We start from the raw sequence: 55,608 nt of genomic DNA, 5'->3' as shown, positions 1-55,608 counted from the left end.
CCAGCTGCTGTCGGCCAAGGCTCCGCAAGAGTTCTTCCAGGTTGCTGCTTCCCAGGCCCAGCCTGCTGCTGAAAAGGCTGTCGCCTACAACCGTCAACTGGCCGCCATCGCCACCGGTACCGGCGCCGAGTTCTCGAAAGCCGCTGAAGGCCAGATCGTCGAAGCGAACCGCAAGGTCATCGCCCTGGTCGACGAAGTGAGCAAGAACGCCCCTGCCGGTTCGGAAACCTTCGTTGCCGCCGTCAAGACCGCGATCAGCAACGCCAACGCCGGCTACGAGCAGTTCAGCAAGACCACCAAGCAGGCGGTCGAGGCCATCGAAAACAACGTGAACAACGCCGTGACGCAGTTCACCCAGGCTGCCGCCAAAGCACCTGGCGCTGCCGCCAACACCGCTTCGGCTGCTGCAGCCTAAGTTCCAGCTTTACATCGCCCGCTCCGGCGGGCCGTAAAGAACAGCGGGGCCGCCTGATCATTCAGGCGGCCCCGCTGGCGTTTACGCTGCCCGTTTTTGCATACGCTGCACCGTGTGGGCTCAAGAGCCCACCCTACGAAACCCGGTACGGCCTCAGCGGGCTTATTCTCCCCGAACTTATTCTCCCAGATAGGCCGCCTGCACCCGCGGGTCGTCCAGCATGGCACGGGCGTCGCCGGTCATGGTCACGACACCCGAATCCATCACATAGGCCCGGTGCGCGGCCTGCAGCGCGAGGCGCGCGTTCTGTTCGACCAGCAGCATCGTGATGCCCTGCTTTGAGACGTCGCGAATGACTTCGAAAATCTTTTCGACCATGATCGGCGCCAGCCCCATCGAGGGTTCATCGAGCAGGAGCAGCGTCGGGTGGCACATCAGGGCGCGCGCCATCGCCAGCATCTGCTGCTCGCCGCCGGACAGGGTGCCGGCCAGTTGCGTGGATCGCTCCTTCAAGCGCGGGAACACGCCGAACCACTTCTCGATATCGCGCTCGATGTCCGCCTTGTCGTTGCGCGTGTAGGCGCCCATCAAGAGGTTCTCATGGATGGTCATGCGGGTGAAGACCCCGCGCCCTTCGGGCACCATCGCCAGCTTTTGCTGCACCAGCTGGTGCGACTGCATGCCGGCAAGTGGCTTGCCGAGATAGGAAATCGATCCTTCCACCTTGCAGGCGGGGAGCGTGCCGGTGATGGCTTTCAGGGTCGTCGTCTTGCCTGCGCCGTTGGCGCCGATCAGCGTGACGAGTTCGCCCCGGTTCACTTCCAGGTCGAGGCCCTTGACGGCCTTGATGCCGCCGTAGGACACCTTTAGCCCGGCGATTTTGAGGATGCTGTCGCTCATCAGTGTGCACCCCCGAGGTAGGCCGCGATCACCGCCGGGTCTTTCTGGATCTCGGACGGCATGCCTTCGGCGATGCGCTTGCCGTACTCGAGCACGGTGATGCGGTCGCACAGGCCCATCATCAGTTTCACGTCGTGTTCAATCAGGAGCACGGTCTTGCCTTCATTCTTGATCTTGACCAGCAGCTCGCGCAGGGCCAGCTTTTCGGTGGCGTTCATGCCGGCCGCCGGCTCGTCCAGCGCCAGCAGTTGCGGGTCGGTGGCCAGGGCGCGCGCGATCTCCAGGCGGCGCTGGTCGCCATACGACAGGAATTTCGCGGTGCGGTTGCCGAACTGGCCGATGCCAACGAAATCGAGCAGTTCCTGGGCGCGCAGGCGGATCGCGTTTTCTTCTTCACGGGCCGCCTTGTGGCGGAAGATGGCGCCGAACACGCCCTGCTTCGTGCGCACGTGGCGCCCGACCATCACGTTCTCCAGCGCCGTCATTTCGCCGAACAGGCGGATATTCTGGAAGGTGCGGGCAATGCCCGCTTTCGCCACCGCGTGCGGGGCCGAGGGCGAATACGCCTTGCCGGCCAGTTCAAAACTGCCGCTGTCGGGCTGGTACAGCCCGGTGATGACGTTGAAGAAAGTGGTCTTGCCGGCGCCGTTCGGCCCGATCAGGCCAACCACCTGGCCACGCTGGATCTGGATGCCGACATCGGTCAGCGCCTGCAGGCCGCCGAAGCGTTTATTTACGCCGGATACATTTAAAAGTAATTGCTCACTCATAATCGTCGGCGCCTCAGGCGGCCGCCTCCTTCTCGTCATCGCGGGCCAGCGCCGCGGTCGGGCGGTCTTCGCGGTTCGGCGACGGCCACACGCCGGCCGGGCGCACCAGCATGATCAGCACCAGCGCCAGGCCATACAGCAGCTGGCGCAGCACTTCGGCTTCGATCACGACCTTGCCGAACAGCGCCATCTGCGTCGGTTCCACCACATGGCGCAGCACTTCCGGCAAGGCCGCGAGCAGCACGCCGCCCAGCACCACGCCCGGGATGTGGCCGATACCGCCCAGCACCACCATCGCCAGCACGGCGATCGATTCCGTCAGCGAGAACGATTCTGGAGAAACAAAGCCCTGGAAGGCGGCGAACATGGCGCCGGCCACGCCGCCGAACGAGGCGCCCATCGAGAACGCCAGCAGCTTGACGTTACGCGTGTTGATGCCCATGGCTTTCGCCGCGATCTCATCTTCGCGGATCGCGACCCAGGCCCGGCCCAGGCGCGAATGCTGGAGGCGGCTGGTAATGAAGATGGTGGCGATGCACAGGAACAGGAACAGGAAATAATAGGCGTTCACCGAGGGCATGCCGTAACCGCCGATATATACGGTCGACTGCGAGCCCGCTTCGCCAGCGAGCGAGACGCCGAAGATGCGGATCGGATCGATCATGTTGATGCCCTGCGGCCCATTCGTGAAATTGATCGGGTCGTTCAGGTTGTTCATGAAGATGCGGATGATCTCGCCGAAACCGAGCGTCACGATGGCCAGATAGTCGCCACGCAGTTTCAGCGTCGGCGCGCCCAGCAAGGCGCCGAACAGCGCCGCCACCAGCCCCGCCAGCGGGACGATCGCCCACACCGACAGGTGGATGCCGTTCAGGGCGATTTCGGGGCCGAACACGGCGACCAGCGCCGCACCGATCGCCGGATGGTAGTTCACCACCGATTCGAGCAGGGCCGCGAACTGGGGCGACGCGAACAGCCCGGTGAGATAGGCGCCGACCGCGAAGAAGGCGATGTAGCCAAGGTCGAGCAGGCCGGCGAAGCCGACCACGATGTTCAGGCCGAGCGCCAGCATGATGTAGAGCAGCGCGATGTCGATGATGCGCACCCACGAGTTGCCGTACTGGGCGGCAAAGAACGGGAAGGCCAGCATCAGGGCCAGCAGCAGGCCCATCGTGATCCAGGCCTTGCGCGGATGGTGGTGGACGTCGAAAGTCAGGAGTGCCATGGTCATCGTCCTTTATGCGCGGTCCGCCACGCGCTCGCCCATGATGCCGGACGGTCGCAGGGTGAGCACCAGGATCAGCACCACGAAGGCGAAGATGTCCTGGTAATGGCTGCCCAGGAAACCCCCGGTCAGGTCGCCGATATAGCCGGCGCCGAGCGCCTCGATGATGCCCAGCAGCAGGCCGCCGATCATGGCGCCGTAGATGTTGCCGATCCCGCCCAGCACCGCCGCGCAAAACGCCTTCAGGCCCGGCAGCACGCCCATGGTGAACGTGATCGATGCGTAGTTGGCGCCCCACATCACTCCGGCCACGGCCGCCAGCGCGGCGCCGATGGCAAAGGTGGCGACGATCACGCTGTTCGAGTCGACGCCCATCAGGCCGGCCACGCGCGGGTTTTCGGCGACGGCGCGCATCGCGCGCCCCATCTTGGTGCGCTCGACCAGCAGCACCAGGCCGACCATGGCGGCGGCGGCCAGCACCAGCAGCAGCACCTGGGTCTGCGAAATCATGGCGCCGCCGATCATGATCGGGTCGCTCGAGAGCAGTTGCGGGAAAGGCAGCGGGTTGCGGCCCCAGAACGGCATCGCCATCACGAAGGTCTGCAGCAGGATCGAGACGCCGATGGCGGTGATCAGGGGCGCCAGGCGCGGCGCGGTGCGCAGGCGGCGGTAGGCGACGCGCTCGATCAGCACGTTCACCAGCATGGCGACGGGAATGGCGCCGAGGATGGCAACGGCAAGCTGGAGGTAGCCCGGCAGGCCAGGGAAATAACTGTCCAGCAGCTGCAGGATCGACAGGCCGACCATGGCGCCGATCATCAGCACGTCGCCGTGGGCGAAGTTAATGAGGTTGAGCACCCCGTAGACCATCGTGTACCCAAGCGCGACCAGTGCGTACATGCTGCCTAGCACCAGTCCGTTGAGTATCTGCTGGACAAAAGTCTCCATGTTTGCGCCGCTTTCTTCTTCCGATAACAAAAACGGCACCCCGAATGACCGGAGTGCCGCTTCATGGCTTGTTGCCAAGACAAAAAATTCCGAACGCCGCCATCATAGCGAGGTTTTTGTTCAACTCACAACGTTAAATTGTTGCGGCGCCGGTTAGTCAGCAAAAGGGCTTATGCCACCTCAACCCTTGGTGCGTCCAGGCCCTTCGGCAGCGGGAAAGTGACGTGCTCTTCGACGCCCTCGAGCGCACGCACGCTGGCCCCGCCCAGCTCCTTGAGGCGGTCGATCACGGCCTGCACCAGCACTTCCGGCGCCGAGGCGCCGGCGGTGACGCCGATCCGCTTTCTGCCGACGATCCAGTCCGGGTTGATGCCGGCGGCATTGTCGACCATATAGGCCGGCGTGCCCATCTTGTCGGCCACTTCGCGCAGGCGGTTCGAGTTCGAGCTGTTCGGGCTGCCGACCACGACCACGACGTCCACCTGCGGCGCCATGAATTTCACGGCTTCCTGGCGGTTGGTGGTGGCGTAGCAGATGTCGCCCTTCTTCGGTTCCGCAATGTTAGGGAAACGCGCTTTCAGGGCCGCGATGATCTCGGCGGTGTCGTCGACCGACAGTGTGGTCTGCGACACGTAGGCAACGTTATCGGGATTCGCAACCTGCAGCGTTGCCACGTCCTCGACCGTCTCGACCAGGTGCATGCCCTCTTCCGCCTGGCCCATCGTGCCTTCGACTTCCGGGTGTCCATCGTGGCCGATCATGATGATCTCGGCACCGCCCTTGCGCATCTTCGACACTTCGACGTGCACCTTGGTGACCAGCGGGCAGGTCGCGTCGAAAATCTTCAGGCCGCGCGACTCGGCTTCCGCGCGCACGGCCTTCGAGACGCCATGGGCCGAGAACACCAGCGTGTTGCCGGCCGGGACATCGTCGAGGTTCTCGATGAAGATGGCTCCCTTGTTGCGCAGGTCGGCCACGACATAGGCGTTGTGGACGATCTCGTGGCGCACGTAGATCGGCGCGCCGAACTGCTCCAGGGCGCGTTCGACGATCTCGATGGCACGGTCGACGCCGGCGCAAAAGCCGCGCGGCTGGGCAAGCAGAATCTCGTTTTCCATCATCTTTTCCTTAATTACAGGACAGAAATCAGTTTGACTTCGAAGTGCAGCGACTGGCCGGCCAGCGGGTGGTTGAAGTCGAACAAGGCCGCGTCATCGCGCATCTCGCGCAGCATGCCGGCAAAACGGCCACCGCCTGGCGCGGCGAAGTCGACCAGGTCACCGGCTTTGTAGTCGGCACCGGGCACCGAGTTCTCGTCCAGGGTCGCCTTCGACACCCACTGCAGCAGCTCGGGGTTGCGTTCGCCGAAGGCGTCGAGCGGGCTCAGGGTGAACGTCTTGTGCTCGCCCTCCGCCATGCCGAGCAGGCGCTCTTCGAGGAAAGGGGCAAGCTGGCCCTGGCCCAGCATCAGGGTCGCAGGATTGGTGCCGAAGGTCGTGACGATGTCGGTCCCGTCGGCGCCGGCGAGACGATAATGCAAGGTGAGGTAGGCCGATTCGGTGACGACAGCAGGGGAAGCGTTGGACATGTTCTTGATCAGGACGGGCAAACCGCTATTGTAAGCCACCGCTGCGCTTCCCGCCTCGTTCCCACCTCCGGGCGCTGCTTTTTTTGGCAGCGGCGCGACACCGGGATGGCGCTTCGCGCGGAGAGCGCGCGCCAGCCGTCCAAGCCGATAGGTTGCGCTTGGGATAACAACAGTGTTATCTTTTTTGTTATTGCAAAATAGAAATCAAACAAGGAGAAGGCGACATGAAACAGGAAGCGGATCTGGAATACACGGGCTTCTGGCTGCGCGTATGGGCGTCGCTGATCGACACCGTCATTTTGTTGTTGATCACCATACCTCCCCTGTTCGCGATCTATGGCCGCGCCTATTGGGACTATGAAGGCTTCATCTACGGGCCGGCCGACTTTGTCATCTCCTATGTCATCCCCGCCATTCTCGTCATTGTTCTCTGGTGCAAGCTGGGCAGTACGCCCGGCAAGATGGCCATCGGCGCCACGATTGTCGACGCCCGTACCGGCGGCAAGCCGACCGTGACCCAGTTCATCATCCGTTACGTCGGCTATTACGTGTCGATAATCGGGCTCTTCCTGGGATATATCTGGGTGGGTTTTGATGCGCGCAAGCAGGGATGGCACGACAAACTGGCCGGCACGGTTGTGGTCCGGCGCAAACCTGGTGCGAGCACGCCAGTCAGTTTCGAGGGCATGCCAAGTACCTGAGTATTGCCCGACCGGCCGCACGTTTCGATCCGATCAGTACGCATGCCAGCGGTCTCCCGATAATCCGAACTCACGCAGCACGGCGTCCTTGCCGGCTTGCGCAATCGAGCGAGGGATTATGGGGATCAACCATTGGCCGGAACAGGACCGGCCGCGCGAACGGCTGGCGCGCGAAGGGGCGGCGGCGCTGTCGAACGCCGAACTGCTGGCCATTTTCCTGCGTGTCGGCGTGCGCGGGCGCAGCGCGGTCGAACTCGGCGGCCACATGCTGGAACACTTTGGCTCGCTGCAGCGCCTGCTGCACGCCACTCCGCAAGAGTTTTCGCAGGTCAATGGCCTCGGCCTGGCGAAATACGCGCAACTGCAGGCGGTCATGGAACTGTCGCGCCGCGCGATCTCCGAAGAATTCTTCCGCCAGGCGCTCTGTTCGCCCGACGTCGTGAAGAACTACCTGCGCGGCAAGTTCAGCTTGCAGGCCTACGAATCCTTCGTGGTGCTGTTCGTCGACGTCAAGAACCGCCTGATCGACGCCCAGGAAATGTTTAGAGGCACCCTCACCCACACCAGCGTCTATCCGCGCGAAGTCGTGATGGCGGCCCTGCGGCGCAACGCCTCGGGCGTCATGCTGGCGCATAACCACCCTTCCGGCATGGCCCAGCCGAGCGAAGCGGACCTGACGCTCACGCACGCGCTGGTCAAGGCGCTGGCCCTGATTGACGTGCGCGTGCTCGACCATTTTGTGGTGGCCGGGACACAGGTGCACTCGTTCGCCGAGCACGGGCAGTTATAGCTGACCTTTATTGTGGCGGCGCCGGGCAATCCGCCGGCGGCCTGAGGCGCGGCACCGACATCAGCCAGCCGCGCAGGTTGCGCAGCAGCAGGCGGTCGCAGTCTTCGCGCAGGATCTCGGCGCGCTCGAACACTTCCTTGCCGCCCTCCCTGTAGCGCACCGTGCGCTGCGCCAGGGCCGCGCCGGCCTCGACGGGCGCGGCCTTTGCCGCCTCCAGCGCGATATCGATCGACGCCGCCAGCAGGCGCGCGCTCTGCTCCTTCAGCGCCCGGGCGTCGCCTTCCCCCCACCAGGCCGCCAGGTCCTCGTGTGCCTGGACCGCCGAGACGACACGCACCTTGTTGGCGTAGGCGGCCTTGTTCCCGGGCAGCTGGATCCGGATGTCGTTGTCCAGGATCAGCGCCGCACGGTCCTGCGTCATCGAAAACACAGGCTGGCTCGCCACCACCGGGGCGTCTGCCTTGTCGCTGGCAGCGAGCCAATGCGGCGCACCGTGCGCGCACAGGGGCGCGGCCGCCTGGAGCAGCTCGCGCTGGGTAAAGGCGTCCAGGCTCGGCTGATAGGGCTCGAGCACCTTGTCGGCCGCCTTTTCGCTGTCGCTCTTCTCGCCTTCGCGCACCGCATTGAGGATCACGCCGTGGGTGATGATGGCCGCCACCAGCCCGGCCGCGCCGGCTGCCGGGTACAGGATCGGGGTGCCGGGTTTGCCGGCCTCGTCCATCATGGGGACACCCTTGAAACGGACCTTGTCCGGCGCCGGCATCTGCACCGCCCAGGCGGGGCCGGGCGATGCGCCGCCGGTACTGGCGCCCGTCTCGAGGGCCACCAGCAGCAGCGCGGCCAGCGCGCCGAAGCGCAGCATCGGGCCTGTCATCTGCGCGGCGTTTATTCGCTCAGCGGTTGCAGGACCGCGTCGCGCGTCCCCTCGACCGCCTGGAAGTAGGCATTGCTCACGCCGGGGAATTTCGGCGGCTCGTCCCAGGGACCAGCGGAGCTCTTTACCTGGTGCAGCGGCAGATACCAGTCATAGGTATTGTCCGCCAGGTTGACCAGATAGCTGGTGCCGGCAACGATGCCCTGCGGATCGCTGGTCGGGAAGTATTGTGCGTAGCTGCGGGTCACGCCAGCCATGGTGATATCGATCACCAGGAGCTTGTCGATGCCGTATTTGGCACGCAGCGACGACAAGTCGACGCGCGACCGGTTCGGCAGGGCGTCGAGCTTCGGCAAGGCGCTGAGGTCGATCGGCTGGTCGATCACCATCACCGTCTGGCCCTTCTTGCGCAGCGCATCGGCCACATCGGCCTTCAGGCGCATCAGGTCTTCGGTCGGCAGCGTCTGGGTGTGCGTCGTCAGTGCCGAATTGGCGACCGAGGCTGCGGCCAGGCACAGCAGGCAGGCCGCGCCCGGGAAGTTGGTATCGGCCTTGGCGGGCGCCGTCATCGCCACACCGATGCGCGTGCCCTGCGTTTGCAGCGCCGCTTTCGACAGCGCCACAGGCGCTTGCAATGGCGATGCGCAGCCGGTCAGCAACAACAGCGCGGCCGTTGCAGCCGCGAAGAATGTGTTGTTCATCCTGGTATCTCCCCTAGTCTGGACGTGTCGTCCTGTTATGAAAATTTATAGGGGAAATTGTAATACCGTTTTGCAACGTTATTACGTCGAAATTTATGCGTCGAGGAGCCTGCTGGGCTGTTGGCGGCGGGTCCGTTCAAAATCTGTCGGATAAGGTAGACACCACGGGCGCCCGGCTCCTCGGTGAAGAGGCCTGCCGCACAGGCATCACCCCCTGTGAACAGAAGGCGCGAGACATGATTTTACAATTGTTAAATTGTAGATCAATCGAAGACACAATTGTTTTTCGCAAGTGATTGATTCAGCGACGGTTTTCACGCTATACTCTCGTTTTTCCGAATTCGGAAGTTTATTCATTAAGGAGTGCGCTATGGCACGTGTCTGCCAAGTTACTGGCAAGGGTCCGATGGTTGGCAACAACGTCTCCCACGCAAACAACAAAACGAAACGCCGTTTCCTGCCTAACCTGCAGAATCGTCGCATCTACGTCGAATCCGAAAACCGCTGGGTCTCGCTGCGTTTGTCCAACGCCGGCCTGCGCGTCATCGACAAGCTGGGCATCGACGCTGTTCTGGTCGACATGCGCGCTCGTGGCGAAAAAGTCTAATTAGGGAGCTATCATGGCAAAAACTGGCCGCGACAAAATCAAGCTGGAATCGACCGCAGGTACTGGTCACTTCTACACCACCACCAAGAACAAGCGTACGATGCCGGCGAAGATGGAAATCATCAAATTCGACCCGAAAGCACGTAAGCACGTTGCGTACAAGGAAACCAAGATCAAGTAATTGGTCCTGGTGTTGTACAAGAAAAGCCGCCCACGCAAGTGCGCGGCTTTTTTGTTTCTGGCCCCCTGTGACAATCCGTGCATTTTCGGAAAGTTTGCGGCGGTATAGTGATGGGGTTCCGAATCCAACTCACATGCCCCCATGCCCCGCAGCACCTTCGCCCTTTGCCGCGCCGGCCTCGCTGCCCTGCTCCTGGGCGCCCTGAGCGCCCATGCCGCCGCTCCAGGGGCGCATGGCGCCGCCCCGGGCGCCATGCCCTATCCGAACACGGACGGCTTCGGCATGCACTTCGACAGCGGCGAGGACTGGCATCGGCAGTGCATGCGCGTTGCGCACCTCGCCCCATCGCGCACCTATGCCGCCACGCCCACTGCCGAGGGCCAGCACACGAAGGCGACCGATCTCTATTACCTGAAACGCGACCAGACCAGCACCACGGCCGCCAAATGGAGCCGGGTGCGCGAACAGGCCCAGGCACTCGGCGACGATGCCGTACTGATGATGTTGTATGCAAACGGCTACGGCGTGGCCCGCGATACCGATCGCGCCATCTACCACGCCTGCCGGCTGGACGCGGCAAAGGCCGAGATGGAAGCACGCGTGGACTACCTCGCCTCAGGATCCGTTGCGTCCGACCGCCAGCCGTTCGACTTGTGCGATCACATCACGAGCGGGCGCATGGGCGGCGTCTGCGCCGCGATTGGCGAGGGGCGCGACGATCGCACCCGGCGTGCGCGCCTGGACCGTTTCGCAGCGAAGCTGCCGGCTGCGGCACGCCAGCCGTTCGCCCGGTTGCGCAAGGCCGCCGACGCGTTCGCACAAAAATCGGCCGATGAGGTGGACATGACCGGCAGTGGCGGCGCCGGCTTTGCGTACCGACATACCGGGCGGCGTGACAAGGAGTTCATGGAAACCCTGTTCAAGGCGGCAGGCGGCAAGCTCGCGCGCGCCAGCGCGGCGCAGCTGGAACGGCTCGAGCGCGAGCTGAATGCGCAATACAGCGCGGTGTTGGCGACCCCATCCGAAAATGAAAACCATCCGGGCCGCATTCACTACCTGACCGTGACACGGGAGGACGTGCGCACCACCGAACGCGCGTGGCTGGCCTACCGCGACGCGTGGGCCGCCTATCTTGCTGCGGCTCGCATGCCCACCGACCTGGTGTCGGTCCAGGCGGAGCTGACCCGCCAGCGCATCGCCCAGCTCAGGAAGCTCTCACGTTAGCAACAGGCAAAAAAAAAGCGGCTCCCTCGGGAGCCGCTTTCGTACAAACTCTCGAAGCGCGCGTTACGCGTAGCTGCGCAGGCGCAGGGAAAACTCCTGCAGCGACTTGATGCCGGACGCTTCGGCACGTGCGCACCAGTCCTGCAGTTGCTGGAGCAGCTGGTCGCGGGTGGCGTGCGAGCGCTCCCAGATCGCGCCCAGCTCGACGCGCATCTGGTGCATCGTTTCCAGCGCCTTGCTGTGCTTGAAGAGTTCGACCAGCTGCTCTTTCTGCGACAGTTCCAGCTTGGCCGGCTCGCGCTGCAGCAGCTTGCGCGACGACTTCAGGAAAGGCTTTTCCAGCTCGGCCTTGTGCTTCAGGTGCTCGAGTTCTTCGTGGAACGCGCGCTTGACCGACTTGGTATACTTCGCCATCACATCGTAGCGGTTGGTAATGACCGACTGCAGGGTGTCGAGGTCGGCAATCGTCTTGTCCTTGGCAAACTTCGGTTCCGGCGCCACTTTCTTCACCTTTGCCAGGCCCATCATTTCCAGGGCGCGGATATAACCCCAGCCCATGTCGATCTCGTACCACTTGCTCGATAGCTTGGCCGAGGTGGCATGGGTGTGGTGGTTGTTGTGCAGTTCTTCGCCACCGATCAGGATGCCAAACGGGAAGATGTTGGTGGCCGCATCGGCGCAATCATAGTTGCGGTAGCCCCAGTAGTGGCCCAGGCCATTGATGATGCCGGCCGCGGTGATCGGGATCCACATCATCTGGATCGCCCAGATGGTGATGCCGATGACGCCGAACAGCGTGAAGTTAATGAACAGCAACGCGATCACGCCCCACAGGCTGCGTGGGGTGTACAGGTTGCGCTCGATCCAATCGTCCGGCGTGCCGTGGCCGTACTTGGCCAGGGTTTCCTTGTTCTTGCTCTCGATCTTGTACAGTTCCGCACCTTCGAGCAGCACTTTCTTGATGCCGCGGGTGACCGGGCTGTGCGGGTCTTCCTCGGTATCGCATTTCGCGTGGTGCTTGCGGTGGATGGCAGCCCATTCTTTCGTGACCTGGGCCGTGGTCAGCCACAGCCAGAAGCGGAAGAAGTGACTCGGGATGGCGTGCAGCTCCAGCGCCCGGTGCGCCTGGTGGCGGTGCAGGTAGATGGTGACGCTGGCAATGGTGATGTGGGTGACGATCAGCGTGTAGATCACGACTCCCCAGCCAGAAAGGCCGATCAAGCCGGTATTCAGGAATTCCAACACGGGATGCAGGATGTTGCTAAAGCTCATTAAGGCTCCAAAGTGATTGCTTGTCTAAGCACGCCGTCTTTTCTGGGAGATGGTCGTAAAGGGCGGTCCAGAGAGACCGCACCGCAACCCCACATTCTACGCACTTCCGATGACGCACGGCACGTGAACGCATGTAATGTGCACTTCAGCCCGGAAATGTGCGCCATGGCGATGACGGATGTGCACTATGCGCGTCACATTTACGACAGGATTTGCGACGGCATTTGGACAGGCAAGCCGAGCCGGATGGCGCCGGAGTGCACCAGCGCGTAGATATTCTGGTTCACAGCGGAAATAACACCGCCGCCGCCCTTCTCCGCGTCGACGATGAAAAAGCCCAGCTCCAGCTCGTAACCGGTCGGGCCGAAGGCATTCAGCTGCACCGACGGCGCCGGGTCCGCGACCACGCGTTCGACGCCGTCGGCCTGGCGCACCAGCAGCGCCATCACCTCGTCGAGGTTGCTGTCGTAGGCCACCGTGAGGCGGGTGGACAGGCGCACCGCCTTGTTCGTCGCCGACTGGTTCAGCACGACACCGGTGATCAGCATTTCGTTCGGCAGCAGGGTTTGCGTGCCGTCGAGCGCCTGCAGCACAGTCGTGCGGGTATTGATGCGCGTGACGCGGCCGGAATACTTGTCCACGGTGATCGGGTCGCCAATCGACAGGCTGCGTTCCAGCAGGATGATGAAGCCTGACACATAATTGCTGGCAATACGCTGCATGCCGAGACCGAGGCCGACGCCGAGCGCGCCGCCGAAGACCGACAGTACCGTCAGGTCGAGCCCGACCAGGCGCAGGCTGATCAGCACCGATACCAGGATCAGCAGCGCACGCGCCATGCGCGCCAAGACGACGCGCGAGGAGGTGTGCAGGCCGTCCAGGCCCATCAGCCGCTCTTCGATGGCAGCCCCGGCCCACAGGGCAAGCATCATCAGTACGACGACCGAGACGGCCCCTTGCAGGATGTCCAGCAAAGGAATCGGCGTTTTCCCGATCGGCAGCCGCCTGTCCTCGAGGAACTCGATGATGTCAGGCCACATGCCCATGAGATAGAGCGCCACGCCCGCCCACACGACCAGCGCCAGCACTTTCTCGAAGGTCTGCAGCGCCGTGCCGATCTGCCCATGGCGCGCGAACACCCGCCGTAGCAGGTAGAACACGATCCGGATCAGCGCCATCGAGGTGAACAGCGGCAGCGCGACCCCCAGCAGGTGCACGCTCTGGTGGCGCGCCAGGAATACCTTGGCCAGCCATACCAGGCCCGCGATCAGCAGCGGCGCCAGCACTCGCCCGAAACCTTCGACACCGATGCGCCGGATGCTGCCGTGGTCTTCGTTCTCGTGCAGCCAGCTGCGCCGGATGAAGCGCGCCAGCAGCAGGCCGACGACGACCGCACCCAGGATGGCCAGCGCCTGCCACAGGATACGGGGATTGCTGATGTCCTCGAGCAGTTCCTGCAGCAGGTCGGTCAACGGCATCTGGGCGGTTCTCCTTGGTTACTCTTCGGCGGGGGTTTCTTCGGCAGCGGTGTCTTCGACAGCGCGCTTCGGCGCCTTCGGAGCCATTGGCTTACGCTCGAGCACGGCGGCGAAGAAGCCGTCGGTGCCGTGCTTGTGCGGCAGCAGTTTCAGGTACTGGTCCATGTCGAGGTCGATCTTTTGCTCGGCCAGTACCTTGCTCATCGGCACGAGGTCGAAGTCCGGGTGCGAGGCCAGGAATTGCTCGACGATGAAGTCGTTCTCTTCGTTCAGCAGCGAGCAGGTGGCGTACACCAGGCGTCCGCCGCCCTTGAGCAGGCGCGCGGCGCCGTCGAGGATCGCGGCCTGCTTTTCCTGCATCTCGGCCACGGCGCTCTCCGGCTGGCGCCATTTCACGTCGGGATTCCTGCGCAGCGTGCCCAGGCCCGAGCATGGAGCGTCGACCAGCACGCGGTCGATCTTGCCGGCCAGGCGCTTGATCTTGGCGTCGCGCTCGTGCGCGATCAGGACTGGGTGCACGTTCGACAGGCCGCTACGCGCCAGGCGCGGTTTCAGCTTGGACAGGCGCTTTTCCGACACGTCGAACGCGTACAGGCGGCCGGTGTTGCGCATCGTGGCGCCCAGGGCGAGCGTCTTGCCGCCGGCGCCGGCACAGAAATCGACCACCATCTCGCCGCGGCGCGCGGCCACGATCTGGGCCAGCACCTGGCTGCCCTCGTCCTGGACTTCGATCGCGCCTTCCTTGAACAGCGGCAGGTTTTGCAGCGTCGGCCGTTTCAGCACGCGCAGGCCCAGCGGCGAGTACGGCGTCGGCGTGGCCGTGATCGGCGCTTCCGCCAGTTTGGCGATGACCTCGTCGCGATTCGCCTTGACCGAATTGACGCGCAGGTCGAGCGGCGCCGGCGTGTTCAGCACAGCCGCCAGTTCCTTCGCATCCGCCTCGCCGTACTGGGCCACGAGCTTGTCGTACAGCCATTGCGGCATGTTCGCCTGTGCCAGTGGCGGCAGCAGGTTGCGGTCGATTTCCTTGATGCGCGTGAGGAACTCGTTTTCTTCATCGGAGAGGCCGCTGAGCGACTCGATGCCGACCGTTTCCGACAGGCCCAGCAGCGCCAGGCGGCGCATCGACGGCTGGCCGCCGGTGCCACCGAACTCGGTAAAGAAGGTTTTGTTGCGCAGGACGCTGTACACCGCCTCCGCAACGACGCCGCGTTCGCGCGAACCGAGGCGCTGGTGATCCTTGAAGTAACGCGACAGGGTGACGTCGGCCGGGGCCGTAAAGCGCAAGATCTCGCGCAATACCTCTTCGGTACTGCCGAGTATCGCTGGTGGCAATCTCATGAAAATCCTTGAATATGAACTACTGAATTAATTACTGGTGTCGGCGAGCTGGGTGTCCAGCACGCGGACCTCGCCATGTTCGATGCGCAGCCTGTCCTCGACGAACAGGCGTACCGCGTAAGGGTAGAGCTTGTGCTCCTCGACCAGCAGGCGTGTTGCCAATGTCTCTTCGGTGTCGCCGGGCCGCACGTCGATGCGCGCCTGGGCGACGATCGGGCCATGGTCGAGCTCGGCCGTCACGAAATGCACGGTCGCGCCGTGTTCCTGCTTGCCGGCGGCGAGGCACTGCCCATGCGTGTCCAGCCCCGGAAAATCCGGCAGCAGCGACGGGTGGATGTTCAGCATGCGCCCCGCATAGTGCTCCACGAAGGGCGCCGTGAGGATCCGCATGAAGCCGGCCAGCACGACCAGGTCGGGCGCAAAGCGGTCGATTTCAAGCTGCAGCGCGCCATCGAACTCGGCACGCGTTGGGAATTGTTTGCTCGGCACGGTCGCGGTCGGAATGCCCTGGGCCTGGGCAAAGGCCAGCCCTTTTGCATCAGGCCGGTTGCTGATCACCGCGGCAATGCGGGCAGGCCACCCTTCGGCTTTCGCGGCGCGGACGACCGCTTCCATGTTGCTGCCGCGGCCAGAAATGAGGATGACGATGTTTTTCATAGCGCGCATTGTACCGTATTGACCCCCGCCAAATGTGACAGGGGCAGCGTCGAGGGTCCAACAAACCCGTCAGGGCAAGGCGCGCCGTCGAAGACAGTACGGTAGTACGGCGAGACGGTGCAACGCCGCCATGGCGGGTTTGTTAGACACTCGGCCGGGGAATCCCGGACCGGCGGCGGCAGGCCGCGTTAGCTTATTGGAACGAATAAAAGACGCGGAACGGCACTTTCTTTTCGGCCCAGTATTCGGCCGCGTCGCGGAACACGTCGAGCAGGGTCTCGCGCGCTTCCTTGTCGAATTTCTGGGTGTTGGGCAGCTGTTCCAGCACCACGAGGAAGCCCGGCTGGGGGCCAGCGTGGAAAATCGTCTCGGTTAGGCAGGTGCGCAGGGCGTCGAAATTCTTGCTGCAGGGCTTGGGGAAATAAAAATTCTCGCCGATGCGGGCGCATACCTGTTGCTTGGTCAGCGTGTTGGCGCAATGCGCGTACAGGAAATGGTGACCCATGCGTACCGCTTCTTCCAGCAGTTCCGGCACGCGATAAGCGCGAATGGACTGCACAAGATTGGACGGCACTCTCGTCAACAAACTCATTTTTCCCTCAAGTTGGTTTGGTGTGTGGCCGGGCGCCAACGCGGTTCTCCTGATCGTTTCCACGCGCCAATAAATCACAAGTGCAAGGGTAACCTTTTGTGGTAAACGAAGCAACCCGAATGTGCCCGAATGCCGGAAATGTGAAAGAAATTGCCGCTTTTCCAGCCCTTTATCACCGGATTGGGCCACGTTTCCGTGTTTTCGCATTTTCGGCACGCGCGTGTCGAGCGCGGCCAGACAGGCATGCGGCTGTTACATTTTGTAGCCACGTCGACCCGCCAGACGGTCGCAGCAGGATTAACATACATGGGTGGACGTACTCTACCCATTCCCGCACCAACGACGAGGTTCAACATGAACATGCCAACCAGATTACTGATTTCCGCCCTGGGGCTGTGCGCCCTTCCGCTTGTCCAGGCTGCGCAGTTCGAGGACTTCGGACGCGTGGTGCGTGTCGAGCCGCGCGTCGAGCAGTTCAGCCAGCCGCGCCAGGAGTGCCGCACCGAATACCAGCAGGTGCCTGTGCAGCAGCAGCGCGGCGCCGGCGGCTCGATCGTCGGCGGCATCGCCGGCGCCCTGCTCGGCAACCAGATTGGCGGCGGTAATGGCCGGGTGGCGGCAACTGCCGCAGGCGCGATTGCCGGCGCGGTGGTCGGCGACCGGGTCGAGAACAACGGCCGCCAGTACAACCAAGGCATGCAGGAACAGGCGGTGCGCCAGTGCCGCACCGTCGACGCCGTCGATTCGCGCACGGTTGGCTACGACGTGACCTACGAATACCGCGGCCAGAACCACACGGCCTTCATGCAGCGCGATCCGGGCAACCGCGTGCGCCTGCGCGTATCGGTCGAGCCCGACCAGTACTAAGTTTTCCAGCGTTTTGCCATCGGCGTGGAGGATGGCCCCCTCCTTCTCTACGCCGACTCATTCCCGTTGCGCTTGCGCAGCGGGAACCCCACCCCTGATAATAGGACGATTCCACCAGGTCGCCCTATGCTCATCAGACGCAAATCCATCGAACAAGCCGAATCCTCGCGCCGTCCCGCGCGCAAACCCAAATTCGCCCCCGTGACGCTGTCCGAACAGGACGGTGTACGCTATCTCCATTTCGGCACCGAGTGGGTGCAGGGCGCGATGCGCATCCGCAAGCCCGACTGGCCGGAGCTGGAATACGCGCAGCAGATGATGGCGTGGATGCTGTTCAATGAGTCGCCCCGCAACATCGTCCAGCTCGGCCTGGGGGCAGCCACGCTCACCAAATACTGCTACCGCCAGTTTCCCGAAGCGCAGGTCACCGCCGTCGAACTGAACCCGTCGGTCATCGCCATCTGCACCACCATGTTCAAGCTGCCGCCCGAAGACGGGCGCCTGAACGTGCTCGAGATGGATGCGCTCGACTTCGTGAACGACCCGGACAACCACGGCACGCTGGACGTGCTGCAGTGCGACCTGTACGACGCCACCGCGCGCGGCCCGGTGCTCGACACGCCCGAGTTCTACCGCGCCTGCAACGACTGCCTGCTTGAAAACGGCATCATGACCGTCAACCTGTTCGGCGACCACCCGAGCTACAACAAGAACATCAAGGCGATGCGCTTCGCGTTCGCCCACGTGATCTGCCTTCCGGAAGTACACGACGGGAACGTCGTCGCGATCTGCTTCAAGACCAGGCCGGAACTCGACAGCGGCGCCCTGGCCGCACGGGCTGCGCAGATCGTCGCGGCGACCAAGCTGCCGGCGAAATCGTGGGTCAAGGGTATTGCGAGCTCAGTTAGTCCTGCGCGTTAAGCCGTGATCTACTTCAGGAGGGAACCTTGAACGACAACGCCCAGCTCACTTCCCTCCCCCGCACTGCGGCGCGCCCGCGCCGCCTGGACCTGCAAACCATTTTTTCGTGGCTGCTGGCCGACGGGATCGTCGACAAGGACAAGGTAAAAGCCCACTTCGCCCAGGCCCAGGGCATCCTGAGGAACGCGGTCGGCTCGATGCATCCGCTCACCGCCGTGGCGCAGTGCAAGCTGGTGTCCAGCCAGCCGCCGCACCGGCTGCTGACGCTCGACATCCTGAGCGAATGGTGCGCGGCGAAGGTCGGCCTGCCGTTCGTGCGCATCGACCCCTTGAAGATCGACTTCACCAGGGTGGCGGACGTGATGTCGGCCAGCTACGCGGCGCGCTTCAACATCCTGCCGCTCGACATGGGCGCAACGACGCTGACGGTGGCGACGAGCGACCCGTTTGCCACGGAATGGGACGTCGAAATCGCCAAGGTGTCGCGCCGCCGCATCGAACTGGTGCTGGCGAACCCGCTCGACATCGCCCAATACATCTCCCAGTTCTTCAGCCTGGCCAAGTCGATCCGCGACGCCAGCAAGACGAACGCCCAGGACGCCGCGCTGCGCAACAACTTCGAGCAACTGGTCGAACTCGGCAAGGCAAATAAACAGTTCGACGCGAACGACCAGCACATCGTTAACATCGTCGACTGGCTGTGGGGCTACGCGTTTGAACAGCGCGCCTCCGACATCCACCTGGAACCGAAGCGCGAGTTCGCGGTGATCCGTTTCCGCATCGACGGCGTGCTGCACCAGGTGTACCAGGTGCCGGCAGCAGTGATGCTGGCAATGACCGCCCGCATCAAGCTCCTGGGGCGGATGGACGTCATCGAAAAACGCCGACCGCAGGACGGCCGCATCAAGACGCGCACGCACGGTGGCCAGGAAGTGGAACTGCGACTGTCGACGATGCCGACCGCCTTCGGCGAAAAGCTGGTGATGCGCATTTTCGATCCGGAAGTGGTGGTCAAGACCCTGCCGGAACTGGGTTTTCCGCCGGAGGACGCTGCCCGCTGGGATGCGCTGACCAGTAAGCCGCACGGCATCATCCTCGTCACCGGCCCGACCGGCTCGGGCAAGACGACGACGCTGTACACGACCCTCAAGGCTCTGGCGACAAGCGAAGTCAATGTCTGCACGGTGGAAGACCCGATCGAGATGGTCGAGGCCTCGTTCAACCAGATGCAGGTGCAGCCCGGCATCGACCTGTCCTTCGCCGACGGCGTGCGCGCGCTGATGCGGCAAGACCCGGACATCATCATGGTCGGCGAGATCCGCGACCTGGCCACGGCCGAGATGGCGATCCAGGCGGCGCTGACCGGCCACCTGGTGCTATCCACCCTGCACACGAACGACGCGCCATCGGCCATCATGCGCCTGCTGGAACTGGGCGTGCCGGACTACCTCTTGGCGTCGACCATGATCGGCGTGATGGCGCAGCGCCTCGTGCGTACGCTCTGCCCGGACTGCAAGGCGCCCGATGGAGAACTGGCCGACGACGTCTGGGAGAGCCTGGGTGGTGCCTGGAACTTGCCGAAACCGGTGACGATCTATCGTCCCATTGGATGCCCTGAATGCCGCCAGACCGGCTACCGCGGGCGCACCGGGCTGTACGAATTGCTGACCGTGTCCCACGAATTCACGCGCCTGGTCAAGGACTCCGCCGACCTCGCCGGCCTGCGCCAGCAGAGCATTCTTGATGGGATGAAGCCGCTGCGCACCGCCGGTGCCATGAAGATCGCCGAAGGTGTCACGACGGCGGAGGAAGTGCTGAAGGTCACGGCGGCGCTGTCGGCTTCCTGAGCATGCCGCGGTTGGGACTAGCGCGAACGGGAATCACCGGCTATAATGCTGCCTCTTTCGGGTCGTTAGCTCAGCTGGTAGAGCAGCGGACTTTTAATCCGTTGGTCGCAGGTTCGAATCCCGCACGGCCTACCACGAATTTGTTGTAGCAATGAAGGCGTCATGAGTGATCATGGCGCCTTTTTTGTTGTGCGCACGCAGCAGAGATGTTGAAATGTATTTCAGCCGCTCCTGAATGAGGCGCAGTCAATCAGGCAACGGTGTTGTCAGCGCCGCCTTCAACATCCGCCACAGACCGATCATTGATGGAAAGCGATGAGAGCAGGACAGAATCTTCTCCGCCATATATCTTACGGAATCTCAGGTAGCCAGCTCTGCCAGATAAACCGTAGCTCTTCCAGGAAGAATCGAACGGTTCCCTTCCGCCCGTCTTCATTCGTGGCATCTTCGTAGCCTTTCCACTCTCCTCGGCAAGCTTTGCTAGTATGTCTTTCTCATCGTTTCCTGGAAGCAGTTTAAACGCTGCTCGGGAATCGTGAATATAGTTATCGAAAAAAGATACAACCGCTTCCGGTGGTCGTGGTGTCTCTTGCCACCATCTGGCAATTTCTTCCCACTCGGCTAGATGCTCATTGTCAAATCCTGCTTTCTGCTGCACCGGACGGAACGCAGCACCTTTCCCTTTGCGCCAAAGAATAAAAGCGTTGATTTCCTGCTCAAATTCTTCCCCGGCGCTTAGAAGATCGTTTTGCTCGAACGTTGAGGCGCGTAGAAAGCTCGCTGTTTTCTGCAATGGGGCCTGTTGCGTTACACGGCGCATCAAACGCCATTCGATTTGCTTCCGAGCTTGTTCGCGCATGATTCTATGGATTGGCCCCTGCGTTTCCTGGCAAGTCGCAATGTAAGCGTTGTAAGCCTCGATTGTCGTAGACTTAACCGCGAATCTGGCCTTTGCAGTAGAACTCGCTGTCTCAAGCTTTAAAGGCACGCCATTCATGCGCGCTGCTTTGTACATCATTAGCAACGGAATGCGGGACAACATATCGTCACCATTCGGGTCAGTTCCTTTACCTTGTTCGCAAGGAGCGTAGCCGCACCCGATATCCGAATGAACGCCCGGTACGACAATTTCCTCACAGCCTGCGGGCAGATTCCCTCTGACAGAGATTGAATCGACTGGAAAGCTGCGCCGTAGATCATGTGCAGCGACCAAGTGCAGGCACCTGATACCTGGCGGAATGCGCAAACTGTCCTCAGTATCGGCCCACGCTCCGTGGCCATCGAGAAACTTTCCTGCAAAAGTGTTGCCTAGTGTATTACCAGCTCCGACCGACGCAACGGTATCGAACACTCCAAGAAAATCAAACACGACATTAAAGCCGCCCAGCGACATCTGCGCACCTCTTCCGTGAATCTCAGCGTCAAGCTTACACAGGGACTGCAACCAGTTCACGAATGCGCGAGCCATTGTCGCTCCCCGTGAAAATCCGAATGTGGAGACATAAATCGTTTTAACGATAGCCGGATCGATTTTCGCCGGCTTCCCGGTCTTCGGGTCGGGGCAATGCAGCGCAATCGCAGTCTTCAACCGTAGCAGGATTTTTTTGAATTCTTGTCGCGCGCGCATGTTAGCTTGGTTACTTGCCACAACGCTGTAGGCAGAACCAGGGTTTGTTAACACCGCACGGGAAAATCTGTTGAGTATAATGCGCCGAACCAGACCATCTAGCTCTGCTTGCGTGACCAGAGGTTCTTTCAAGAAGTACCGATGAATATTGTTAATGGCTTGTACCAGAGCCCATATAATCCTTCGTTCTCCAAGTGCACCAGAAGCGGCTCCTGCTGTAAGGTCAACACCGGTACCTGTATCGCCTACTTGCTTGAACGGAGACGAAACGCCCGGCACGTACACCTTGAAAAAATGCGTGTACCTGGCGGGTTTATGCTGCCAGTCGGTTGAGGACGGAAGTACGCCAGGGACACTCAGCCCCGGGTAGCAATCGTACAAGCGAGCTACGTTCGAGTGATTACGTGCGGTTTCCGCCTGAACGTAATTATTTTTTGTTCCATCGAAAAAGAAACCAAAGAACAAGTTCGTTTCGCACGATTTTCCGGGAATGCCAAGTGGCGGTTGCTCGCGTGGTTCAAATGTACGATGAATGTACCTTACATTTGCGCTATCAAAAAAATTATCGATATGAGTAGCAGTACTGAACTCTGCACCAATCGGCGGTGATAGGCGGGCGCTCATGGCCTTGCATCCATGACATTCTTCAGCAACTTGCGGCTACGCTCCAGCCCTTCTTCATGCTGTTTCCTTAGAAAATCGCGATACTTAGGATCGCCATGCCCAGAAAAGCCGATGAGCTCCGATGGATTATATTTCTTCGTATGAGCCCACTCTTCTTTAGTATGTTTTTCAGGGTCTTCAGCCAGCTCTGCAAGGGCAGAAAGAAAGAGTCTGACTCCCCCCTCTTCATGCTTGCGAAACAGTTCCCACCTCTCGCGCCTGTACTCAAGCGAAGCGACTGGCCATCCTTTTACTTTGCCAGGCCATTGCACATGGTCTGGTTGCAAATCGCTTGAAACAACGCTGACACTCTCGTCTGCGTTACGCAAAACCCACAACTCCCCTGGCTTGCCATCGACATACTTTGGCACCTCGACGACATGCTCTTTCTTCACTTCAGGCAGACTGCCGTCGGGCCGCTCTTTTAACCAATGGGTCGTGCGAATCGTGAGCTTGATTCCAGGCTGCCATTTACGGGGCAGCGTAGCGCAACACAAGGTACCGCCCGCCCCAAACGGGTCGATCAGTTCTCCACCGCTGCCCCGCTCCGGATTCGTTGGATCCATGACCCAGTAACTGAAGGTGTCGCCGGTGTAATTCACACCATGAAGATTGACGTCCACCGTTTGCTTTTCGCAGGCGGACAGCAAGAAGGTGCCGAGCAGGCAAGCCGGCCCCAGAAACGATCGAATCATTTTTATTTTTCCATCAGGGAAGTGTCTCGCCATGTCTGGAACGCCGTCTCCGCGGAGCAGTCGTGGCGCATCTCGGCGTGTTGCCAGTACCATGCACACCAGGGAAGCACATCGTTGTCGTCCAGAACGGCCGAGACAGCGACACGAAGCGCGGCACTTACCCGCGCATGACTTACCGAAGGATGCTTGCCGACTTCATACCCGCGGTCGCCGAGCAGTACCAGCAGTTCGTCGGCTCGGCTATCGTCGACAAGCGCGGCAAACTGCCGATTGTTCAATACTGGATTAGTGGCCGGTTCTTCCCTACTTCCCGACACCTCAAGTTCATTCCAGCACCCATCCCGACCTACGTATGACCAGCGTGCGATCGGTCCTGTGAACTGAGCACGTTGCGCGGGATCGAGCGTTCGGAAAATGGTCGGCAGACGCCGGGTGTCCGGAAAACGAAAATTGAAGCGCTGGCCGTCGACTTCGACCACGCACCATGCCGATAAGCGCTTACTGAGCTGGGCAAGCGGCTCAGGTGTTTCAATCATACTTACCATGGGCCATCCGTCGCAGCGCTGCAGTAACGAACGCACCCGCTTGTCAGGGATGGCATAAGGCATCAGAAACGGCGATAAATTCGCGGTTTCATTGTTACACCTTGGAAGCGAGGCAAATAACAATGATTTAACTTCAGTCGCCAGCGTCTTATGTAGCCCTGGAACAAATGCGCCATCGATCAGCAGATAAAGGCCTTTTGAGGTCGACGGCTCTACTGCACGCATACTCAGTGCGTCAAAAAAATCTTCTTTGAAGTGATCGATTAGCATGTCATTCCACCATCGTGAACGCTGGACCTGCCTCGAGCGACTTCTTCAGGCAAGCGATGCATATACTGCGTGGTAGTGCGGGGAGGTCGTAGGCAAGTTTCGCAGGGTCGGTAAAACTCTTCTTCCCCGCATGCACCTTGATCTTCCCCGGACACTGCACCGTAATATTCCCCCCATCAATCGTGATATTCGCGCCCCCGGCAGTCGACAAACTAATCCGTTTCGCCGCCGCCCAATCGATATGCGCATTCGCACTGATGACGTTCACCTCATCCCGCGCCTGCACCTTCAGCTCATCGCCCTGCGCCTGGATATCGATCGCATCCTTCGCCGCAATCAGCTGCAAACCAACTCCGCCCTCCCCGGCCTTGACTGCCCCGCCAAGCACGCCAATGGCCTGACCGGTCTGCATGCGCATCGGCCCACCGACGACGAACTGCGTGTCCTGCCCGCTCATCAGCGTGACGGTCTCGCCATTCGCAAGCTGCAAACTCTGCCCCGCAACCGCAGCGAACCCATCCTTCGCCGCGATCGCGATAATCGCGTCCGTCGTATGCGGCAGCTTGCCCTTTCCGCCAGCCGTATTTTTCGCAGCGGCATCCGCCAACCCGGCATCAAGCGAGTCCGCCCCGACCATCCCCGACACCGCAGTCAGCAACGCCATCAGCGGCGCCCCCTTGTCATCCAGCACGCTCGCGCCCGCCTTCGCTGCGCCCAGGTGCGCCGCCAGGCCAACGGTCTGATGCGTCACAGCAGCCGAACTGAAGGTGTCCGCCAGCGTCGCCGCCTGCCTCAGCATGGCGATGCCCGCCGCGTTATCGCCCGCCGCATCCCGGGCCGCGGCGCTGTGATTGACCTTGTAGCTCGACACCAACAATCCCGCCCCTGCCCGCACCGCGCCATACGCATCCGTACGCAGCTCCGCCCCAAGCCCGCGGAAGCTGCCTCGATAGTTGTCGGCGGCATGGATCAGGTGCCCGAGATTGAGTTCGCTCGCCGCGTGGCTGCTTTTCAGCTGGACGCGCCCTTGCGCATCGGTATCGTCGAACAGCAGCTGGTTGTAGCCCGAGCCGCCGAACTCCTTGCTGCGGATACCCCATTGGGCCGCGCCGTTACGGTGCCCCGCGCTGTCGCCGGACGCCCCGTGCCAGACCGGACTGTTCCCGCCGGCGAGATTGCCCTGGCCTGAGGCGGCGTGGTCGTGCGCCTGCGGGAAAGGCGATGGCAGTTCGCTTGCGGGCCGGGTGCCGCCCGGCGTCGGCACGATGCCGCCCTCGCCCTGCCCGTTGTACAAGGCACCGACGACGATCGGCCGGTCGATGTCGTTCTCGAGGAACTGGACGAGCACTTCCTGTCCGATGCGCGGGAGGAACTGCGCGCCCATCCCGCCGCCGGCCGCCCGCTGCGCGACGCGCACCCAGCAGCTCGCATGGGCGCCGTCCTGCCAGTGATAGCGAATGCGGATCCGGCCGAGCCGGTCGCAGTACAGTTCGTCGGCGCCGTTCGGCTGGTCGCTGCCGTCGGCGCCGATGACGATGGCGCTCTGGGCGCCGTGCGCCGTTGGCCGCATATCTTCGCGGTCCGGACGCCAGGTGGAATCGGCCCCGATCGCCTCGAAACAGTTCGCATAACCTGTTTCGACCGCCTGCGCGATCACGAGCGCAAAATCGTCCGGGCGCGCGTCGTGGTTGATTTGCTCGAGCAGTTCCGGGATCGGCCCGAACAGCTCGGCCAGGGCATGCTGGGCCGGCGGGGGCATGTTGTTCACGCCGACGCTCGTGACCTTCAGCATCGCCAGACGCGCGGCGTCGCCGAAGGCCTGCAGCGGCGCGCCGGTGACCTCCAGCCGGGTGCCGGCGCGCAGGGTGCGCACGGTCGAGCGTCCCTGCCAGAGCGCGCGGCGCGCTTCCTGTCCCTCCATGCGCAGGTCCGCGTAGCGCTGCGCCTCGGCGCGGGTCGCCCAGGCGTACTGCCCGGGCACATCACAGGATTCGAGGGCGGGCAGTCTGTCGTGGCGGTAGTGGGAGAACGAGCTGGCCGCGACGACCTGTTTTGCCTTGTAATCGTAGCTGAGCAGGCTGACGAGCGAGGCGTGCAGCCGTTGCCCGCTTGTGAGCGCCTGTACCGTATCGTGCTCCTCGGCCGAGCCCACAGCGTGATACCGAATCGCACCGTGAAGCGCGCCCGTCGCGTCCTCGGGCACGGCATCGGGCCCGGTGCTGTCGGCAAACAGGACGGCCCCAAGACCATCCGTGGTGTCTTCGAAGCGCCAGGACAGGCCTTCCTCGGCCAGCAGCCGGGAGACGAAGTCGAGGTCGGACTCGCGGTATTGGCAGCAATAGCTGCGTGGGCGCGCGTCGCGCATGAACGACGACGTTTCCGCGCTCCAGCGCCACCGGGCCAGCGGGCGATACGGCTGGAAGACTGCGTCGACGATGTCCATCACGCTCTTGTCCTGCCATACGCGGCTGTTGCGCACCTGCCCGAGGCGCCACATCCAGGGCGCGATGCGCAGGCGGTAGCGCGCCAGGCCGCCGTCGCTGCCGAGCTGCGCCACCTCGCTGATGTCGCCCCTGAAGCAGGCGCGCGTTCCGTCCGCGAGGCTGACCTGCAAGGCGGCTGCTTGTCCCAGCAGCGCGTCGAGCTCTAGCTGCATGCTGGTCGACAGGACGATGACGTCCCGTACGCCAATTCCGTGCACCGTGTCGCTTGCGCTGAAAGCTTCCACTAGCAGGACCTGCGACAAGTGATCCGACTCGCCATCGCCGATCGACAATTCGTACAACCGGCTCGCGCTGGAAAACTCCGCCAGCGCGGCAGTTACCTGGTTTACCAACGCGGTATGCATGCGCACAACACTCCTTCATACAGGGTGGCCAATCAACGCGTTGCAACGATATAATTTTCGTTGCGCGCAACGTTGCGCAAGCTCATTCGAATTGCCAAAAAGCAGTATCTGCTGCAGTAAACGCGAACATTCCTACGGAAACAGATCGCTGGTGCATAGGTGCTAAAGTGTTCACACATCGACACCTGAGGCACTTCGTGAAAATCCTGCAAAAAATTGGCGCCATTGGTTACGTGGCGATCACCCTGCTCTTCTTCGTCTGCGGCTTTGCGCTCATCGTGCTTGGCGCGATCGAAATATGGTCGGCCTTGCGTCCCTCCGATGAACAATCGGTGCAGGAGCGCTTCCGGCTCATCCTCGAATGCATCGGCTTGCTGACGATTGCCGTCGCCGCCCTCGAATTGGGCCAGACGGTGCTGGAAGAGGAAGTGCAGCGCGCAGTGCACGTCAGCTCGCCGACCCGGTTGCGGCGCTTCCTGTCGCGCTTCCTGATCGTGGTGGTGGTGTCGCTTGGGGTCGAGTGCCTGGTCGGGGTCTTCCAGTTCGTGCACACCAAACCAGAGCTGCTACCGCATGTGGCGTCGATCGGTGTCGCGGCGGCCGTCCTGCTGGCGAGCTGGGGCGTATTCGTCCGGATGAACGTCGAAGCGGAGAAGCTCGAGCCCGAAGCCATGCGCGAGGCCAAGGCGGAAGACAAGCAGATCGAAACCTGAATGTCGCGCGCGCCGATTGCCTTCATGCACGACATGCGCACGAAGTCCTTGGCGTTTCGCAAGAGTCCGGCTATAATCTTGCCTTCTTCGGGTCGTTAGCTCAGCTGGTAGAGCAGCGGACTTTTAATCCGTTGGTCGCAGGTTCGAATCCCGCACGGCCTACCAAAGATTCAGCGAAAACGCCAACCTTCACGGTTGGCGTTTTTGTTTCCGCATCCCGAGCGCCTTTTGGTGCCCTATGCCCCAGACCATCACCTCCCCCGTCCATCACGAGCTCATCATCAAGAAGAGCCGCTTCATCGCCTGCGTGCAGCCGATGACTGACCGCGCCGGTGCGCAACAGGTGGTCGCATCCTTGCGCGCCGGGCACCCCACGGCCGCGCACGTGTGCTGGGCGCTGCTGGCGGGCGGGCATTCGGCCGCCGTCGACGATGGCGAACCGAGCGGCACCGCCGGGCGACCGATGCTCGACGTGCTGCGCCACCAGGACCTGGAAGGCGTGCTGGCCACGGTCGTACGCTACTTCGGCGGCGTCAAGCTCGGCGCCGGGGGACTGGTGCGGGCCTACACCGACAGCGTGGCGCAAGCCTTGCTGGGCGCGGACAAGGTCGCGATCGTGCGCCTTGCCACCCTGTGCTGTGCTGCGCCCTACGCCTTCGAAGGCATGATCCGGCGCGAGCTCGAGGCGGCCGGCGCCACCCTGCTCGAAGTGATGCATGGCGACGAGGTCGTGTTCGCGTTCAGCTTGCCCGAAGCGGCCGCGCCGGGTTTCACGCAGCGCCTGAACGAGGCTGGCCACGGCCGCATCCGCTGGCTGCGCAGGGATGAAGACAGCGACGACGCCTGACGCGGCCCGCCTGGCGATACCGCCGGGCGCACGCCGCGCTACCTGGCCGGCAGCGCAACCGCGATCGCGCGGGCCATGACAGCATGCGCACCTGGATGTTCAACAATCCACAGGTGCCCCATGCGCTTCCTTCGTTTTCTCCTCCTCCTCACCCTCGCCGCCTCGCTCGCGGCCTGCGCTTCGGTGAACAACCGCGGGGCGCGCCATGCGGGCAGCATCGTCGATTTCCTCTACCCGAAAGCGAGCGTGCCGCCATCGCTCGCGCCGACCGTGACCGAACTGCGTTTGCCGGTACGCGTGGGCATTGCCTTCGTGCCCGGCACGAACCGGGGCATGGCGCCGTCGGAACAGGAAAAGCAGCAAATGCTCGAACGCGTGAAGGGCGCATTCTCCTCGCACGCCTATATCGGCAAGATCGAGGTCATTCCCTCCTCCTACCTGCGTGCGGGCGGCGGCTTCGATAACCTCGACCAGGTGGCGCGCATGTTCGATGTCGATGTCGTCACCCTGCTGTCCTACGATCAGGTGCGCTTCCACGATACCAACGAATTGGCCGTGCTGTACTGGTCGATCGTCGGCGCCTACCTCATCGCGGGCGATCAGTACGATGTGCAGACCCTGCTCGATGCGGCGGTGTTTGACGTGAAGAGCCGCAAGCTGCTGTTCCGCGCGCCGGGCTCCAGCCAGGTCAAGGGAATGGCGTCGCTGGTCGCCTTCAGCGAAGAGGCGCGCGCGGCGCAATCGCAGGGCTATAACGAAGCGCTGGCCCGCCTGGTCCCGCAACTGCAGACGGAACTGGGCAACTTCCGCGAACGCGTCAAATCCAATCCGCAGCAATTCAAGGTGGAGCGGGAAGCCGGCTACAAAGGCGGCGGCGATGCCGGCTGGCTGGCCGCGCTGGCTGCGGTGGCGGTCCTCCTCGTCAAGCAGCGCCGTGCGGCCTAAGCCCACCGCCAGTGCCATCCTGGCGCTGGCCTGCCTGGCATTGGCCTGCCTGCCGGAGACCGTATCCGCCAGCCTCGCATGGGAGCGCGAGGCGATCCTGACCGGGCAGGGGTGGCGCCTCTGGACCGGCCACCTGGTCCATTTCGGCCTGCCGCATGCGCTCACCGACGCCCTGGTGCTGCTGGCGGCCGGTGCCATCCTCGAGGGCCGCATCGGGCCCGCCCGCCTGCTCGGCCACCTGGCCCTGGCGGCGCCCTTCATCTCGCTGCTGCTCCTTGCCGCCATGCCGGGCCTGGCGGAATACCGCGGCGCGTCGAGCCTCGCCGCCTTGCTCGCGGTGGCGGCCGGTGTCGCTGCCTGGCCGCAGGCCGGGCGCGGCCAGCGCGCCATCCTGGCAGGCGCCGCCGCCTTCGCCGCGGCTTGCATCCTGCACGCGCTCGGCGCCGGCATTGGGCTGTCCAGCCTGCCGCAAGGGGTGGCCGTCGCCTGGCAGGCGCACCCGTTGGGCGCAGCCTGCGGCCTCCATGCCGGGCTGTCGGCCAGGGCTGCTATCAGCGCATCGCATACCTGACATCACGACTCAAAAGCGGACTGGACGCTGCGAGAAGACTATAGTGGTCGATCCTCCGGCCCGGCGAGAGACCCGGCCGCTGTCACCCCTTATCGTAAAGACACCACGTTTTGATCAAGAAGAGCCTGTTACCACTGGCCCTTGGCGGCTTCGGCATTGGCATGACCGAATTCGTCATGATGGGCATCCTCCCCGACGTCGCCAACGGCCTGGACATCACCATCCCGCAGGCCGGCTACCTGATTACCGCCTACGCGCTGGGCGTGGTGGTCGGCGCGCCGACGCTGGTCAGCCTGCTGGCCAAACGCCCGCCGCGCACCGTGCTGATCTGGTTCATGCTGATGTTCGCCGCCTTCAATGCCCTGTCCGCGCTGGCCCCGAATTTCGGCTTGATGCTGGTGTCGCGCTTCCTGGCCGGCCTGCCGCATGGCGCCTTTTTCGGCGTCGGCGCGGTCGTCGCCAGCCGCCTGGCGGACGAAGGGAAAGTCGCGGCCGCGATGGCGACGATGTTTACCGGGCTGACGCTGGCCAACGTCATCGGCGTGCCGCTCGGCACCTGGCTCGGCCACAACATCAGCTGGCGCCTGGTGTTCGTCATCGTCGCCGCGATCGGTCTCGTGACGGCGTTCAGCCTGAAGCAGCTGGTGCCGTTCTTCGAGGCGCGCCCGAGCGCCGGCTTCATGAAGGACCTGAGGATTTTCCGCAAGCCGGGCCTGTGGATGGCGCTGGCGATCACCTCGATCGGCACCGGCGGCTTCTTCGCCTGGTTCAGCTATATCGCGCCGCTCCTGACCGAGGTGTCTCGCTTCGCGCCCGGCCAGATCCCGATGATCATGACGGTGGTCGGCGTGGGCATGACGGCTGGTGTGCTGGCCGGAGGAAGGCTGGCGGACCGCTTCGCGCCGATCCGGGCAATCGCCATCCTGTTGACGAGCATGACCGCCCTGCTCCTGATGAATGGCCTGCTGGCCGATTCGCAGCCGGCCATGCTGGTGCTGGCCCTTGCCACCGGCGCCAATGCGCTGGCGCTCGGCCCGCCGATCCAGATGCTGCTGATCGACCACTCGCGCGAAGCGGAAATGCTGGGCTCCTCGCTCGGCCAGTCGGGTTTTAATATCGGTAACGCGACCGGCGCCTTCCTCGGCGGCATTCCGCTCACGCTCGGCTATTCCTACGCCGCGCCGCAGTGGGTGGCGGCTGGCCTGGCGGTGGTTGGCGTCGCCCTGTCGCTGCTGATGCTGGGAATGCACCGCCCGCAGGCGCTGCCTGCCCGAGCCTAAACCAGCAAGGGCCCGCCCAGCGCGCGGCACGCTTCTTCGGCTTCGGCGCGCATCGATGCCAGCAGTTCAGCGTCGATAATGAAATCGAGCGCGCTGTCGGCATGATCTGGCAGGGGCTCGGCCTCGCCGAGAGGCGAGGCCACCGGCGCGTACTGGTTCGCCAGCAGCAGCGTGTCGAGCAGGGTCGAGGGCGGCATGTTGATCCAGGCCTTGCGCAGTTCGCCGATGGCATCACGCACGGGCACTGGCACGGCCAGCTTCTTGAGTACTTCGATGCCCACCACGTCCTCGCACAACTCGCCCCACTTCTCGGGGTCGTCGTCGAGCAGGCCGGGAAACTCGTCGGCGCGCGACAGCAGGTAAAAGCCGCCGACCTCGTGGATGATGCCGGCAAACAGTGCCGTATCCGGATTGACGCCCGTCACGCGGCGCGCCAGCACGCCGGCCAGCGCCGCGACGTGGATCGTGTGCTGCCACAACTGCTCGGCCTTCGCGCGCAGGCCCGGGTCCGCAATGCGGCTGCCGAACTGGCGCACGACCAGGCTGGCAACGAGCACCTGCAGGCGCCGGTACCCGAGCCGCGTGATGGCGGCGCGCACATTGGTGATGGGTGGGCCGCCAGCGCCGCCAAACGCCGCCGAATTGGCCAGCGCGACGGTGCGGGCCGCCAGTTGCGGTTCGGCCAGCACCAGGCGGATCGCCTCGTCGAGGGGGCAGTCGGGGTCGTCGAGCGCCTGCTGCAGGCGCAGGACCGCATTGACGCTGGTGGGGAAAGTGATGTCACCGCGGGCCGCCTGGGCCACGATGTATCCAAAGGCTTCGAGTTTATTCACCCGGAAATTATACCTGCCGCGCGTGACCAGCCGTTCGGCGCGCAAACGGTGCGGGGCACCGTTTGCGGCCTTGCTTCGCTTACTTCACCTTGATGTTGCTCTTCACGCTGGTCACGCCTTCGACTTCCTTCGCCGCCTTGACGGCCTTGTCCGCCTCGGCCTTCGACTCGGCGAAGCCGCTCAGCATGACGACGCCCTTCTCGGTTTCGACGTTGATCGCCATCGATTTCAGGTCCGGCTCCTTGAAGAGGCTGGCCTTGACCTTGGTGGTGATCGCCGTGTCCGAGGCGGCCGTTGCCGTGTTGCGGCCGGCGTCGCGGGTCTTGTCGCCGGCACTGTCGGCGGCGCGGTCAGCTGAATTCTCGGTCTTCGCGACGGCGGTCGAAGCGGCATCCTTCGTGTTCTCGGTGGCGTTCTCGGTCTTCTGCGCCACGCTCGATGCGGCCTGCCTAGTCTTGTCGACGGCGGCCGAGGCCATTTCCTTGGTCTTCGCGACAACGGTCGCAGCGACGCCTTTGGTCTTGTCGGCGGCCGTCTCGGCGCCATCCTTCGTCTTGTCGGCGGCACGCTCGGTGGCGTTGTCGGCGCGGTTCACGAGCGAGGTGGCATTGCCCTTGTTATCGACGAGGCAAGCGGTGTCGCCGCCGCCGACTTTCTCGCACTTGGCGACGGCTGCGGCCTTGGCCGGATCCTTGGTGTCGGTGCTGGCGATCAGGCCGGCGCTGCCGGCAGCGGCGTTGGCCGATGCGGAGGTGCGGCCGGCCTTGGCATCAGCCAGCGCGGCGGTGCGCACCGACTTGGCGTTGTCGATGCAGCTGTCCTTCTCGGCGCCGCTCTTGTCGTCGCACTTTTCCTTGGCCACTTCGTATTCAGCTTCAGCGAGCTTGGCGCGTGCACCGGCACGGCTTTGCTCGGAACTGTTGTACTTGGCGACAGCCTCGGACTCGCTGCGGGCACGCGTTGCTTTCGCCTCGGCCAGGCACACATCCTTCTCGTTGCCCTTCTGCGCATTGCACTTCGCGCTGGCCGTCTTGTATTCGGAGGCTGCTTTCTGGCTGACGGTGCGGTAGGCGGCAGCGTCCTGGTTCGGCGCAGCGGCAGGAGCGGCGGCGAAGCTGGCGCCGGCGGCGGTGGCAAGCAAGGTTGCGAGCAGCGATTTCATGGTGGTGTCCCTCGTATGAGTTGTTGTGATAGGGTCATTAAACGCCCCACCCCCGCGCACCATCTGTGCGACACCGTACCCTTGCCGGAAATACCACGAAATGCTGTTGAGTTAGCTGAACCTGCTCAATCGCGCAGCAGGCCCTCGCGCCATAAGGGCGCCGCATCCTCGAACGGCGAGCCAGTCGGCTTGATCCGCCTGGCGTCGCGGGCCAGCGCCACCCAGGTCCGGGTATCGTGGCCGCCGCGCGCCACCGTGTGCTGGCTCCTTACCTTCTCCAGCCAGCCGTGCACCCGGCCATAGGCGTCGGGGTTGCGATGCCGGGTCCAGGCCAGCGCCGCCAGATCGGCATAGGCTTCCTCCCGGCGCGATTCGCGCAATGCTTTCGATGCCGCCAGCAGGTGCGTGTCCGCTGCGTTTTCCTCGCCCACCTCGGCAAAGCCTGCGGGCAGCGCCTTCCACGCGCCTTGGGCATGGCGCCAGCAATGGGCAACCTCGTGCGCCGCCATGGCCTCGATGAGTTCGTCGTGGCGCTCGGGTGGCACGGCCGAGAGTACCGCTTCGGCCTGCGGATTGCCGCGCAGCGAGAGCACCAGCTTGCAGCGGCCGCCATCGAAGCCCATGGCCAGCGGCACGTCGGTGGCGCGCGCCTGCGGCTGGACAATGATGTCCACGGGCAGTTTCAAGGTACGGGAATAGGCCAGGACCGGGCTTGCCGCCTGCAGCCAGCGCTGTTCGAGCGCGGTGAGGTCGGCGGCCTGGGCAGTTGCGCCGGCCAGCAGGGCAAGAGAAGACAGGGACAACAGGGATTTGAACATGGGAGACTTCCGGGTTCAGTGAACTGCTTCAAAGCAATTCTAAAACCCAGAATATCTTCCCGCTCAGAAATATTTTTGCGGCTTTTCAAGCTGACAACGATAGAGCCTTCCGATGCGGCACGGCCGCAACAGTACGGCCACCCGCTTGCTCCGCAGTGTCCATCTTGAACACGCTGACCACACCGGCCAGCGTCGCCGCCTCGTCCTGCAGCGACGCGGCCGCAGCGCTGGCCTGCTCGACCAGTGTGGCGTTCTGGCGCGTCGCCTCGTCCATGCGCCCGATGGCGGCATTCACCTGTTCGATGCCCGCGCTCTGCTCGGCGCTGGCGGAACTGATCTCGGCCATGATGTCGGTCACGCGCTTGACGCTGTTGACGATCTCTTCCATCGTGCTGCCGGCCTCGTCGACCAGGCGGGCGCCGGCGTCGACGCGCTCGACCGAGCTGCCGATCAGCGCCTTGATCTCGCGCGCCGCCGCTGCCGAACGCTGCGCCAGGTTGCGCACCTCGGTGGCGACGACCGCAAAGCCGCGTCCCTGTTCGCCGGCCCGGGCCGCCTCGACGGCCGCATTCAGCGCCAGGATGTTGGTCTGGAACGCGATGCCGTCGATGACGCCGATGATGTCGACCACCTGTTTCGAGGAGGCGTTGATCGAAGCCATGGTGTTGACCACCTGGGCCACGACGGCGCCGCCGCGCAGCGCCACGTTCGATGCCGACTCGGCCAGGGCGTTCGCCTGGCGTGCATTGTCCGCGTTCTGGCGCACGGTGCCGGTCAGCTCCATCATCGAGGCGGCGGTGTCCTTCAGCGTGTCCGCCTGGTTTTCGGTGCGGCCGCTCAAATCCTGGTTGCCGGCCGCGATCTCGGTCGAGGCGTTGGCGATCGTCAGGGTGCCGTTGCGCACCTGGGACACGATCGCCACCAGGCTGTCGCGCATGCCCTTCATGGCGAACAGCAGGCTGGTTTTGTCGCCGGGCGCGGTGTCGATCTGCACGCCGAGGTTGCCGGCGGCGATGCTGCCGACGATGCGTGCTGCATAATCCGGCTGGCCGCCGAGCTGGCGCAGGAGGCCACGACTGATGAACCAGGCGCCAAGCGCGCCGCAAGCCACGGCGATGGCGCACAGTACCAGCATCCAGGTAAAGAAGCTGCCGGTTAGCGCACGCGCTTCAGCCGCCTCGTCCTTGTTCAGCTTTTCCTCGAGGTCGATCAGCACGTTCACGCTGGCCAGCCAGGAAACGAAGGCCGGTCCGGCTTCGCTTGCCAGCAAGGCGCGTGCACCCTCGACGTCGCCGGCGCTGTGCAGCTCGCTCACTTTGGCGATCAGCGGCTGGGTCTTGCGCTCGTCGGCCTTGATCGCCGCCAGCGCGTTCTTTTCTTCAGGCAGGATCTCGGTGCTGGTGGCGAACATTGCGTCGAGCGCCACGGCCGCGGTTTCGTAGTTGGCGGCAAGCGCCCGAATGCGCTCGTTTGCCACTTTGGCCGCGGCCGCATCGGCGGACAGGACCACGTCGCGCAGGGCGATAGCGCGGTCGTGCACGCTGCCACGGAAATTGATCGCATGGCGCTGCTTGACGTTGTTGACGTCGTTGATGTGGTTCAGGGTGGCATCGATGTGGCCGACGCGGCTGACCGCCAGCGCAGTCAGCACCATCATCAGCGCCAGCACGGCGCCGAAACCCAGGGCCAGCCGGGTGCCGATGGTCAGTTTGGAAGAGGACATGGGGGCTCGCTATAGTGTGGCCGGAACAGCGCTCCGGCAGCGCGCAAGGCTGCTATCAATTGTGATATTGCCATACGGAAAGATCGACACTATAGCAGAGCTGCCCCTACGTATTTTTGCTTAGTTAATCAAATACAACAAATTTTTCTTGTTAGAATGATCGAAAACTTTGCCGGATTTGACAAGCTACCCCTTTATTGCGCGCTCAGGCTGGCGGCGGTGACAAAAGCCGGGCGGATGTCGTTCGGCACCGTCTTCATCCTGTCGAGCGCTTTCTGCACGTCGGGACGAATCACCACATACTTTGCCATCATCGCCTTGGCGCGCGCATAATCGCCCGTCGCCTCGATGGTGAGGAACTCGCGGTCGAGGTCGATCACGGCCTGTTTGATCTTCTTGAAGTCGACCGAGAAGGTGCCGTCTCCATGCGAAACGAACGCGCCCTTGTCGAGCAGGTAGTTCACCTGGATCGCCATGCCGCGCGCGTGCGACGAGGACAGGCCGAAGTGCAGCGTGCGAAAGCTCGAGGCCAGGAAGGTGTTGTACAGCTTGCGCTCGGCTTGTTCGCCCTGCCCCAGCGTGTCCTTCAGCATGCCCTTGTCCATCATGTAGCGCAGCGCCCACAGCCCGGTGACGTCGGCCTTGGCTTCTTCGATGGTCGAGTAGGTGTCCTTCAGCTCCTGGCGCGGCGTCGACTCCTTGCCCCCGTTCTTCGTGACGTGCGGCCCCAGGCCGTGCATGATTTCGTGCGCCAGGATGTGGGTGAAGAAGGAATCGAAATCGAGGTCCTTCTGGTCCTGGGGGCGAAGCACCAGTTTCGTGATCGGTTTCAGGGTCGATGCGAACTTCGCTTCCTGGATATTCTTGAGCATGACGCGTTTTGAGCCGCGCTCGCGGATGACGCGCTCGTCGTTGGGCAGGTTGTAGGCCGCGGTCTGCACGCCCATGTTGCCGTCGCCGGCGCCATACAGCTGGTTCACCACCACCATCGGCGCCATCGCCCCGACCTTCGGGTTGCGGTACTGCTTGTCGACCGGCAGGTTGTCTTCCAGCTCCTGCATGTGCTTGCCGAAGAAATTCAGCTTCTGCGTTTCCTTGGCGTCGCGCACGCTGACATAGGCCTCGAAGGCGGCCTTGTAGCCAAACAGCTCGTCGTTATAGGTTTCGTACGGGCCGATCGTGACGTCGACCGGGGAGTCGAGGTCCATCCAGGCGAAGTCCGAAGGCAGGTAATCGTTCGACAGGAAAGCGTCGGCGCGCAAGCTGAGGAATTTTTTCAGGGACGCGTTGTCGGTGCTGGCGGCGGCTTCACGCAGCAGTTTCGCGAGCTGCTCGAGTTCCGGCCTGTATTCCTCGGAATACTTCACGGTGCGGAACTTGCCGTCCGGGCTGCTGCGGATGACGGTGAAATACCACTGCGCCGCTTCCTTCTCCTTGGCTGGCAGCGCGTTCATCCATGTCTCGAGCGCGGCCTTGCTGGCGCCCGCCGGATAGAAATTGGCGCCGGCCGGCTTCTGGGCGGGAATCGCGATGCCCGCGTACTCGGGCGGCATGAAGGAGCTGTTGTTGTCGATGATCGACCACGGGCCCTTGTTCAGCCAGAAGGCCTGTTGGCGTGCCTTGCCAAGCGGGGTATTGTCCTTCTGCAGCGCGGCCCACAGCGCTTCGTTGCCGGCCCAGCGCTGGCGCAGCTGCAGGGTATCGATGATCTTCGCCGCTTCAATCAGCTTGGCAATCGCCGCGCGGTCGCCTTTCGACAGTGCCGCGACATCGGCGCGCAGCTCGACCGGGGCGAAGCGCTTCGCCATCGCGTTCAGTTCGGCGACGCTGGCCGCATGGGGCTTGGTTGCAGGCGCTGCCGGCGCTTCGGCCGCAAGGACAGAACCGGCGGCGATGGCCAGCACGAGTGGAGCGAGAAGGTGTTTCATGGGTCCCCTGTATTGGTTGGAAGGCAACCGGGGGATTGTAATACGGTGGTAAAGCGGAATTGAGGTTTTGGTTAATGGTAGTGCGACCAACCAAGCGTGCAGCAGGACGTAGGGTGTGCGGCTATACCGCGATGCGTGATGAGCTTGCGGCTTTGATGCCGCCCACGCGTTCAACTCACGTATGCACCGACGCGAGGCTTCTTGAGCTGGTTGAACGCGTGGGCGGCGTCACCGTCGCGTGTATGCAGCGTCCTGGGTGGAGCCGCACACCCTACGTCCTGCTACAAAGGTTAACGATTAACGCACGGTCGCCAGCGCCGGCGCCTCCGACCACCCGCCGCCAAGCGCACGCGCCACCGCGACCGACGCCAGCAAGCGCTGGGTACGGATCTGCGCCCCGGCGCGGTCGGCGGTCAGCGCGCTGCGCTGAGCGTCCGTCACGTCGAGATAGGTCGAGATGCCGCGCTCGTAGCGGGCCTGCGCCACCAGCAGGGCCCGGGCGGCCGCGGCCTGGGCCTGGGCCTGCACCTCGCCCTGCTTCTGGCGCTGCTGCGCATCCGACAGCGCGTCTTCGACTTCCCGCAGGGCGCCCAAGAGTCGGGTTTCGTGGTTCGCCAGCGCTTCCTCGTAACGCGCGCGGTACAGGGCCAGGTTCGCCGTGTTGCGTCCGCCGTCGAACACCGGCAGCGACAGGGCCAGCGGCCCGATTGAGAACTGGCGCGCGCTGCCGCCCGCCAGTTCGCGCAGCGACTCCGATGCGAAACCGAAATTCGAGGTCAGCGTCAGCGACGGATAAAAGGCGCCCTCGGCCACCGCCGCCTGCGCATTTGCCGCCCGCAGATTGGCGACGCTGGCCGCCAGGTCCGGACGCTGGGCCAGCAGGCTGGCCGGCAGGCCGACCGGAATGCCTGGCGGCAGCGGCAGCGCCGTTTTCGGCTGGGTCGGCACCAGCGGCGTGCTCGGCGAAGCGCCGACCAGGGTCGCCAGCGCATGCTCGACCAGGTTGCGCTGGCGCTGCACTTCGTGCAGGTCGGCTTCGGCGTTGGCGCGCTCGATGCGCGCGCGCGACACATCCAGCTCGTTCGACAGGCCGCCGTCGAAACGCGCTTCGACCAGCTCCTGCGCCTCGCGCCGGGTCGCCAGTGCGTCACGCAGGATCGCGCTTTCCGCATCCAGCCCGCGCAGCTGCCAGTAACTTTGCGCCACCTGGCTCGAGAGCATCAACAGCACGCCGTCGCGATCATCCTGCGCCGCCAGCGCCTGGGCGTCGGCCGCTTCCACCACGCGCCGCACCCGGCCCCACAGGTCGAGCTCGTAGGACAGCGCGGCGCCGACCGCGAAGTTGTTGCCCTTGATCGAGCGCCCCCCCATGGCGAGGGCCTGTGAGGTTTCGGCCGAGGTGCGGGAATTCGAGATGGTCGCGTTCACCGACAGGTTCGGCGCCTGCCCGGCACGCAGCACGCCGAGCTGGGCCTGCGCCTGCAGCAGGCGCTGCGCGGCCGCTTTGGCGCCCGGGTTGTCGCGCAATGCGCGTTCTTCCAGGCGGGTCAGCGTGGCGTCGTTGAATACGCTCCACCAGGCCGCCGGCAGGCGCGCAGTGTCCGAGGGGGTGTCCGGCACAACCGCGGCGGCATGGCGGTAGGCGGGCGCCTCGACCGGCTTGGGCGCGACGAAATCCCGGCCGATGGTGGAGCAGCCGCTCACCAGCAGGGCCAGCGCCACCGTAACGCTGGCGCCGGGCGCGCCGCGCGGAAAAATCTTGGCAAAAGAGTCCAGCATGGTTTGTCTCATCTCTTCTCTAAATAAGTTCAATGGCCGCCGCCGCCGCCGCCGGGGGATTTGACCTTGTCGGCGAGCCAGACCATGGCGATGCAGCCTATCAGGATCATGCCGACGATCCAGAAGGCGTCGTTGTAGGCCATCACGTAGGCTTCGCGCCGCACGATGCGGTCGAGCACGGACAGAGCCTGGTTCGCCGCCGTGGCCGGGTCGATGCCCGACGCGACCAGCCCCTGCGTGATCTGCTCGATGCGCTCCTGGGTCGGCGCCGCGTAGGTCGAGACCGACTCGCCGATGCGCGCCGAGTGGAAGTGCTCGCGGTTGGTGAGCGAGGTCGCCAGCATGGCGATGCCGATCGAGCCGCCGAGGTTGCGGGTCATGTTGAACAGGCTCGAGGCCGACGGCATGTCCTTCGGCGCAATCCCGTTCATCGCGAAGTTCGACAGGGTCAGCATCACGAAGGGCTGGCCGATGGCGCGCACGACCTGGGTGAAGGCCAGCTGGTCGTAACCGCTGCTCGCATCCATGAACGCATTCATCAGGCAGGAGCCGCCGAACAGCAGCAGGCCGAAGCTGCACAGGATGCGGTTGTCGACCTTGGAGGACAAGGCCGCCGCGAACGGCATTACCAGCAGCTGCGGCAGGCCGACCCAGGCGATCACTTCGCCGATCTGCATCGGCGTGTAGCCCGCGATCTGCCCCAGGTACAGCGGCAACAGGTAGGACGAGCCATACAGGCCCATGCCGGTGACGGCCGACAGCACGGTCGCGACCAGGAAGTTGCGCTGCCCGTACAGGCGCAGGTTCACGAACGATTGCGCGCGGGTGAAGGCAACCGTGATCCAGCCGAGGATGCCGACCAGCGCCAGCGCCGCGAAGATCACGATGAAGCGCGATTCAAACCAGTCCTTCGAATTGCCCTCTTCCAGGAAGATCGTCAGGCAGCCCAGGCCCATTGCCATCAGGCCGATGCCGAGCCAGTCGGCGTTCACCAGCGAGCGTACCTGCGAAGGCTCGCGGTCCAGGCCATACACCATGCCGGCGATCAGCAGCACGCCCGGCACCCAGTTGATGTAGAAGATCGACGGCCAGCCGTACAGCTCCGACAGGTAGCCGCCCAGGGTCGGGCCCATGGCCGGGGCCAGGGTCGCGGTAAGGCCGAAAATGGCCATGCCGATCGCGCGCTTGGAAGCCGGCAGGCGCGTCATCACGAGCGTCATCGCCATCGGGATCAGGGCGCCGCCGGTGAAGCCCTGCAGCATGCGGAACACGATCATGCTCTCGAGGTTCCAGGCCGCGCCGCACAGGGTGGAGAACACGAGGAACAGCGCGGTGGTGCCGATCATGTAGCGGCGCACGCCAAAGGCGCGCGCGAACAGCGCCGTCATCGGGATGACGACGATCTCGGCGCACAGGTAGGCGGTGGAGATCCACGATCCCTCTTCCTGGGTCGCGTTGAGCGTACCGAGGATGTCGCGCAGCGACGAGTTGGTGATCTGGATGTCGAGCACCGCCATGAAGGCGCCGAGCATGCCGGCGGCGACCGCGATCCAGGTCCGCAGGTCGACACGCGTGCCGGCCGCGGGCGCGCCCGGGAACACCGGCAGCGCGGGCTTGGTCGTACTCGTCATGAGCAGTCCCTTACTGAGCCGACTGCAGCGCCGCAGCGGTGCGTGCCGGCGGCCCCACTTCCTGGCGCATGTCGACTTCGGCCTCCACCGACATGCCCGGCACCAGGCGTCCGGCGAGGCGCTGGACGTCGGCCGGTGCGAGGGTGATCTTCACAGGCACGCGCTGCACGATCTTCGTGAAGTTGCCGGTCGCGTTATCGGCCGGCAGCAGGGCGAACTGGTTGCCCGACGCCGGCGAGAAGCTGTGCACGCGGCCCACCAGGTGTTCGCCGGGCAGCGCATCGATTTCGAGGGTGACCGCCTGGCCAGCCTTCAGGCCGGCGAGCTGGGTTTCCTTGAAATTGGCGCTGACCCAGACCTTGTCCTCGACCACGGCAACCAGTTGCTGGCCCGGCTGCACGCGCGCACCCACTTCGACGCTGCGCCGGCCGATGCGGCCATCGACGGGTGCCAGGATGCGGCTGTAGCCGACCTGCTGCTTCGCGTCCTTCAGCTGCGCCTGCAGCACCCGGATCTGCGCCTTGGCCACGTCGCGCGCGCCCGACGCGGCGGCGATCTGGGCCTCGGCCGCGACCGCGTTGTCGCGACGCGCATTGACGTCGGCGGCCGCCGCCGTGCGGGCGGCGTTGGCGGCATCGACCTCGGCCTTCGAGACGGCTTTCATCTGCTTCGTGTACAGCTGGCCGAAACGCTCGGCGTCCTGGCGCGCGCGCAGCGCCAGCGCCTGCGACTGGCCGACCTGGGCCTTGGCCGCTTCGGCCTGGGCCCGCACCTGCGCCACCTGGGCGTCGGCCTGGATGACCTGCTGCTTCGCGCTGGCGATCTGCGCCTCGATCTGCTCGACGCGCACCTGCTGGTCGGCGGGATCGAGTTCGGCGATGACGTCGCCCGCCTTCACCCGTTGGTTGTCCTCGACCAGCACGCGCGTGACGACGCCGGCGATGCGCGCCGAGATCGGGTGCACGTGGCCCGCAATATAAGCATTCTCGGTGTCGACGAAATGGTGGCTGCGGTACCACATGCGTCCACCGGCACCGATGGCGGCCAGCGCGATCAGCCCGACCACGGCCAGCACGCGCTTGTTGGGCGGCGTCTTGCCGGCCGCTGCCGGTGCGGTGGGATGGACAGTGCCGAGCGGCTTGTGCTCGTTCGAGGCCTGCGTCTGGGACATGAAGCAACTCCGAGTAAGGATCAGTCCGCCATTATTCGGCAAGCGCCCGGGTTCGTCAAGAAATGAAACGGTTGCATTTCATTTCTCTCTGCCTTACAGTATTGTCCATGACCAAACCATCGCAAGCGACTACCCCGCCTGCCCAGCGCGGCGCCGGACGGCCGAAGGCGAGCGACGTCGAAGCACGCACGCAAGACCTGATCGACGTGGCCGCGCACCTGTTCCTGCAGAACGGCTATACCCGCACCAGCCTGGAAACCATCGCGCGCGCGGCGCGGGTGGCGGTGCGCACCATCTATGTGAAGTTCGGCGGCAAGGCGGGCCTGCTCGACGCTGTGCTGCTATCGCGCCGCGACCAGTTCTTCCAGATGCGCGACATGGAACACGACACGCGGCCCTTGCGCGAAGTGGTCGACGACTTCGCGCGCCAGTTCTTTGACCTGCTGTGCAACAAACAATTGATCGCCATGCAGCGCGTGATCATCGCCGAGGCGCCAGGCAACCCGGAAGTGGCCGACACCTTCTATGGCGCCGGCCCGCGCCTGACCCGCGACATGCTCGAACGTTTTTTTGCGCGGCCCGATGTGCGCGCGCAATTGCGTGCCGACCTGCCCTTCGAGCAATTGCCCGCCTTCCTCACGAGCTGGATTGCCGGCGACCCGATCGGGCGCCTGGTGTTTCCGCACGTGCAGCCATCGCGGGAAGAGGCGCATCGCCAGCTCGCTGGACGCCTCGAGCTGTTCTACCGCGCCGTGCTGCGCTGAGGCTGTGCCGAAAGAGAGTGTGCGTCATCGCACCGATCTGGTGCAGCAATTTATGCAAGACTGGTAGCCTTATAAAAAAGGAGGGTGTCATGGATATCAACAAGAACATCACAGCAGCAGGCTGCAAGGGGGTCGCATGAGCAAGACTTCTCGTTATGAATGGCGCGACCAGCAAGCGTCGCTGCACGAGCGCATGAAGGGCTTCCTCCAGAACCCGGGCAACGAACAGCTCGAAGCCGTCGTTGCCGAAATGCGCGCGTATGCGGACGCGGCCAAGTCGGGCCATATCGAGATCCCGCAGAGCTGGACGAGTTACAGCTGACCGATCCGCGCGTGCTTCAAGGCCCGTAACAGCAATGGAAAACGAGATGCCGCCCGGCTTGCACCGGGCGGCATTTTTTATTGGGGCGTTACGAAACCGTGACACACCGCCACATCCTGTGGAACATGTTTGCACTTCCCTCATGAAAATTGTCGAAATTGACGAAGGTTTATTGCAAGAAAAGCTAGCGCACAGTTGAACAGATCGACAATCACCGGAGAAGGATTCCGGTATCATCCATGGAGAATTCATCAATTTTTGTTGTTATCTCGGCAAAGGATCGGCGCATGACCACCACGACACAACGCTTCAGCGGGCTCGACATGGAAAAGCGTGGCGATCCCTGGCTGACGGAACTCGACACCATCCGCCACGAATTCGAAGAGCGCATTGCGCAGCTGCTGGCCGACAGCGGCGACAACGCCGACCTGCTGGCCCGGGCCATGCGCGCCGGCACCCTCGGCGCCGGCAAGCGCATGCGCCCGCTCCTCCTGATGCTGGTCGCGCGCGACCTCGGCTGCTCCTCCCCTGCCCTGGTCGACATCGCCTGCGCCGTCGAGATGGTGCATGCGGCCTCCCTGATCCTCGACGACATGCCCTGCATGGACAACGCCATGCTGCGGCGCGGCCAGCCCACCATCCACGTCCAGTTCGGCGAAGACGTCGCCATCCTGGCTTCGGTGGCCCTGCTCAGCCGCGCATTCGGCATCCTGGCCACGGCGCCCGAGATCCCGCCGCTGGTGCGCGCGCGCCTGGTCGCGAAACTGGCCGAGACGGTCGGCGCTCAGGGGCTGGTGCGCGGCCAGTTCGAGGACCTGCGCGGCGGCGGCCAGCGCACCGCCGAGGAAATCGCCACCACCAACGAACTCAAGACCGGCGTGCTGCTCGGCGTATCGGTCGACATGGCGGCCATCGTCGCCGAATCGGACGAGTGCGTCGCCCAGTCGCTGCGCGCGTTCGCGCTGGCCGCCGGTCACGCCTTCCAGATCCGCGACGACTTCCAGGACGGCCCCGGCAACGACAGCGCCGTCACCGGCAAGGACACCGGCAAGGACCTCGGCAAGGCCACGCTCATCAACGCCCTCGGCCTCGAGGAAGCACGCCAGCGCCTGGCCACCCACCTGGACGACGCTGACCGCTACCTGACGGACGCGATCGGCAGCAAACAAGGCACGCGCCGTTTCGTCGACACCCTGTTCGCGCGCGGCCCGGGTTTGTCGGGTTTGCGCCTGGCCGTCGCCCAGGGCGAGCGCCAGGTGCACCATTGAGCGCTGCCTAGGAGCGCCGCATGGCCCATTTCGGCGTGGTGGCTCCTGCCTTTTACAGCCATTTCAGCGCGCTGTCGGCGCTTGCGCTGGCCCTCGTCGCGCGCGGGCACCGCGTGACCTTCCTGCAGCAGGCCGATGCCGGCGCCTATGTGCGAGATGCTCGTCTTGGCTTCCACGCCCTGGGCGGCGCCAGCCACCCACCCGGGACGCTCGCCGCGTCTCTCCAGCGCGCGGCCAACCCCGGCAGTCCGCTCGGGCTGCGGCGCGTCATCACCGACATGGCGCGCACGACCACCATGCTGTGCCGCGAACTGCCGCCGGCGCTCGAAGCGCTGCAGATCGATGCCCTCATCGGCGACCAGATGGAAGCCGCTGCCGGGCTGGTGGCGGAAGGCATGGGCCTGCCCTTCGTATCCGTGGCCTGCGCGCTGCCGGTCAACCGCGAGCCCGGCATCCCGCTGCCGGTGATGCCCTTCAACTGGAGCGAGAGCGAACGCGCGCTGCAGATCGTCGAGGGCAGCACCCGTGTCTACGACTGGATGATGACGCCGCACCGCAAGGCCATCGAGCTGGAAGCGCAGCGCTTGGGAGTGCCGGGGCGCGGCGCCCTGCACGAATGCCTGTCGCCGCTGGCGCAAATCAGCCAGACCGTGGCCGCCTTCGAATTCCCGCGCCAGGACCTGCCCGTGCATTTTCACCACGTCGGCCCGCTGCGAATGCCCAACGCGGCGGCGCCGGCCCGGATCGACGCCATGCCGGACATCGACCCCAACCGCCCTTTCGTCTTCGCCTCGCTCGGCACGCTGCAGGGCCAGCGCTTCGGCCTGTTCAAGCGCATTGCGACCGCCTGCCGCGCGCGCAAGGTCCAGTTGCTGGTGGCGCACTGCGGGGGATTGAACGAGCGCCAGGCGCAGGGCTTGCTGCGTGCGGGCGCTACCTGGGTGTGCGCGTTCGCGCCGCAGGAAGCGGTGCTGGCGCGCGCCGACGCCGTCGTCTCGCACGCGGGCCTGAACACGGTGATGGACGCGATTGCCGCGCACACGCCGATCCTGGCGCTGCCGATCGCGTTCGACCAGCCTGGCGTCGCGGCGCGGGTCTGCCACGCCGGCATCGGCCTGCGCGCGTCGCCGCGTTTCGCGAGTGCCGCCACGATCGGCCGCCAGCTCGGCCGCCTGTTCGAGGAACCCGGTTTCGGGGAGCGCAGCAGCGAGCTTGCGCACAGCGTGCGCGCCGCCGGCGGCGCCGATCGAGCGGCCGACATCGTCGAGGCGGCGCTGCGGCTGGCACGGCCGGCACCGAACGTCGTCAGCCATGCATAAGCGGGACACGCCTGAGCCCGAGCAGTCTGCCATGTACGACCTGATCCTGGTCGGCGGCGGACTCGCCAATGGCCTGATCGCCTGGCGCCTGCTCAACCGAGACCCCGGCATCAAAATCCTGCTGCTCGAAAGCGGCGAGCACATCGGCGGCAACCATACCTGGTCCTTCCACGACAGCGACCTCGATGCGGCGCAGCGCGCCTGGCTGGCCCCGCTCGTGAGCGCACGCTGGCCGCGTTACGAGGTGCTGTTCCCCGGCCATGCCCGCACCCTGGAGAGCGGCTACGCCAGCGTCGCCTCGAGTGATTTCGCGCGCGTCATCGAAGCGGCCCTGGGCGCGTCGCTGCGGACAAACGTACAGGTCGCCTCGCTCGGCCCGACCTGGGTCACGCTGGCCGGCGGCGACACCCTGCACGCGGGCGCCGTCATCGACGGACGCGGCATGCGTCCCAGCACGCGGCTGGCGCTCGGTTACCAGACCTTCCTCGGCCAGGAAGTGAAGCTGGCCGCGCCGCACGGCTTGACGGCCCCGGTCATCATGGACGCCAGCGTCGAGCAGCAAGGCGGCTACCGCTTCGTCTACCTGCTGCCCTTCGGCCCGGACCGCATCCTGATCGAAGACACGCATTATGTCGACACGGGCGCCTGGGAACCGGAACGGCTGCGCGCCAACATTGCCGCCTACGCGGCCGCGCGCGGCTGGCGCATCGAGGCGGTGATACGCGAAGAGCACGGCTCGCTGCCGATCGTGCTGGCGGGCGACATCGACGGCTTCTGGTTTGACCTCGACGGCCAGCCCTGCTCCGGCCTGCGCGCCGGGCTGTTCCACCCGACCACCGGCTATTCGCTGCCGCATGCCGTGCGCCTGGCCGAGCGCATCGGGCAGCTGGCCGACCTGCGCGCACCCAGCCTGTTTGCGGCCATCCGCGACGAGGCGCAGCGGGAGTGGCGCAGCCAGCGCTTCTTCCGCCTGCTCAACCGCATGCTGTTTTTGGCCGGCAGCGCCGACAACCGCTGGCGCGTGATGCAGCGCTTCTACCGCCTGCCGGCGCCCCTGATCGCGCGCTTTTACGCGGGACGCCTGCGCCTGGCGGACAAGGCGCGCGTGCTCACTGGCAAGCCACCCGTACCCGTGCGCCAGGCCATGGTCGCCGCATGCAAAATTCACCCGAATCAGATCAGGAATTCCGAATGAACGCTTCGAAAAAAGCAGTGGTAGTCGGCGCCGGTTTCGGCGGACTGGCCCTTGCCATCCGATTGCAGGCCAGCGGCATGCAGACCACGCTGCTGGAAAAGCGCGACAAGCCCGGCGGGCGCGCCTACGTGTACGAAGACCAGGGCTTCGTGTTCGATGCCGGGCCGACCGTCATCACCGATCCGTCCTGCATCGAAGAGCTGTTTACCGCTGCCGGCAAGCGCATCGAAGATTATGTCGAGATGCTGCCGGTTGCGCCTTTCTACCGGCTGTGCTGGGAGGACGGCAGCTATTTTGACTATGCCAACGACCAGGAAGCGCTGGACCGCCAGATCCACGCGATCAATCCTGCTGATGTCGCTGGCTACCAGCGCTTCCTCGCCTATTCGAAAGCCGTGTTCGAGGAGGGTTATATCAAGCTCGGTACAGTGCCGTTCTTGTCCTTCCGGGAGATGATCGCGGCCGGCCCGAAACTGGCTCAGCTTCAGGCCTGGCGCAGCGTCTACAGCATGGTGGCGAAGTTCGTCCAGGACGAGCATCTGCGCCAGGCCTTTTCCTTTCACTCGCTGCTGGTCGGCGGCAACCCCTTCGCCACCTCCTCGATCTACACCCTGATCCACGCGCTGGAGCGGCGCTGGGGCGTGTGGTTCCCGCGCGGCGGCACCGGGGCGCTGGTCCAGGGGCTGGTGCGGCTGTTCGAGGACATCGGCGGGCGCATCGAACTGAACGCGCCGGTCGCGCGCATTGAAGTCGATGGGACAGCGAGCGGAGCACGCGTCTCCGGCGTGCGCCTGGAAGACGGCCGCCTGTTCCCTGCCGACGCCGTGGCCTCGAATGCCGACGTCGTCCACACCTACGGGTCCCTGCTGGGGCAGCACCCGCGCGGCGTGGCCGAGGCAGCCAGCCTGGGCAAGAAGCGCTTTTCCAATTCGCTGTTCGTGCTGTACTTCGGGCTGGATCACCACCACAGCCAGCTGCAGCACCACACGGTCTGCTTCGGCCCGCGCTACCGCGGCCTGATCGACGAAATTTTCAAGGGCGACACGCTGGCCGACGACTTCTCGCTCTACCTGCACGCGCCCTGCGTCACCGACCCCTCGCTCGCGCCGCCGGGCTGCGGCAGCCATTACGTGCTGGCGCCCGTGCCACACCTGGGCAACGCGCCGATCGACTGGGAAGTCGAAGGGCCGCTCTACCGCGACCGCATCTTCGACTACCTGGAACAGCGCTACATGCCGGGCCTGCGCAGCCAGCTCGTCACCAGCCGCATCTTCACGCCGTTCGACTTCCGCGACCAGCTCAACGCCCACGTCGGCTCGGCTTTTTCGCTGGAACCCATCCTCACGCAAAGCGCCTGGTTCCGCCCGCACAACCGCGACAAGGAACTGAGCAACCTGTACCTGGTCGGCGCCGGCACCCATCCGGGCGCAGGGGTGCCCGGCGTGATCGGCTCGGCCAAGGCCACGGCCGGCCTGATGATCGAGGAGGCGCTGGCATGAGCGAAGGGTTGCTGGACCACGCGACCGAAACGATTAAAGTTGGCTCGAAGAGCTTTGCGGCCGCCGCAAAGCTCTTCGAGCCATCCGTGCGCCGCAGCGTGCTGATGCTCTACGCCTGGTGCCGCCATTGCGACGACGTGGTCGATGGCCAGGAACTCGGTTCCAGCACCGTCGCGCCGAGTCATCACGACGCCGTGCGCGAACTGGCCACCCTGCGCGAGCAGACCGCGCGGGCGTACGCGGGCGACGCCATGCCGGACCCGGCCTTTGCCGCCTTCCAGGAAGTCGCGCTGCGCCACGCCATCGCTCCGCGCTTCGCCTTCGACCACCTGGCCGGCTTTGCGATGGATGTCGAAGGCGCGCGCTACGAGACCATCGAGGACACGCTGCGCTACTGCTACCACGTGGCCGGCGTCGTCGGCCTGATGATGGCCTCGATCATGGGCGCGAAAGACCCGGCGGTGCTGGACCGCGCCTGCGACCTGGGCCTGGCTTTCCAGCTGACGAACATCGCGCGCGACATCGTCGACGACGCCCGCAACGGCCGCTGCTACCTGCCGGCCGAATGGCTGCGTGAAGCCGGCATCCCGGTCGAGGAAGTCGGCTTGCCGCGCCACCGCGTGCCGCTGGCGAAGGTGGTGGCGCGCCTGGTCGATTATGCGGAACCGTATTACGACTCGGCTGCCATCGGCATCAGGGCCCTGCCGCTGCGGTCAAGCTGGGCGATCGCCACCGCCCGCAATGTGTACCGGCAGATCGGCATCGAGGTCAAGGGGCGCGGACCGCGTGCCTGGGACGAGCGGGTCGGCACCTCGAAGGCGATGAAGTTGTGGCTGCTCGCCAAAGGCGGGGTCAGTGCGCTCGGTTCGCGGGTTGGGGGGATGGCGCCTCGTCCTGCGCATCTGTGGCAGCGTCCGGGTGCGGCTTTCGAGGCGCACCACCATGGATCGCCTGCAGCTGCCGTTTGAGGGTGGCAACCGGCGGCGCGTACAGGAAGCCGAACGACACCGCGCCGTCCTTGCCTTCGATCGCATGGTGCATACGGTGCGCCTGGTACAGCCGCTTGGCGTAACCGCTGCGCGGCACCACGTGGAAAGGCCAGCGGCGGTGCACCAGCCCGTCGTGGGCGACGAAATACAGGGCGCCGTAGGCCGTCATGCCGGCGCCGATCCACTGCAGCGGCCAGATGCCTTCGGTACCGAACCAGATCAGGGCGATCGCCACGCCGGCGAACACGACGGCGTACAGGTCGTTCTTCTCGAACCAGCCTGTCCGTGGTTCGTGGTGCGAGCGGTGCCAGCCCCAGCCGAAGCCATGCATGATGTACTTGTGCGCGACGATGGAAAAGATTTCCATGAAGACGACGGTGGCCACGACGATGAGCGTATTGAGCAGCATGAAAAACAGCAAGCCAGGGGGGAAATGGAGAATGTCAGCCTACCACACGGCGCCATGCGCACGGCGGCTGTCCCGCCTTTGTACTGGCAAATTTAACAAGGAAAATCCGATGAATGAGCTGTTCCGCACCATCGTGTCCGGCGCCCTGCTGCTGTGTGTGACAGCCGCCTCGGCCGCCACGGCCGCCACTGTTCAAGTGCGCGTCGCCGGCGTCACCGCGAAAGGCAAAGTCAATGTCGCCGTCTGCGACAAGGAGCGTTTCCTCAAGCAATGCGCCTACAGTGCCTCTGCAGCGGCCCAGGCGGGTGAGACCCTGGTAATCGTGAAGGGCGTGCCGCCGGGCACCTGGGCAGTTGTCGCTTACCAGGACGAGAACACGAACGGCGTACTCGACACCAATTTCCTCGGCATCCCCAAGGAACCCTACGGCTTCAGCCGCGACGCGCGCAGCAAGTTCGGGCCGCCGGGTTTCGAGGACGCGGCGATCGAGGTAGGTGACGAAGCAACGGCCGCGACCGTGCGCTTGCGGTAGAGCCTATCCCAGTAGGTGGGGGGAAGCGGATGGTGATGCATGGCAAGCGCGGGCAAGGCGCGAGAAGGCCGCATGGCTAGCCATGCAACGACGAGCAACGCCGCCCCCGCTTGCCAGGCGCGCCAGCAGCGACTCTCACCTGCTGGGATAGGCTCCAGGACCGGCTAGGCGTGCGCCGATGCGTCGCGCCGCACGGTCTGGTCGCCGCCGTCGAGCACGCGCATCAGGAAATGCACCTTGCGCGGCGCGCGGTGCCGCTCGTGGATGTCGCGCGTAAGCACCTCGACGCGGCGCGGCTGCATCGCCAGCTGGCGCACGTCGACGGTCGTATCCGTCGTGTGCCCCGCAAACTGTTCCGCCAGGTGCTGGGACACGGTGCCGTGCAACGTGACCGGAACGCCGTTCATGGTCGTCTTCAGCTCGAAGGCGCGCGATTCGGGCAGGACAAAAACCGTCCCGACATATTCAGTGCCGTGCTCTTCCATGTCAGTCTCCTGTGACACGCAACGATGCGTTAGCGCGGCGCGAGGCCCGCCTGGTCGCTCTTCCATCATAGCAAGCGCACGGCAAGGCGCAATGTGTCTTTTTCCTTTTTGTTACCGCACGACACAGACTTGCCTAATTATGAGAAATACATCATGCTGGATGACGGGTCGGATTGGCTTGCGCACGTTGCCGCCCTTTCTGCAAAATGCCGCTCGGCGTCCATCCGCTTCATAGGTTCTTCCATGGCAAATACCCTGGTGGCAGTCAGCCACACCTCCTTGCGCTCCCCCGAGGCCGCAGGCCAATCGCTTGCCCAATCGCTGCTGCAAAAGCTCGATGGCGCCCGCCCCGACGTGCTGATTGTCTTCGCCTCGCCTGAAATCGACTTCCGGCCGCTGCTTTCCGAACTCGACACTGCCTGCCGGCCCGGCGTGCTGGTCGGCTGCTCGTCGGCCGGGGAGTTTTCCGGTTGCACGACAGGGCACGCTTCCGTGTCGGTCATGGCAATCCGTGCCGACGATATCCTGTTCCGGGCCGGGCTCGGCACGGGACTGCGGAGCAACCTCGGCGCCGCGCTCGACGAGGTCATGCCCGTCTTTAGCGGCAGCGCGCATCCCGATTTCCCCTACCGCAACGCGCTGGTACTGACCGATGCGCTTGCGGGCTATGTCGACGAGATCATCCACGACATGATGGTGCGCACCGGCGGCACCTACCAGCTGTTTGGCGGGGGCGCCGCCGATGATGCGAAGTTCCAGAAAACGCATGTATTCATCGGCACGGAAGAACATACCGATGCGCTCGTCGTGCTGGAAATGCTCTCGAAAAAGCCCATTGGACTGGGCGTGCGCCACGGCTGGCAACCCGGCGGCCCCGCGCTGCGCGTGACCGAAGCCGAGGGCACCTGCCTGGTCAGCCTGAACGCCATGCCCGCGGCCGAGGCCTTCGAAGAGCATGCGCTGGCCACCGGCCAGGTCTTCAACCGTGCCGATCCGCTTCCGTTTTTCCTGCACAACGTGATCGGCATCGAAACCGGCGACGGCTACAAATTGCGCGTGCCGCTCACGCTCAACGAGGACGGCTCGATTTCCTGCGCGGCCGAAGTGCCGGTCGGGGCCACCGTACACATCATGGTCGCCAGCATGGCGTCTGCCTGCGAAGCGGCCAGCCAGGCGTCGCAGGCCGCCCTTGCCGGTCTCGAGGGCGGCGAGCATGCCGGCTCGCTGCTGTTCGACTGCGCGGCCACCCGGATGCGGCTGGGGCGCGAATTCGGCGACGAACTCGATGCCGTCGCCGAGGCGCTCGGGTCGGAAAATTTTGCAGGCTGCAATACCTACGGCCAGATCGCGCGGAGCGCCGGGCAATTCAGCGGCTTCCACAACTGTACTGCCATCGTCTGCGCCATTCCACTGTGACAGTACGATGATTCCGTTCGAACTGGTGTCCATCTTTATCGATCTGCAAAGACCAGACACCCGGCTGGTCGCGACGCAGGAACTTGCCCATTACGCCGGCGTGGCGCAGGTGCTTGTCTTCGGCAAGGATACGGAGATCGGGATGTTCCTGCCCGCGCCCGGCCTGCCGCAAACGCTGCGCGAGGGCCGGCGCTGGCAGGACTTCCTGCGCCAGTGCGCGGACGCCGGCAGCGCGGCGTCCTCCCTGCCCTCACCGCAGACGGCGACAGAGCTGCCCGTCTGGGGCAACTGCGATGCCGCTGGCGAGGTAATCGTCGTTTTCGTCGGCACGGCGCCAGCCGCGCCAACGCGCGCCGCCATCGCCGCCCTGCTGCCCCTGCTGGGTGCCAAGCTCGCCGGCGAACGGGCCGAACTGGCTGCCGCCGGCCTTGCCTCGGCGGCGCGCGACAGCCACCGGCGCGCCAACGAGCTCAATACCGCCCTCGACATCAGCCGGCGCGAACTGCAGTCAGCCTATCAGCGCGCGGAAAACGAACTCGAATCGCGGCGCGAGGCCGAAGCGAGGCTGCGCGACGCCGACCGGCGCAAGGATGAATTCCTGGCCATGCTCGCGCATGAACTGCGCAATCCGCTGGCGCCGATCGGCATGGCTGCCCATATCCTGCGGCTGGGCGCGGTCACGCCGGCGCGCGTGCAGCAGACCTGCGAGATCATCGACCGCCAGATCGGCCACATGACCAACCTGCTCGACGACTTGCTCGATGTCTCGCGCGTCACGGGCGGCCGTATCGACCTGGAGCAGGAGCTGCATGACATGGGCGCCATTGTGCGCGACGCAGTCGAACAGGTGCGGCCCCTGGTCGACGCGCGGCACCACCAGCTGTCGCTGGTGGTGCCGGCGCAAGCGGCGCAGGTGTGCGGCGACAGCACCCGGCTGGTCCAGATCGTCGCGAACCTCCTGAATAACGCAAGCAAGTACACCCCCAAGGGCGGCGCCATCGAGCTCGCCCTGTCGCAAGACGAGACCATGGTGCAAGTGGCGGTACGCGACAACGGGATCGGCATCGACTCAAGCCTGCTGCCCCATGTATTCGACCTGTTCGTCCAGGGCGAGCGCTCGCCCGACCGCTCGCAGGGCGGCCTCGGGGTCGGGCTGGCCCTGGTGAAAAGCCTGGTGGAGCGCCATGGGGGCAGCGTCCAGGCTAGCAGCGCAGGACATGGCGCAGGCAGCGAATTCACGATCCGGCTGCCGCGGGTGCACGGCGCCGCACCGGTGCTCGCGCCCTCCCGGCCAAGTGAGGGCGTCGGTGACGGCGGGCTCGACATCCTCATCGTTGACGACAATGCGGATGCGGCCGACACGCTGTCGATGTTCCTCGCTTCGGTCGGGCACCGGCCGCGTGTCGCCTACGAAGGCCGCAGCGCGCTGGCGCTGGCTGCCCAGGTGCCGCCCGATGTCCTGCTGCTCGATATCGGCCTGCCCGACATTGACGGCTACGAACTGGCCCGGCAGATGCGCTCCCTGCCGCAGACCGCGCATGCGACCCTGATCGCACTGACCGGCTACGGCCAGGCGGCCGACCGCGAACTTGCCACTGCCGCAGGTTTTAATCATCACCTGACCAAGCCGGTGGACGCGACGGCACTGCTGCGCCTGCTCGCGGCGACGCCGAAAAGACTGTCTAGGCAGAGCTGAGTTCCCCTCCCAGATTTGTTGCCAATAGACAACGTATTCGTGAAATAATGTTGTTGCGGATTTATCTTTTTGTAGGATTTATCTTACTTCGCGATACTATTTTGAGTGACCTCTGACCTGTGGGTCAAATCCCGGCCTGACCGGCAAAACGACATGAATCGAAAGCATTCCTGACAGTGATCAAGCCTCACTTACCCCACAATGAGCAGGATCGTCTTGCACTATTACATGAACTTTTACTGCTAGACACGCCGCCAGAAGAACGAATCGATAAGATTGTTGAGTTTGCATCTGCTGAGTTCGGCGTGCCGATTTGCCTGGTCAGTCTTGTCGATTACGACAGACAGTGGTTCAAGGCGCGGGTAGGCATTGATGCTTGCCAAACGCCACGCGATATTTCTTTCTGCGCGCATGCAATTCTGCAACCCGACCTCCTACTGGTACAAGACGCGCTACTTGATCCTCGTTTCCACGACAATCCCTTGGTGACCGGGGAGCCGCACATTCGTTTTTATGCCGGTGCCCCGTTAACCTGTAAGGATGGCCTGGCTTTGGGCACATTGTGCTTGATCGATACACGTCCGAGGACACTCGACGAGGTCGAGCAGGCAATACTGAAAAGCCTGCGCGATCTTGCCGTTCTCGAGCTGACTTCAATGCAGGACGGGGTCAATGTATAACGCCGACAAGTTCAGGATTTTGCTGGTCGAGCCTGCAAACCTGTTGCGGAGAACTGTTTCTCTCACGATGCGCAGTCTTGGTACCGCTGAGGTTACCGAAGCAGCCACCTACGCCACCGCTTTTCAGACTTGCCAGGTGCGGCGCTTTGATGGAGCCATCATCGCGGTCGATTGGCCGTCCGTGGGCGGAACATGCAAGGGCCTGGCATTGATCCATCAAATCCGAACAGGGCAATGTGCAATCGGGCGTTCCGCTCCGATTTCGGTCCTGGTCGAAGTATGCGACAACGAACTGCTTGGGATGCTACGCGCAGACAAGATCACACGGATTCTTATCAAACCCTTCCGCGTCCGCGACGTGATCGATACGATCGATACGATGAGATTGCAGACGCAGGCCGTGAGTGTCAGTTTGTCGGGGCTGCCGGCTTAAGCAGGCTTGTCAGGACTGAACAGCCTCATCGCTATACGTTTCAAAGCGTCCAGCTTCCCGCCGGGTTCGCCATGTCCACATGTCAGGGTCGAGCCGGACGGGCCGCGAGGCGTATGCTTTGAGCATCTTGCACGAAAGCGCTTGCGCGGCGGCAGGTCGGTGCAGGCGCCCTTGTAGACTTCCGCCGCCATGCCGATCGGCTCGCCCAGCGTCGGGTGCGGGTGGATCGTCTTGCCGATGTCGACGCCGTCAGCGCCCATCTCGATCGCCAGCGCGACTTCGCCGATCATGTCGCCCGCATTCGTGCCGACGATCGCCCCGCCGATGATGCGGCCGGTCTCGACGTTGGTGAGTTTCCTGTAACACGCAATGATGCGCTGGCGCGGTTTCAAACCCGCCTGCTCACCCTTGCATCATAGCAAGCAGGCAGCAAGATGCAATGCCGGAATGCGATGGCGGTCGGTTCGGGCCGCATCGATCGTGATCGCACTCGGGTGTGGGCTGAAGCCGCCTTCAGCGCATCGATGTCGTGCCCGTTCAGGGCCAGCAAACAGCTGCGCATCGACCACCGCGATCTCGGCGCCCAGCTCCCGCCGCCGCGTATCAGTCGAGGGGCGCCGGCCGTCCCAGCAGGTAGCCTTGCGCCGCCTGCA

General features: G+C 64.2%; 54 protein-coding genes, 2 tRNA genes and 1 pseudogene (2 of these 57 cut by a window edge). 28 read left to right on the top strand and 29 right to left on the bottom strand.

Annotation, left to right across the window (positions count from 1 at the left end):
• A protein-coding gene (gene phaP, locus ACFPN5_RS17225) for a TIGR01841 family phasin (RefSeq protein ID WP_379785005.1) crosses the window boundary here: on the top strand, nt 1-415 show its 3' portion. Its footprint begins 170 nt before the window's first position; only the last 415 of its 585 coding nucleotides appear in the window; its start codon lies beyond the left edge, outside the window; its stop codon occupies nt 413-415.
• Nucleotides 416-592: 177 nt separating this feature from the next.
• On the opposite strand, the gene ACFPN5_RS17220 is transcribed toward phaP, so the two are convergent.
• The 6 genes from ACFPN5_RS17220 to ACFPN5_RS17195 all read right to left on the bottom strand — a co-directional run bounded on the left by ACFPN5_RS17220 (nt 593) and on the right by ACFPN5_RS17195 (nt 5,846).
• A complete protein-coding gene (locus ACFPN5_RS17220) occupies nt 593-1,315 on the bottom strand; it encodes an ABC transporter ATP-binding protein (protein ID WP_379785004.1) in 723 nt (240 codons plus the stop codon).
• Nucleotides 1,315-2,085, bottom strand: coding sequence for an ABC transporter ATP-binding protein (locus tag ACFPN5_RS17215; protein ID WP_379785003.1), 771 nt, complete (start codon nt 2,083-2,085; stop codon nt 1,315-1,317). Before ACFPN5_RS17215 ends, ACFPN5_RS17220 begins: the two co-directional genes overlap by 1 nt.
• A 13-nt stretch (nt 2,086-2,098) precedes the next feature.
• A complete protein-coding gene (locus ACFPN5_RS17210; RefSeq protein WP_379785002.1) occupies nt 2,099-3,310 on the bottom strand; it encodes an ABC transporter permease subunit in 1,212 nt (403 codons plus the stop codon).
• A gap of 12 nt (nt 3,311-3,322) precedes the next feature.
• Entirely contained in the window at nt 3,323-4,258 is a 936-nt protein-coding gene (locus tag ACFPN5_RS17205; protein WP_379785001.1) for a branched-chain amino acid ABC transporter permease, read from the bottom strand.
• A 170-nt stretch (nt 4,259-4,428) separates the two neighbouring features.
• Complete coding sequence (gene ispH, locus ACFPN5_RS17200; protein WP_379785000.1) at nt 4,429-5,376, bottom strand: 4-hydroxy-3-methylbut-2-enyl diphosphate reductase; 948 nt, start codon at nt 5,374-5,376, stop codon at nt 4,429-4,431.
• Between the two features lie 14 nt (nt 5,377-5,390).
• Nucleotides 5,391-5,846 (bottom strand): FKBP-type peptidyl-prolyl cis-trans isomerase, encoded by a 456-nt coding sequence (locus ACFPN5_RS17195; protein ID WP_379784999.1) that lies wholly within the window; start codon nt 5,844-5,846, stop codon nt 5,391-5,393.
• 224 nt (nt 5,847-6,070) lie between these two features.
• Between ACFPN5_RS17195 and ACFPN5_RS17190 the strand changes: the two genes are divergently transcribed.
• Nucleotides 6,071-6,547, top strand: coding sequence for an RDD family protein (locus ACFPN5_RS17190; protein WP_379784998.1), 477 nt, complete (start codon nt 6,071-6,073; stop codon nt 6,545-6,547).
• A gap of 118 nt (nt 6,548-6,665) precedes the next feature.
• Nucleotides 6,666-7,337 (top strand): RadC family protein, encoded by a 672-nt coding sequence (gene radC, locus ACFPN5_RS17185; RefSeq protein ID WP_379784997.1) that lies wholly within the window; start codon nt 6,666-6,668, stop codon nt 7,335-7,337.
• Between the two features lie 7 nt (nt 7,338-7,344).
• Here radC and ACFPN5_RS17180 read toward each other — a convergent pair whose 3' ends face one another.
• Nucleotides 7,345-8,211, bottom strand: coding sequence for a hypothetical protein (locus ACFPN5_RS17180; RefSeq protein WP_379784996.1), 867 nt, complete (start codon nt 8,209-8,211; stop codon nt 7,345-7,347).
• An 11-nt stretch (nt 8,212-8,222) separates the two neighbouring features.
• Complete coding sequence (locus ACFPN5_RS17175) at nt 8,223-8,912, bottom strand: hypothetical protein (protein ID WP_379784995.1); 690 nt, start codon at nt 8,910-8,912, stop codon at nt 8,223-8,225.
• 370 nt (nt 8,913-9,282) lie between these two features.
• Here ACFPN5_RS17175 and rpmB point away from each other — a divergent pair, with 370 nt between their 5' ends.
• The 3 genes from rpmB to ACFPN5_RS17160 all read left to right on the top strand — a co-directional run bounded on the left by rpmB (nt 9,283) and on the right by ACFPN5_RS17160 (nt 10,924).
• Nucleotides 9,283-9,519, top strand: coding sequence for a 50S ribosomal protein L28 (gene rpmB / locus ACFPN5_RS17170; RefSeq protein ID WP_379784994.1), 237 nt, complete (start codon nt 9,283-9,285; stop codon nt 9,517-9,519).
• A gap of 13 nt (nt 9,520-9,532) precedes the next feature.
• Entirely contained in the window at nt 9,533-9,700 is a 168-nt protein-coding gene (gene rpmG / locus ACFPN5_RS17165; protein WP_056157216.1) for a 50S ribosomal protein L33, read from the top strand.
• A 141-nt stretch (nt 9,701-9,841) separates the two neighbouring features.
• Nucleotides 9,842-10,924, top strand: coding sequence for a lysozyme inhibitor LprI family protein (locus ACFPN5_RS17160; RefSeq protein ID WP_379784993.1), 1,083 nt, complete (start codon nt 9,842-9,844; stop codon nt 10,922-10,924).
• A 63-nt stretch (nt 10,925-10,987) separates the two neighbouring features.
• Here the strand turns inward: ACFPN5_RS17160 and ACFPN5_RS17155 are convergent, their stop codons facing one another.
• The 5 genes from ACFPN5_RS17155 to ACFPN5_RS17135 form a co-directional block, all read right to left on the bottom strand.
• The gene (locus ACFPN5_RS17155) at nt 10,988-12,196 is read right to left on the bottom strand and encodes a DesA family fatty acid desaturase (protein WP_379784992.1); all 1,209 of its coding nucleotides are present in this window, start codon (nt 12,194-12,196) and stop codon (nt 10,988-10,990) included.
• 200 nt (nt 12,197-12,396) lie between these two features.
• Nucleotides 12,397-13,674 carry a mechanosensitive ion channel family protein gene (locus ACFPN5_RS17150; protein WP_379784991.1) on the bottom strand — a complete coding sequence of 426 codons (1,278 nt, stop codon included), beginning with the start codon at nt 13,672-13,674 and terminating at the stop codon, nt 12,397-12,399.
• A gap of 18 nt (nt 13,675-13,692) precedes the next feature.
• The gene (locus ACFPN5_RS17145; protein ID WP_379784990.1) at nt 13,693-15,015 is read right to left on the bottom strand and encodes an RsmB/NOP family class I SAM-dependent RNA methyltransferase; all 1,323 of its coding nucleotides are present in this window, start codon (nt 15,013-15,015) and stop codon (nt 13,693-13,695) included.
• Nucleotides 15,016-15,042: 27 nt separating this feature from the next.
• Complete coding sequence (purN, locus tag ACFPN5_RS17140) at nt 15,043-15,672, bottom strand: phosphoribosylglycinamide formyltransferase (protein ID WP_379784989.1); 630 nt, start codon at nt 15,670-15,672, stop codon at nt 15,043-15,045.
• Between the two features lie 193 nt (nt 15,673-15,865).
• Nucleotides 15,866-16,264, bottom strand: a complete 399-nt coding sequence (locus tag ACFPN5_RS17135; RefSeq protein WP_379785731.1) for a barstar family protein — start codon at nt 16,262-16,264, stop codon at nt 15,866-15,868.
• Between the two features lie 354 nt (nt 16,265-16,618).
• On the opposite strand from ACFPN5_RS17135, the gene ACFPN5_RS17130 reads away from it, so the two are divergent.
• The 4 genes from ACFPN5_RS17130 (at nt 16,619) to ACFPN5_RS17115 (ending at nt 20,034) form a co-directional block, all read left to right on the top strand.
• The gene (locus ACFPN5_RS17130) at nt 16,619-17,131 is read left to right on the top strand and encodes a glycine zipper 2TM domain-containing protein (protein WP_379784988.1); all 513 of its coding nucleotides are present in this window, start codon (nt 16,619-16,621) and stop codon (nt 17,129-17,131) included.
• A gap of 126 nt (nt 17,132-17,257) precedes the next feature.
• On the top strand, nt 17,258-18,052 hold the full coding sequence (locus ACFPN5_RS17125) for a spermine/spermidine synthase domain-containing protein (protein ID WP_379784987.1): 795 nt from the start codon (nt 17,258-17,260) through the stop codon (nt 18,050-18,052).
• Between the two features lie 26 nt (nt 18,053-18,078).
• A complete protein-coding gene (tfpB, locus tag ACFPN5_RS17120; RefSeq protein ID WP_465263176.1) occupies nt 18,079-19,899 on the top strand; it encodes a type IV pilus assembly ATPase TfpB in 1,821 nt (606 codons plus the stop codon).
• Between the two features lie 59 nt (nt 19,900-19,958).
• Nucleotides 19,959-20,034 (top strand) — tRNA-Lys (locus ACFPN5_RS17115).
• A gap of 115 nt (nt 20,035-20,149) precedes the next feature.
• Here ACFPN5_RS17115 and ACFPN5_RS17110 read toward each other — a convergent pair.
• Genes ACFPN5_RS17110 through ACFPN5_RS17095 form a run of 4 tightly spaced genes read right to left on the bottom strand, consistent with a single transcriptional unit; the run spans nt 20,150 to nt 26,547 of the window.
• Complete coding sequence (locus ACFPN5_RS17110) at nt 20,150-22,150, bottom strand: T6SS phospholipase effector Tle1-like catalytic domain-containing protein (protein WP_379784986.1); 2,001 nt, start codon at nt 22,148-22,150, stop codon at nt 20,150-20,152.
• A complete protein-coding gene (locus ACFPN5_RS17105) occupies nt 22,147-22,917 on the bottom strand; it encodes a DUF3304 domain-containing protein (protein ID WP_379784985.1) in 771 nt (256 codons plus the stop codon). The genes ACFPN5_RS17110 and ACFPN5_RS17105 overlap by 4 nt, the downstream gene beginning before the upstream one ends.
• Nucleotides 22,887-23,699 (bottom strand): DUF4123 domain-containing protein, encoded by an 813-nt coding sequence (locus ACFPN5_RS17100; RefSeq protein ID WP_379784984.1) that lies wholly within the window; start codon nt 23,697-23,699, stop codon nt 22,887-22,889. The genes ACFPN5_RS17105 and ACFPN5_RS17100 overlap by 31 nt, the downstream gene beginning before the upstream one ends.
• Nucleotide 23,700: 1 nt before the next feature.
• Nucleotides 23,701-26,547 carry a type VI secretion system Vgr family protein gene (locus ACFPN5_RS17095; protein ID WP_379784983.1) on the bottom strand — a complete coding sequence of 949 codons (2,847 nt, stop codon included), beginning with the start codon at nt 26,545-26,547 and terminating at the stop codon, nt 23,701-23,703.
• Nucleotides 26,548-26,744: 197 nt separating this feature from the next.
• On the opposite strand from ACFPN5_RS17095, the gene ACFPN5_RS17090 reads away from it, so the two are divergent.
• The 6 genes from ACFPN5_RS17090 to ACFPN5_RS17065 all read left to right on the top strand — a co-directional run bounded on the left by ACFPN5_RS17090 (nt 26,745) and on the right by ACFPN5_RS17065 (nt 30,903).
• Nucleotides 26,745-27,260 carry a hypothetical protein gene (locus ACFPN5_RS17090; RefSeq protein WP_379784982.1) on the top strand — a complete coding sequence of 172 codons (516 nt, stop codon included), beginning with the start codon at nt 26,745-26,747 and terminating at the stop codon, nt 27,258-27,260.
• 89 nt (nt 27,261-27,349) lie between these two features.
• Nucleotides 27,350-27,425: transfer RNA gene (locus ACFPN5_RS17085), tRNA-Lys, on the top strand.
• Between the two features lie 73 nt (nt 27,426-27,498).
• Nucleotides 27,499-28,107, top strand: a complete 609-nt coding sequence (locus ACFPN5_RS17080) for an IMPACT family protein (protein ID WP_379784981.1) — start codon at nt 27,499-27,501, stop codon at nt 28,105-28,107.
• A gap of 120 nt (nt 28,108-28,227) precedes the next feature.
• The gene (gene rhlP / locus ACFPN5_RS17075) at nt 28,228-29,052 is read left to right on the top strand and encodes a rhombotarget lipoprotein (protein ID WP_379784980.1); all 825 of its coding nucleotides are present in this window, start codon (nt 28,228-28,230) and stop codon (nt 29,050-29,052) included.
• On the top strand, nt 29,042-29,623 hold the full coding sequence (locus tag ACFPN5_RS17070) for a rhomboid family intramembrane serine protease (protein ID WP_379784979.1): 582 nt from the start codon (nt 29,042-29,044) through the stop codon (nt 29,621-29,623). The genes rhlP and ACFPN5_RS17070 overlap by 11 nt, the downstream gene beginning before the upstream one ends.
• A 110-nt stretch (nt 29,624-29,733) precedes the next feature.
• Nucleotides 29,734-30,903, top strand: a complete 1,170-nt coding sequence (locus ACFPN5_RS17065; RefSeq protein WP_379784978.1) for an MFS transporter — start codon at nt 29,734-29,736, stop codon at nt 30,901-30,903.
• On the opposite strand, the gene ACFPN5_RS17060 is transcribed toward ACFPN5_RS17065, so the two are convergent.
• The 8 genes from ACFPN5_RS17060 to ACFPN5_RS17025 all read right to left on the bottom strand — a co-directional run bounded on the left by ACFPN5_RS17060 (nt 30,900) and on the right by ACFPN5_RS17025 (nt 41,948).
• Nucleotides 30,900-31,736 carry an HDOD domain-containing protein gene (locus tag ACFPN5_RS17060; RefSeq protein WP_379784977.1) on the bottom strand — a complete coding sequence of 279 codons (837 nt, stop codon included), beginning with the start codon at nt 31,734-31,736 and terminating at the stop codon, nt 30,900-30,902. The two genes, ACFPN5_RS17065 and ACFPN5_RS17060, sit on opposite strands and share 4 nt — an antisense overlap.
• Before the next feature lie 79 nt (nt 31,737-31,815).
• Nucleotides 31,816-32,898, bottom strand: coding sequence for a BON domain-containing protein (locus ACFPN5_RS17055; RefSeq protein WP_379784976.1), 1,083 nt, complete (start codon nt 32,896-32,898; stop codon nt 31,816-31,818).
• A gap of 125 nt (nt 32,899-33,023) precedes the next feature.
• On the bottom strand, nt 33,024-33,716 hold the full coding sequence (locus tag ACFPN5_RS17050; RefSeq protein WP_379784975.1) for an adaptor complexes medium subunit family protein: 693 nt from the start codon (nt 33,714-33,716) through the stop codon (nt 33,024-33,026).
• Nucleotides 33,717-33,801: 85 nt separating this feature from the next.
• A complete protein-coding gene (locus ACFPN5_RS17045) occupies nt 33,802-35,439 on the bottom strand; it encodes a methyl-accepting chemotaxis protein (RefSeq protein WP_379784974.1) in 1,638 nt (545 codons plus the stop codon).
• Between the two features lie 194 nt (nt 35,440-35,633).
• Nucleotides 35,634-37,367 carry a dipeptidyl-peptidase 3 family protein gene (locus ACFPN5_RS17040; protein WP_379784973.1) on the bottom strand — a complete coding sequence of 578 codons (1,734 nt, stop codon included), beginning with the start codon at nt 37,365-37,367 and terminating at the stop codon, nt 35,634-35,636.
• Between the two features lie 297 nt (nt 37,368-37,664).
• On the bottom strand, nt 37,665-39,146 hold the full coding sequence (locus ACFPN5_RS17035) for an efflux transporter outer membrane subunit (protein ID WP_379784971.1): 1,482 nt from the start codon (nt 39,144-39,146) through the stop codon (nt 37,665-37,667).
• Nucleotides 39,147-39,175: 29 nt separating this feature from the next.
• Nucleotides 39,176-40,777, bottom strand: a complete 1,602-nt coding sequence (locus ACFPN5_RS17030) for a DHA2 family efflux MFS transporter permease subunit (protein ID WP_379784970.1) — start codon at nt 40,775-40,777, stop codon at nt 39,176-39,178.
• A 10-nt stretch (nt 40,778-40,787) separates the two neighbouring features.
• The gene (locus ACFPN5_RS17025) at nt 40,788-41,948 is read right to left on the bottom strand and encodes an HlyD family efflux transporter periplasmic adaptor subunit (protein ID WP_379784969.1); all 1,161 of its coding nucleotides are present in this window, start codon (nt 41,946-41,948) and stop codon (nt 40,788-40,790) included.
• Between the two features lie 107 nt (nt 41,949-42,055).
• On the opposite strand from ACFPN5_RS17025, the gene ACFPN5_RS17020 reads away from it, so the two are divergent.
• The 7 genes from ACFPN5_RS17020 to crtB all read left to right on the top strand — a co-directional run bounded on the left by ACFPN5_RS17020 (nt 42,056) and on the right by crtB (nt 49,283).
• The gene (locus tag ACFPN5_RS17020) at nt 42,056-42,712 is read left to right on the top strand and encodes a TetR/AcrR family transcriptional regulator (protein WP_379784968.1); all 657 of its coding nucleotides are present in this window, start codon (nt 42,056-42,058) and stop codon (nt 42,710-42,712) included.
• Between the two features lie 136 nt (nt 42,713-42,848).
• A complete protein-coding gene (locus tag ACFPN5_RS17015) occupies nt 42,849-43,034 on the top strand; it encodes a hypothetical protein (RefSeq protein ID WP_379784967.1) in 186 nt (61 codons plus the stop codon).
• Between the two features lie 287 nt (nt 43,035-43,321).
• Entirely contained in the window at nt 43,322-44,302 is a 981-nt protein-coding gene (locus ACFPN5_RS17010; RefSeq protein ID WP_379784966.1) for a polyprenyl synthetase family protein, read from the top strand.
• A 20-nt stretch (nt 44,303-44,322) separates the two neighbouring features.
• A complete protein-coding gene (locus ACFPN5_RS17005) occupies nt 44,323-45,621 on the top strand; it encodes a glycosyltransferase (RefSeq protein WP_379784965.1) in 1,299 nt (432 codons plus the stop codon).
• Nucleotides 45,622-45,652: 31 nt separating this feature from the next.
• Nucleotides 45,653-46,816, top strand: a complete 1,164-nt coding sequence (gene crtY / locus ACFPN5_RS17000) for a lycopene beta-cyclase CrtY (RefSeq protein ID WP_379784964.1) — start codon at nt 45,653-45,655, stop codon at nt 46,814-46,816.
• Nucleotides 46,813-48,315, top strand: coding sequence for a phytoene desaturase (locus tag ACFPN5_RS16995; protein ID WP_379784963.1), 1,503 nt, complete (start codon nt 46,813-46,815; stop codon nt 48,313-48,315). Before crtY ends, ACFPN5_RS16995 begins: the two co-directional genes overlap by 4 nt.
• On the top strand, nt 48,312-49,283 hold the full coding sequence (gene crtB / locus ACFPN5_RS16990; protein WP_379784962.1) for a 15-cis-phytoene synthase CrtB: 972 nt from the start codon (nt 48,312-48,314) through the stop codon (nt 49,281-49,283). Before ACFPN5_RS16995 ends, crtB begins: the two co-directional genes overlap by 4 nt.
• Here the strand turns inward: crtB and ACFPN5_RS16985 are convergent.
• Nucleotides 49,168-49,713, bottom strand: coding sequence for a sterol desaturase family protein (locus ACFPN5_RS16985; RefSeq protein ID WP_379784961.1), 546 nt, complete (start codon nt 49,711-49,713; stop codon nt 49,168-49,170). The genes crtB and ACFPN5_RS16985 overlap by 116 nt on opposite strands.
• A gap of 109 nt (nt 49,714-49,822) precedes the next feature.
• Here ACFPN5_RS16985 and ACFPN5_RS16980 point away from each other — a divergent pair, with 109 nt between their 5' ends.
• Nucleotides 49,823-50,245, top strand: coding sequence for a DUF2141 domain-containing protein (locus ACFPN5_RS16980; protein WP_379784960.1), 423 nt, complete (start codon nt 49,823-49,825; stop codon nt 50,243-50,245).
• A 164-nt stretch (nt 50,246-50,409) separates the two neighbouring features.
• Here ACFPN5_RS16980 and ACFPN5_RS16975 read toward each other — a convergent pair whose 3' ends face one another.
• Entirely contained in the window at nt 50,410-50,730 is a 321-nt protein-coding gene (locus tag ACFPN5_RS16975) for a hypothetical protein (RefSeq protein ID WP_379784959.1), read from the bottom strand.
• Between the two features lie 243 nt (nt 50,731-50,973).
• Here ACFPN5_RS16975 and ACFPN5_RS16970 point away from each other — a divergent pair, with 243 nt between their 5' ends.
• The 4 genes from ACFPN5_RS16970 to ACFPN5_RS16955 all read left to right on the top strand — a co-directional run bounded on the left by ACFPN5_RS16970 (nt 50,974) and on the right by ACFPN5_RS16955 (nt 54,955).
• The gene (locus ACFPN5_RS16970; protein ID WP_379784958.1) at nt 50,974-52,146 is read left to right on the top strand and encodes an FIST signal transduction protein; all 1,173 of its coding nucleotides are present in this window, start codon (nt 50,974-50,976) and stop codon (nt 52,144-52,146) included.
• A gap of 7 nt (nt 52,147-52,153) precedes the next feature.
• Complete coding sequence (locus ACFPN5_RS16965) at nt 52,154-53,842, top strand: hybrid sensor histidine kinase/response regulator (RefSeq protein ID WP_379784957.1); 1,689 nt, start codon at nt 52,154-52,156, stop codon at nt 53,840-53,842.
• A gap of 176 nt (nt 53,843-54,018) precedes the next feature.
• Nucleotides 54,019-54,522, top strand: a complete 504-nt coding sequence (locus ACFPN5_RS16960; protein ID WP_379784956.1) for a GAF domain-containing protein — start codon at nt 54,019-54,021, stop codon at nt 54,520-54,522.
• Nucleotides 54,515-54,955, top strand: coding sequence for an ANTAR domain-containing protein (locus ACFPN5_RS16955; RefSeq protein ID WP_379784955.1), 441 nt, complete (start codon nt 54,515-54,517; stop codon nt 54,953-54,955). Before ACFPN5_RS16960 ends, ACFPN5_RS16955 begins: the two co-directional genes overlap by 8 nt.
• A 137-nt stretch (nt 54,956-55,092) precedes the next feature.
• Here ACFPN5_RS16955 and ACFPN5_RS16950 read toward each other — a convergent pair.
• Nucleotides 55,093-55,308: pseudogene (locus ACFPN5_RS16950) on the bottom strand (dihydrolipoyl dehydrogenase); the annotation flags it as partial.
• Between the two features lie 250 nt (nt 55,309-55,558).
• Nucleotides 55,559-55,608, bottom strand: partial view of a sensor domain-containing phosphodiesterase gene (locus ACFPN5_RS16945; protein ID WP_379784954.1) — the 3' end only. The gene runs 1,138 nt beyond the window's last position; 50 of the gene's 1,188 nt are visible here — the last part of the coding sequence; the start codon falls outside the window, past its right edge; its stop codon occupies nt 55,559-55,561.

Source organism: Massilia niabensis (genome assembly GCF_042655085.1).
GTDB lineage: Bacteria > Pseudomonadota > Gammaproteobacteria > Burkholderiales > Burkholderiaceae_D > Telluria > Telluria niabensis.
This window is presented reverse-complemented; position numbering and strand designations above follow the sequence as displayed.

Coding starts and splice junctions, on each gene's coding strand:
- ACFPN5_RS17220 (WP_379785004.1), bottom strand. CDS start 1,315: ATGAGCGACAGCATCCTCAAAATCGCCGGGCTAAAGGTGTCCTACGGC.
- ACFPN5_RS17215 (WP_379785003.1), bottom strand. CDS start 2,085: ATGAGTGAGCAATTACTTTTAAATGTATCCGGCGTAAATAAACGCTTC.
- ACFPN5_RS17210 (WP_379785002.1), bottom strand. CDS start 3,310: ATGGCACTCCTGACTTTCGACGTCCACCACCATCCGCGCAAGGCCTGG.
- ACFPN5_RS17205 (WP_379785001.1), bottom strand. CDS start 4,258: ATGGAGACTTTTGTCCAGCAGATACTCAACGGACTGGTGCTAGGCAGC.
- ispH (WP_379785000.1), bottom strand. CDS start 5,376: ATGGAAAACGAGATTCTGCTTGCCCAGCCGCGCGGCTTTTGCGCCGGC.
- ACFPN5_RS17195 (WP_379784999.1), bottom strand. CDS start 5,846: ATGTCCAACGCTTCCCCTGCTGTCGTCACCGAATCGGCCTACCTCACC.
- ACFPN5_RS17190 (WP_379784998.1), top strand. CDS start 6,071: ATGAAACAGGAAGCGGATCTGGAATACACGGGCTTCTGGCTGCGCGTA.
- radC (WP_379784997.1), top strand. CDS start 6,666: ATGGGGATCAACCATTGGCCGGAACAGGACCGGCCGCGCGAACGGCTG.
- ACFPN5_RS17180 (WP_379784996.1), bottom strand. CDS start 8,211: ATGACAGGCCCGATGCTGCGCTTCGGCGCGCTGGCCGCGCTGCTGCTG.
- ACFPN5_RS17175 (WP_379784995.1), bottom strand. CDS start 8,912: ATGAACAACACATTCTTCGCGGCTGCAACGGCCGCGCTGTTGTTGCTG.
- rpmB (WP_379784994.1), top strand. CDS start 9,283: ATGGCACGTGTCTGCCAAGTTACTGGCAAGGGTCCGATGGTTGGCAAC.
- rpmG (WP_056157216.1), top strand. CDS start 9,533: ATGGCAAAAACTGGCCGCGACAAAATCAAGCTGGAATCGACCGCAGGT.
- ACFPN5_RS17160 (WP_379784993.1), top strand. CDS start 9,842: ATGCCCCGCAGCACCTTCGCCCTTTGCCGCGCCGGCCTCGCTGCCCTG.
- ACFPN5_RS17155 (WP_379784992.1), bottom strand. CDS start 12,196: ATGAGCTTTAGCAACATCCTGCATCCCGTGTTGGAATTCCTGAATACC.
- ACFPN5_RS17150 (WP_379784991.1), bottom strand. CDS start 13,674: ATGCCGTTGACCGACCTGCTGCAGGAACTGCTCGAGGACATCAGCAAT.
- ACFPN5_RS17145 (WP_379784990.1), bottom strand. CDS start 15,015: ATGAGATTGCCACCAGCGATACTCGGCAGTACCGAAGAGGTATTGCGC.
- purN (WP_379784989.1), bottom strand. CDS start 15,672: ATGAAAAACATCGTCATCCTCATTTCTGGCCGCGGCAGCAACATGGAA.
- ACFPN5_RS17135 (WP_379785731.1), bottom strand. CDS start 16,264: ATGAGTTTGTTGACGAGAGTGCCGTCCAATCTTGTGCAGTCCATTCGC.
- ACFPN5_RS17130 (WP_379784988.1), top strand. CDS start 16,619: ATGAACATGCCAACCAGATTACTGATTTCCGCCCTGGGGCTGTGCGCC.
- ACFPN5_RS17125 (WP_379784987.1), top strand. CDS start 17,258: ATGCTCATCAGACGCAAATCCATCGAACAAGCCGAATCCTCGCGCCGT.
- ACFPN5_RS17110 (WP_379784986.1), bottom strand. CDS start 22,150: ATGAGCGCCCGCCTATCACCGCCGATTGGTGCAGAGTTCAGTACTGCT.
- ACFPN5_RS17105 (WP_379784985.1), bottom strand. CDS start 22,917: ATGGCGAGACACTTCCCTGATGGAAAAATAAAAATGATTCGATCGTTT.
- ACFPN5_RS17100 (WP_379784984.1), bottom strand. CDS start 23,699: ATGCTAATCGATCACTTCAAAGAAGATTTTTTTGACGCACTGAGTATG.
- ACFPN5_RS17095 (WP_379784983.1), bottom strand. CDS start 26,547: ATGCATACCGCGTTGGTAAACCAGGTAACTGCCGCGCTGGCGGAGTTT.
- ACFPN5_RS17080 (WP_379784981.1), top strand. CDS start 27,499: ATGCCCCAGACCATCACCTCCCCCGTCCATCACGAGCTCATCATCAAG.
- rhlP (WP_379784980.1), top strand. CDS start 28,228: ATGCGCTTCCTTCGTTTTCTCCTCCTCCTCACCCTCGCCGCCTCGCTC.
- ACFPN5_RS17055 (WP_379784976.1), bottom strand. CDS start 32,898: ATGAAATCGCTGCTCGCAACCTTGCTTGCCACCGCCGCCGGCGCCAGC.
- ACFPN5_RS17050 (WP_379784975.1), bottom strand. CDS start 33,716: ATGTTCAAATCCCTGTTGTCCCTGTCTTCTCTTGCCCTGCTGGCCGGC.
- ACFPN5_RS17045 (WP_379784974.1), bottom strand. CDS start 35,439: ATGTCCTCTTCCAAACTGACCATCGGCACCCGGCTGGCCCTGGGTTTC.
- ACFPN5_RS17040 (WP_379784973.1), bottom strand. CDS start 37,367: ATGAAACACCTTCTCGCTCCACTCGTGCTGGCCATCGCCGCCGGTTCT.
- ACFPN5_RS17035 (WP_379784971.1), bottom strand. CDS start 39,146: ATGCTGGACTCTTTTGCCAAGATTTTTCCGCGCGGCGCGCCCGGCGCC.
- ACFPN5_RS17030 (WP_379784970.1), bottom strand. CDS start 40,777: ATGACGAGTACGACCAAGCCCGCGCTGCCGGTGTTCCCGGGCGCGCCC.
- ACFPN5_RS17025 (WP_379784969.1), bottom strand. CDS start 41,948: ATGTCCCAGACGCAGGCCTCGAACGAGCACAAGCCGCTCGGCACTGTC.
- ACFPN5_RS17020 (WP_379784968.1), top strand. CDS start 42,056: ATGACCAAACCATCGCAAGCGACTACCCCGCCTGCCCAGCGCGGCGCC.
- ACFPN5_RS17015 (WP_379784967.1), top strand. CDS start 42,849: ATGAGCAAGACTTCTCGTTATGAATGGCGCGACCAGCAAGCGTCGCTG.
- ACFPN5_RS17010 (WP_379784966.1), top strand. CDS start 43,322: ATGACCACCACGACACAACGCTTCAGCGGGCTCGACATGGAAAAGCGT.
- ACFPN5_RS17005 (WP_379784965.1), top strand. CDS start 44,323: ATGGCCCATTTCGGCGTGGTGGCTCCTGCCTTTTACAGCCATTTCAGC.
- crtY (WP_379784964.1), top strand. CDS start 45,653: ATGTACGACCTGATCCTGGTCGGCGGCGGACTCGCCAATGGCCTGATC.
- ACFPN5_RS16995 (WP_379784963.1), top strand. CDS start 46,813: ATGAACGCTTCGAAAAAAGCAGTGGTAGTCGGCGCCGGTTTCGGCGGA.
- crtB (WP_379784962.1), top strand. CDS start 48,312: ATGAGCGAAGGGTTGCTGGACCACGCGACCGAAACGATTAAAGTTGGC.
- ACFPN5_RS16985 (WP_379784961.1), bottom strand. CDS start 49,713: ATGCTGCTCAATACGCTCATCGTCGTGGCCACCGTCGTCTTCATGGAA.
- ACFPN5_RS16980 (WP_379784960.1), top strand. CDS start 49,823: ATGAATGAGCTGTTCCGCACCATCGTGTCCGGCGCCCTGCTGCTGTGT.
- ACFPN5_RS16975 (WP_379784959.1), bottom strand. CDS start 50,730: ATGGAAGAGCACGGCACTGAATATGTCGGGACGGTTTTTGTCCTGCCC.
- ACFPN5_RS16970 (WP_379784958.1), top strand. CDS start 50,974: ATGGCAAATACCCTGGTGGCAGTCAGCCACACCTCCTTGCGCTCCCCC.
- ACFPN5_RS16965 (WP_379784957.1), top strand. CDS start 52,154: ATGATTCCGTTCGAACTGGTGTCCATCTTTATCGATCTGCAAAGACCA.
- ACFPN5_RS16955 (WP_379784955.1), top strand. CDS start 54,515: ATGTATAACGCCGACAAGTTCAGGATTTTGCTGGTCGAGCCTGCAAAC.